Origin of the sequence: Massilia aerilata, from assembly GCF_042656905.1 — a bacterium.
GTDB classification, from domain to species: Bacteria; Pseudomonadota; Gammaproteobacteria; order Burkholderiales; family Burkholderiaceae_D; genus Telluria; species Telluria aerilata.
Genome location: NZ_JBHSMZ010000008.1, coordinates 1 through 57,530 on the forward strand (window position 1 = coordinate 1; position 57,530 = coordinate 57,530).

A 57,530-nucleotide genomic window follows, 5' to 3' on the forward strand; every position below is an offset into this window, starting at 1 on the left:
CGTCAGGCTCTGAAAACTGACGCTAACTAAGCATCAGGCTGTGTCCGGGAATAGCGGGGCAACATCAAGCGGATTCAAGAGCGCATTGTTACTCTGAGCTGATCTACGGTATTTGGGTGGAGTCAACGTAAGGCGCTATGGCTCATAAGTTCGCCCGGAAGAGGATCTTGTTTACTAGAGCAAACGAGACATCCCCCAACAATCCCTCTAACGCTAGACTTGCTATAAAGCTACTGCTAGCATCGAATCTCGACAACATTCCAAGGCACCGAGCATGGAACTCAGCGCAAGCCCGCAAGAACAGCAAGCCACCAGCTCGACCCGCGACGTCATCACCGGCATGCTCTTCGTCGGCCTGCTGTTCTTCATCCTCGGCTTCGTCACCTGGCTGAACGGCTCGCTGATTCCCTTCCTGAAGATCGTCTGCCAGCTCACCAACTTCCAGGCGCTGCTGGTCACCTTCGCGTTCTGCATCGCCTACACCGTGATGGCCCTGCCGTCGGCGGCGGTACTCAAACGGGTCGGCTACAAGAAGGGGATGACGCTCGGCCTGGGCATCATGGGCATCGGCGCCTTGCTCTTCATTCCCGCCGCGCAGAGCCGGCACTATGAGCTGTTCCTGGCCGGGCTGTTCACGCTGGCCACCGGCATGACCCTGATGCAGACCGCGATCAATCCCTACATCGTCTGCCTCGGCCCGCGCGAAAGCGCCGCCATGCGCATCAGTATCATGGGCCTGTTTAACAAAGGCGCCGGCATCGTCGTGCCGCTCATTTTTGCCAGCCTGATGCTGAAGAATATCGATACCGCCTCCCAGGACGTGCTGGCCGAGCGCCTGGTCTTCCCCTATGCCTGCATGGCCGCGGCGCTGTTCGCGATCATGGTGTTCATCCATTTTTCGAAGCTGCGCGAGATCCCGCCGGAAGTCGATGGCGCCGATGGCCGCATCGATGCGACCTCGGTGCTGCAGTTCCCGCAGCTGGTGCTGGGCGCGCTGGCGCTGTTCGCTTATGTCGGCGTCGAGGTGATCGCCGGCGATACGATCGGCCTGTACGGCCATGAGCTGAAGGTCGCGAATTTCGGCGTGCTGACCTCGTACACGATGGTGTGCATGGTGATCGGTTACCTGGTCGGCGTGGTGGCGATTCCGCGCTATCTGTCGCAGCAGCGGGCGCTGATGTTATCGGGCCTGGTCGGCGTCCTCCTGACGGTCGGCGTCGCCACAGGTTCGATGCATGACAGTGGCCTGTCGCAGGCGCTGCTGGGCTGGACCGGTGCGCCGCTGGTGCCCAACACCGTCATGTGCCTGGCGCTGCTCGGCCTCGCGAATGCGATGGTGTGGCCGGCCATCTGGCCGCTGGCCCTGCAGGGACTGGGCCGCCATACCGCCAGCGGTTCGGCCGTGCTGGTGATGGCGATCGCCGGCGGCGCGCTGCTGCCGCTGCTGTACGGCCATCTGTCGGACATCGTCACCCCGCGCAGCGCCTACTGGCTGATGCTGCCTTGCTATGCACTGATCCTGTGGTATGCCGCGGCCGGCCACAAGATCCGCAGCTGGCGCTAATTGGAGATCAACTTGAGTCACCGACCACTGGCTGCGCGCGCGCTGGCCTTGTTGATGGCGCTTGCCACGCCGATGGCCATGGCGGAAGCGCCGGCCCCCGCAACGCAACAAGCGCCCGCGAACCTGAACCAATATGCCAGCGCCGCGAAGCTCCAGCTGCGCTGGGACCTGCAGCGCAACCTGTTCACCACCCAGGCCCCGCACGGGCGTACGCAGGCCCGCCTGATCCTGACCAACCATGACAGCCAGCCCTTGCCGGCGCAGGGCTGGTCGCTGTACTTCAACTGCCTGGACCGCCTGCAGCCAGGACCGCTACAAGGCAATTTAACATTGGAGCAGGTCGCTGGCTCCCTGTTCCGCCTGCGTCCTGGTCCTGGCTTCAAGGGCGTGGCGCCGGGGCAGACGCTGGCCATCGACTACAACTACGCGGGCCTGGTCATCAAGCTGTCGAAAGCGCCGGTCGGTTTCTACCTGGTCTACGATGCGGCGCCCGACGTCGGCGTGGCGATCGAAGACTTTGCGCTGCTGCCGCTCACGCGCCCGGAGCAGCTGGACCGCGGCACCAGCGGCCACAAGCCGGTGGTAACGCCCGCGGACACCTGGCGCCGCAACGCCCAGGCCGACCTGCTGCCGGCGAACGAGGTGCCGCCGGTGCTGCCGACGCCTCTGCACATCCAGCCGGGCGAGGGCAAGCTGCTGCTGAACGCCCAGCCGGCCATACAAGCACCGGCCGCCTTGAAAAACGAAGCCGCGCTGGCACGCTTCCTGTTCCCGCAAACCCTGCCGGCAAATAAAGGCCCGCTACTCAAATTGAGCGTCGGCACGGTGCAGGGACAAGCCTCGCCCGAAGCCTACCGCCTGACGATTCAAGCCGACAGCGGCATTACCATCGTCGGCAACAGCGCCGCCGGCGTCGCCTACGGCCTGCAGACCCTGCGCGACCTGCTGCCGCTGCCCGGCGCCAAGGAGCAGGCGCTGAACGAGTTGACCATTGTCGACGCCCCGCGCTTCGGCTACCGCGGCTTCCAGCTCGACGTCGCCCGCAACTTCCACGGCAAGCAGACGGTGTTCAAATGGCTGGACCTGATGGCCCGCTTCAAGCTGAACAAGTTTCACTTCCACCTCACCGACGACGAAGGCTGGCGCCTCGAGATCGCCGGCCTGCCGGAACTGACGGCGATCGGTGCGGTGCGCGGCCACGCTGCGCGCCCGGGCGTGCGCCTGCAGCCGGCCTACGGTTCCGGCCCCGATCCGCGTGATCCGAGCGGCAGCGGCTACTTCAGCCGCGCCGATTACATCGACATCCTGCGCTACGCACAGGCGCGCCACATCGAGGTGATCCCGGAAATCGAAATGCCCGGCCACATGCGCGCCGCCGTGCAGGCGATGGAAGCGCGCTACCGCCGCATGAAGGCGGCAGGGCGCAAGGATGCGGCCAAGTATCTGCTGAACGATCTCGAGGACCGGTCGACCTACAGCTCGGCGCAGTACTTCACCGACAACGTCATCAACCCCGGTCTCGATTCGACCTTCAGCTTCATCGATCATGTGGTCGGGCAGATCGTGGCGCTGCACCTTGATGCCGGCGTGCCGCTGCGGACCATCCACATGGGCGGCGACGAGCTGGCCAACGGCGCCTGGGAAAAGTCGCCGGCCAGCCTCGCGCGCATGAAGAAGGAAAAGCTGGCGACCACCGAAGACCTGTGGGATTACTTCTACGACCGCGTCGACGGCATTTTGCGCCGCCATGGCGTGTCGACCTCGGGCTGGGAAGAGCTGGCCGCGCGCAAGACCAGGCTGGCCGGCCGCAGCAAGCTGATTCCGAATCCGCGCTTCACGACCCGCGGCTTCACCGCCTGGGTCTGGAACAACACGCGCGGCGCCGAGGACCTCGCCAACCGCCTGGCCAACGGCGGCTATGACATCGTGCTGGCGCCGGTATCAAACATGTACCTGGACATGGCGGCCAATCCGAATCCGGAGGAGCCGGGCGTCAACTGGAACGATTACGTCGAACTGGATACCGTCTACGACTTCGTCCCCTTCGATATGCTGCGGAATCTGAGCGAGACTGCACGCGCGGACAAGGATGGCCTGACCGACTACGGCAAGGGCCATGTGCGCGGACTGGAAGCGACGCTGTTCAGCGAGACCGTGCGCGATGACGGGCGCCTCGACTACCTGGTCATGCCGCGCCTGATCGCGCTGGCGGAGCGGGCCTGGGCCGCCGACCCGGCCTGGGCGCTCGAAACGGATCCGGCCAGGTCGGCCGCGCTGCACCGGCAGGCGTGGTCGGGCTTCGTGAATGCGCTGGGCCAGCGCGTGCTGCCGCGCCTCGATCTCGAGCAGCCCGCGGTCGCTTACCGCATCGCGCCGCCGGGCCTGCTGCTGGATGGCGAGCAGCTGCTGGTCAACCACGTCCTGCCCGGCATCACGCTACGCTACACCAGCGACGGCAGCGATCCCAGCGCCGCCAGCAAGCCGGTGACCGGGCCGATTACCGAGCGTGGCCTGATCAAGGTGGCGGCCTTCGACCGCAAGGGCAGGCCGGGGCTCGTTGCGAGCATCGACCGCCGTTGAGAAAGGCGGCTGTTACCAGCTGCCGTAGTGCTCGACCACGCCGCGCCAGAAAGCATCGGCATTCTTGCCCAGGGTCGTCTCGCCGGCCTTGGCCGTCGCATTCGCCGTGGTCTGCACCATCACCAGCTTGAGTTCGGGGTCGACGAAGATCATCTGCCCGTAGACCCCCAGCATGGCGAAGCGCCGCTTGTCGGTCGGGAAGGTCCAGAACTGGTAGTTGTAGCCGTAGTAGGGCGTGGCCGTGCGCGGCCGGAAGGCGGCCGGTGCGCGGCGCCAGTCGGTGGCTTCCAGCAGGTAGTCGCGCGGGATCAGCTGTTGTTTCGTGTCCGGCCGCATGCCGTCGTTGGCCAGCACGATGCCCAGCCGGCCGTAGTCGCGCAGCGTGGCGTTGAAGTTGCCGGCGGCCCGCTCCAGCCCCGTGCGCTCGGCGCGCCACAGGGCCGAAGTCTCGGCGCCCATCACCTGCCACAGGCGCGGCCCGAGGTAGTCGCTCAGGCTCATGCCGGTGGCGCCGCGCAGCACGCCGGCCAGCACTTCGGTCTCGGCGCTGGCATACGAGAAGCGGGTGCCCTGCGGCGCGTCGCGCACCGTGATCAGCTTGGCGGCTTCCTCGACGCCGCCGCGGATCACGGCGCGGCCGAAGCGTTCGAGGTCGTCCTTGCCGTCGTAGCGTTCCTCGAAGTGAGCGCCGGAGGACATGCGCAGCAGGTTACGGATCGTCGTTTCGCCGTACAGGGTGCCGGCCATCCTGGTCGCGTACTTGTCGGCGCGATCGTCGAGCGAGGCGATCTTCCCTTCCTGCAGGGCGATGCCGACCGCCATCGACACGATCGACTTGGCCATCGAGTTCGAGACGAAGCGCTGGGCCGGGCTGCGGTCGTACTGGTAGCGTTCGACCTGGACCACGCCGTCCTTGATGATCAGCAGGCCCATGACGCGTTCGCGCGCCAGGTAGTCGTCGATGCTCAGGGACCTGCCGTGGTCGGCGGTCCAGCGGATGCGCGGCTCGGTATCAAGCTTGGGCAGCGGCATTGGCGCGCTGCTCGCGGCCAGCACATTGGCCTTGCCGCCGAAGATGCCTTCGATCTCGCCCTGGTTGCTGAAGGAGCCGACGCGCACGGCTTCGTCGTAGAACCAGTTCCTGGCATTCCCGACCGGGTAGCCCTGGGCCTTGCCGAGCTTTTCTTCATCGGGGGCGGCGAGGGCGTGCGCGGCGCCAAGCGCCAGCAGGAGCGTGAGCGTGATTCGATTGAGCGGCATGGGAGGCAAGGGAAGCAGCAAAAGCGATCAGCTTAGCCAACTTGCATTTCTTGTAACCCGTTCGATCTGATAGGTGCGCTGCGCAGAGCGCTGGCGATTGGTCTGTTCAGCGCCCCCGCGCACGCCGCGGCCCGCCGCTGCGGCGCTCCTCGCGCGGCGCCGCCTGGATCGCATAGGCCGGCATCGCGCCGTTGCCGTCGATGCCGAATTCGATCACGCGGCGCAGTCCGCGCAGCGTGACCGGCTTGGGCAGCACGGCGATGCGGCCCGCGTGGTAATGCGGGACATGGGTTTTGTGATCGAGCAGCAGGACCACCGCGGCCTGGGGCGCCAGCCGGGTGATTTCGCCGATGAAGGAACGGCGGTCGTCCGCGTTGAAGGTGGTATAGGTCAGGATCAGGTCGAAGCGCACCGTCTGTGCCGTGTTCAGGGCAGCGCGTGGGCTGTCGGTGGTCGCCACGATGTATCCGAGCGACTTCAGCAGGGTAGCGATTTCCCCACAGGCCACAGGATCATGTTCTACGAGCAGTGCACTTCTCATTGGGTATCCTCCTAATGGATGGATGACGACTCCCACGAGAAGTTCAAGCATCGATTTGTAACAATTAGTCTCATCCATACGCGTTACCGGCCTGGACCGGCAACGCGTCGGCGTCGATTATCGCGCTGTGCGCTTGCGAATGGCGCCGCGGCGGCGCACAAACCAGCCGGCCAGCCCGCCCACCGCCAGGATGGCCAGGCTGCCCGGTTCCGGCAGCCGCTGGGCCTGCGGCAGGACGGCAGCGCTGCTTAGCAAAAGGCCGCGTTCGCCGCTGCAGGGACTATAGGCAAAGCCGCAGCCTTCCCCTTCGTCGCTGTGTGCCTCCATCATCGTGAACATCGTGCCGTCGCTCTGCATGGTGAAATCGGAAAAACCGCTATTCGCCATGATCGAGCCGCTCAGGTGGCCATCTTCCAGGAATTGCAGCGACATCGAGAACTGCTGGTAGCCGTCCAAGGCTTCATCCCGGTATTTGTAATCGATCAGGTTCCATTCCTTGTCGCCGTCCGGCCCTGCATACCAGTAGCGCAGCGACATCAGGCTGTCCTGCTGTTCCTCGCAGTAACCGGCCGACGAGCACAGGTTTGCAAAGTCGAGTGTCAGGTTGCGCTTGGCGACAGCAGCGTCGCTGAATATCAGTTCGAGATGCAGTCCATCCGGCATGGTCGAAACATGCTCCACCTGCTGCCAGGTATAGACGACATTCGCCGAAGCGGCCTGGGTGAAGAGGGCGGTGGCGGCCAAACAGAGAATCTTGCGCAACATTTTGTGTCTCCAAAAAAGATTCCATTTAACAAGCAAGTATTGCGCCTGCATATTCAAGTTCTTGATTTGCAAAAGAAATTAACAATGATTTGTGATTCCACGTCACAAATTTGTAAAGCCTTCCGACAGTGCGCAACCGTACATATCGCCATGCAGCATTTCGCGCCCGGTTTTCGGCACTTCGTCGCATTGGCCTGTCCGCTGTACTTACCGGAGGGCATGATGCGGGCTCGATCAACCGCTCATCGCCACGACAACAAGAACCATGTCACGCCAGAATACGAACACCCTCGTCCGCCTGCTGCTCGCTTCCCCCGTCATCTTCGGCATGTTCAGCGCCTATGCGGCGGAGCAGGCCACCACCGCCGACAAGCCGGCCGCCGACAAGTCCGCCCAGATGCAGAAGGTCGAGGTGAAGGGCCAGGCCGCCGCCTATGACGCGCGCCGCGACGACACCGCCACCAAGATCGTCGTCAACCAGGAAGAGATCCTGCGCCATGGCGATACGACCCTGGGCGAGGTGCTGAAGCGCCTGCCGGGCATCACCGTGGGCGGCGTGCAGGGCCGCGGCGGCGACGTCCGCATGCGCGGCCTGGGCAACGGCTATACCCAGATCCTGCTGAACGGCGAACCGGCGCCGCCGGGCTTCTCGCTGGACCAGGTGTCGCCGGAGATGGTCGAGCGCATCGAGATCATGCGCGCCGCCACCGCCGAGTACAGCACCCAGGCCATCGCCGGCGGCATCAACATCGTGCTGAAACGCCAGGTGCAGACGGCGCAGCGCGAACTGAAGACCGGCGTCCAGGCGGAGCACGGCGCCTACGGTGCGGTGTCGACCTTCCAGCTGTCGGACAAGAGCGGCAAGATGTCGTACGCGATGAGCGGCAACCTGCTGTACGGCCGCCAGGACCGTCCTTCGCACATCGTCACCGAAGGCTACGACGCGGCCGGCCGCGAAGTGCTGCACCGCGTCGCCGACGACGGCAACCGCGGCCGCCTGCTCGGCATTGGCCTGTCGCCGCGCATCAACTGGAACATCGCTCCCGGCGAAGTGATCACCTCGCAGAACTTCATCAACATCGCCCGTTCCAAGGGCGACGCACCGGAAACCGTGGTGACCTCGCTGGGCGCGCCGCCGCGCTACGTGGCCACCGCCACCGACGCCGAGAACAAGATGGAAATGCTGCGCAGCGACCTGTCCTGGACCAAGCGCCTGGAGCAGGGCGCCAAGCTGGACGCCAAGTTCGGCGTCAATTACGCGCACCGCGACAGCAAGGTCGGCCAGCAGCAGTACTACGCCAACGAGGTGCTGGCGCTGGACCGCGACATCGCCAACGACGTCACCGAAAAGGGCTGGAGCAGCACCGGCAAGTATTCGCGTCCGGTCGGCGACGGCCATGCGATCGCGCTCGGCTGGGACGGCGCCTACAGCCTGCGCAACGAAGCCCGCCTGCAGCTGGAGACCACCACGGTCGGCGCGCCTATCAATAATCGCGACGAAGGCTTCGACGCCACCGTGCGCCGCCTTGCCATGTTCGCCCAGGACGAATGGAGCGTGACCAAGCAATGGTCGGTGTACTTCGGCCTGCGCTGGGAAGGCATCCAGAACAAGAGCGAAGGCAACAGCTATGCCGCCATCGACAACAAGTCAAGCGTCTTCAGCCCGGTGTTCCAGACCCTGTACAAGATCCCGGGCTCGAAGAACGACCAGCTCCGCGGCGGCATCACCCGCACCTACAAGGCGCCGAGCCTGGCCGCCCTGGTGCCGCGCCGCGGCATCGCGTCCAACAACAGCCCGACCACCCCGGACACCATGGGCAACCCGCAGCTCAGGCCGGAACTGGCCTGGGGCCTGGACCTGGCCTATGAACACTACCTGCCGGGCGGCGGCCTGCTGAGCGCCAGCACTTACGTGCGCCACATCGACGACATCACGCACTCGCGGGTGTTCTTCATCGACGGCCTGTGGGTATCGATGCCGGTGAACGACGGCGCCGCGAATACCCGCGGCATCGAGCTGGAGGCCAAGCTGCCGCTGCGCCAGATGTTCCCGGGCTGGCCGGCGCTGGACCTGCGCGCCAACGTCTCGCGCAGCTGGTCCAGCCTGTCCATGGTGCCGGGCCCGGACAACCGCCTGGACCAGCAGACGCCCTTGAGCGGCACCTTCGGCTTCGACTACAAGTTCGACGGCCTGCCGGCCACCTTCGGCGGCAGCCTGAGCTTCCAGAACGGCGGCCCGGTGCGCATCTCGCAAAACCAGTATGGCTACGCCGGCGTGAAGCGCGCGCTGGATCTGTACGGCCTGTGGAAGTTCACGCCCAAGGTGCAGCTGCGCATGTCGCTGGCGAACACCCTGCGCCAGGAGAACGTGACCGCCTCCACCTACGTCAGCGGCGACGGCAGCCGCCTGACCGATACCACCTTCACGCCGACCTTCGTGCAGGTGCGGGCGATGCTGGAGACGAAGTTCTGAACTGCTACCTGGGGCTTGAGCCCTTGTACTCCCAGGCCCAGGGCATGTCGTTCTCGCCCAGCACGCGCCGCGCCAGCTCGGGGTAGATGCGCTCGGCGCGCACGTCGTTGGACAGCATGACCACGCAGCGGCGCTTCGCATCCAGGCAGATCACCATGTTGGCGGTGGTGTCGTTGTGGCCGCCCTTGAACCAGGCCGGCCCGCTGCGGTCCTGGAAGCTGACGACGCCCAGGCCGGCGGCCAGCCACTGCGGCCAGGCGGCGCTGCCTTCCTCGAGCGTGGGGAACTGGTGTCGCGAGACGATCGGCAGCCAGCCTTTGCTGAGCGCCGCGCGCGAGGCCGGGCTCAGGCCGTCGCCGCGCACGATGCCGGCCCACAGCCTGGCCTGGTCTTCGATGCTGGTGTCCATCGAGCCGGCCGCCCGGACATTGCTGCGCTCGTCGTGCGGCGCCATCTTGCCGTGTTCGTCGTAGCCGTCGGCCAGGTTGGCCGCGAAATCCGGGCGCCACTGCATGCTGGTGTTGCGCATGCCGAAGCGGTCGAACACGCGGCGCTGCATCTCCGCTTTCGTGTCCAGCCCGAGGCCCTGTTCCAGGATCAGCTGCAGCAGATAGAAGCCTTCGCCGGAGTAGGCATAGCGCGCGCCCGGATCGAAGTGGAAGCGCAGCTTCTTGTCCGGCTCGAGCCAGCGGAAGTTGGCGAAGCCGCTCGAATGGGTCAGCAGGATGCGCGGGGTGATCCGGCGCCAGCGTTCGTCGCCGGCCAGGTCGGCGTAATCGAAGGGCTTCTTGTACTCCGGTAGGGGCCGTGGCAGCAGGCGTTCGAGCGGCGCGTCGAGATCGAGCCTGCCTTCGTCGGCCAGCTGCAGCAGCATGTACGCAAAGGCGGCCTTGGTCAGCGAGGCGCCGTACATGATGGTGTCCTTCTGCAGCGGCAGCTTCTTCTCCGCGTTGCGCCAGCCCCAGGTGCGCACGCTCTTCACCTGGCCGTCGTCGACCACGGCCAGGGCCAGCCCTTGCAGTTGTTCGCGCTGCATGAGCTGGGCGATCTCCTGATCGGAAGGGGCGGGAGCCGGCGCGGAAGCGCAGGCGGACAGCAGGACGGCAAACAGCGGCAGGAAGCGTTTCATCGGCGTCTCCGGTTGACCTCGCAGACGCCGATGATGCCACAGTCGAAGCGGCTACTCGAACTGCGGCGGCTTCCGCACCGGCACCTCCTGGTCACCCAGCAGCAGCTTGTCCGGCGACATCGGCGTACTGCGCAGGCGCTTGCCGGTGGCGTGGAAGATCGCGTTCGCCACCGCCGCCGACACGCCCACCAGGCCGATCTCGCCCACGCCCTTGGCGCCCAGCTGCTTGCTGACCACGCGGTCGTCCTCGTCGGCGAAGATGACCTGGATGTCGTGGATGTCGGCGTTCACGGCGACGTGGTATTCCGAGAAGTTGTGGTTCATGAAGCGGCCCAGCCGGTGGTCGGTGTAGGTCTCTTCGTGCAAGGCCTGGCTGATGCCCCACACCACGCCGCCGATGATCTGGCTCTCGGCGGTCTTGGCGCTGATGATGCGCCCGGCCGCCACCGCATTCACCACCCGCGTCACGCGCACGATGCCGAGCTTCTCGTTGACCCGCACCTCGCAGAACACGGCCGAGTGCACGGCGCGCGTGTACTTGCGCTGCTTGAGCATCTGCGGCGTCATCAGGAATTTTTCCTCGACCCTGTCCTTGCCCGCATGCGCCAGCACCTCGGCCAGGCCGACGCCCTTGGCCGGCTCGCCGCGCAAATGGATGCGGCCGTCGTTGAATTCCACCTGGCGCAGCTGCAGCTTCTTGAAGATGGAGTCGGGCATGGCCTGGGCCATTTTCAGCAGGGCTTTCTGCAGCTTCTCGCAGGCGCCGGCGACGCCCGATCCCACCGTCGCCACATGCGAGGAGCCGCCCTCGATCGGCGCCATCGGCAGGGTCGAGTCGCCGAGCTGGAAGCTGACTTTTTCCAGCGACAGGCCCATGGCTTCCGCCGCGATCATGGACATCACGGTATAGGTCCCGGTGCCGATGTCGGACGCCGCGCTGGAGACCACCAGGCGGCCGTCCGCATGCAGCACCGCCGACACGCGCGCCACCATCACCAGTGCATCCCACATGCCGGTCGCCATGCCCCAGCCGACCAGCTCCTCGCCGTCGCGCATGCTGCGCGGTTCGAGCGGCCTGTCCTGCCAGCCGAAACGCTCGGCGCCTTTCTGGTAACACTGGCGCAGCTCCTTGGTGGAATAGGGCTTGCCGTCCAGCGGATTGACCTCGGCATAGTTTTTCAAGCGGAAGGCCAGCGGATCCATCTTGAGCGCATGGGCCATCTCGTCCATCGCCACTTCGAGCGCATGCACGCCGTGGGCGGCGCCGGGGGCGCGCATGTCGATCGGCGAATAGCGGTCCTGGCCCACCAGCTTGTAGCCCAGCTTGATGTTGTCGCAGGCGTACATCTGCCCCGACCAGTTGACCACCACCTCGACGTAATCCTCCAGGCGAGAAGTCTCGTGCACCGCGTTGTGGACGATGGCCTGCAGCTGGCCGTCCGGATTCGCCGCCAGCTTGACCTGCTGCCAGGTCTCGGGCCGGTGGCCGAAGCTGAACATCTGCTGGCGCGTCAGCACCACCCGTACCGAGCGTTTCAGCTGCAGCGCCGCCATCACCGCCAGCGGCAGCTGGTATTGCGGGCGCAGGCCGGAACCGAAGGCGCCGCCCACGTAGGGGTTGCGCACCGTGAGCTTGTCCTTGGACAGGCCGAACACGTGCGAGACATACCACCGGCAGTTCTGCGAGCTCTGGTTCTTGTCGTAGACGGTCAGGTGGCCGTCCTCGCCAAGCACCACGGTGGAGGCGAACATCTCCATCGGATTGTGGTGCTCGGCGCCGTGGTAGAACTGGGACTCGATCTTCACCGGCGCGGCCTCGTACGCCGTGTCGGCATCGCCTTTCGAGCTGGGCGGCACGAAGCCGGCCTTCATCTTGCGCGGCTCGTAGGCGCGGTCCAAACTGGCCAGCATGTCGGTATCGTGTTCCTCGACCTCGTAGCTGAGCTTCACCAGGGCGGCCGCGTAGCGTGCGGCCTCGAAGGTCTCGGCCACCACCAGCGCCACCGGCTGGCCGCTGTAGAAGATGCGGTCGCTATATAAAGGGCGGAAGGGGGAACCGGCGGGCGCCGTCATGTCCTTGTAGGCGAGGTCGTTGCCGCGCATCTTGACGGTGCGGTTCTCGTGGGTGATCACGGCGATCACGCCCGGCACCGCTTCGGCCGCGCCGGCGTCGATGTTCTTGATGCGCCCCTTGGCCACTGTGCCGCTGACCACCACGCCGTAGGCCAGCGCCGGCGCCTCGTGCTCGGCGGCGTATCTGGCGGCGCCGGTCACCTTGGCGATGCCGTCCACACGCGAGACATGCATGCCGCTCTTCACGCGGCCCGTGCCTTCCGGCGCGCTCGGGGTGCGCAGTTCTGGAATCAGGTCCGTCATTCTTTCTCTCCCCTGGCGTAGGCGGTGCCGCGCGTGGCGCTCATGAGTGCCTGCACGATGGCGTTCTTCGCCAGCGGCAACTTGAAGTCGTTCTGACCCCAGCCGCGCGCGCCCTGCAGGATGCGCTCGGCGGCTGCGGTGAACGCGGCCTCGCCGGCCTGCCTGCCTTCGAGCTCGCGCTCGGCTTCTTCGATGCGCCAGGGCTTGTGGGCGACCCCGCCCAGCGCGATGCGGGCGGCGCGGATGGTGTCGCCGTCGAGGTCCAGCGCGGCCGCCACCGACACCAGCGCGAACGCATAGGAGAGGCGCTCGCGCACCTTGATGTAGGCCGAGTGATCCACGAAGCGCGCGGCGTCGGGCAGGGCGATGTGGGTGATCAGCTCACCCGGCCGCAGGGTGCTGTCGAGTTCCGGGCGCTCGCCGGGCAGGCGGTGGAATTCGCCGAAGGGGATCTCGCGCTCGCCGTCCTTGGCCCGCACGTGCACGACCGCGTCCAGCGCGCGCAAGGCCACGCACATGTCGGACGGGTGGGTCGCGATGCAATGTTCGCTGGCGCCGAGGATCGCATGCTGGCGGTTGACGCCGTGCTTGGCCGGGCAGCCGGTGCCGGGCTCGCGCTTGTTGCAGGGGACGCCGGCGTCGTAGAAATAGACGCAGCGGGTGCGCTGCAGCAGGTTGCCGCCATTGGTCGCCATGTTGCGCAGCTGCGGCGAGGCGCCGGCCAGGATCGCGCTGGAGAGCAGCGGATAGCGCTCGCGCACCAACGGGTGGTAGGCGGTATCGGCATTGCGGGCCAGCGCGCCCAGGCGCAGGCCGCCATCGCCGGCGTCTTCGATGCGGTCCAGCCCCGCGGTCGCGATCGCGTTGATGTCGACGACCTGCGAGGGCGTCATGACACCCTCCTTCATCAGGTCCAGTAAATTGGTGCCGCCGGCGATCGGCCGTGCGCCATTCGCGAGCTGTGAAAGGACGCCCTCGACGTCCTTCGGCTGGGTAAAGTTGAACGGGTTCATGCGAGCACCGATCCGGTCGTGAGAGGCTTGCCCTCGTCGAGGGCGGAAGCGTCCAGTTCGAGCACCTGGGCCACCGCGCGCACGATCTGCGGATAGGCGCCGCAGCGGCACAGGTTGCCGCTCATGAGCTCGCGCACGTCGGCGATGGTTTTCGCCTGGCCTTCGGCGATCAGGCCGGCGGCCGAGCAGATCTGGCCGGGGGTGCAGTAGCCGCACTGGAAGGCGTCGCAGGCGATGAAGGCCTGCTGCAGCGGGTGCAGTTCGCCGCGATCGCCTTCATTGCGGGCCAGGCCTTCGATCGTGGTGACTTCGTGGCCATCCTGCATGACGGCCAGGGTCAGGCAGGCATTCACGCGGCGGCCGTCGAGCAGGACCGTGCAGGCCCCGCACTGGCCGTGGTCGCAGCCTTTCTTGGTACCCGTCAGGCCCGCGCGTTCGCGCAGGAGATCGAGCAGGGTAACCCAGGACTCGACGTCGAATTCCCGGTCCTGGCCGTTCAGGCGCAGGCGGATCGGATGCTGCTGGTGAGGGTCCATGGCCGTCCTTTCATCGTAAGACGCCTACCTTACGGGGCCGGCCCTTCCGGCTCGGTTAGATGACACACATACTGTTTGATTACTTTGACGATGGCCGCTGTTGTGCCGGCCCAACTCGGCGGCAGGAATAAAGACAGCTTGCGAAGATCGGCAAATTTGCCAAATCATGAAGGAGTTTCCCGACATGCCACAGCGGGAAGACAGCGAATATCGCGCAAATGGATTGTGTTTCTTTTAATAATTTCCTTGTGGAAATTATAATGGGTATACTGCACAGCTCAGTTGAAATCCTCTAGAATCGTTCCCCTCAGGAAAAGCGCCTGTGTTTTCGCGCTTGACCATCCCCCGGCGGGATTCTGCCGGTCGATTTGTTGGCCGCTCGGCGGCAAGGACGATTCATGCTCAGTCAACAGGAACTCGCAGAAGAAGAGCGCGTCAATGCCTTGCGCGCCCTCGGCGTGCTCGACACGCCGCAGGAAGACCGCTTCGACCGCTTTACCCGCATCGCCGCCGCCGCCTTCGGCGCGCCGATCGCCCTGGTGTCGCTGGTGGATGCGCAGCGCCAGTGGTTCAAGTCGCGCGTCGGCCTCGATGTCAGCGAGACGCCGCGCTCGATGTCCTTCTGCAGCCATGCGGTCGCGCTGGCCGACCTGCTGGTCGTGCCCGACACGCACCTGGACGAACGCTTCGCCGGCAATCCGCTGGTGACGGGCGCGCCCTGCATCCGCTTTTATGCCGGCCAGCCGGTGCACAGCGTCGACGGCCAGCCGCTCGGCACCCTCTGCATCATCGACCAGCAGCCCCGCATGTTCGGCGATGCCGACAAGCGCATGCTGCGCGACCTCGCGCAGATGGTGCAGGACGAATTGAATCGCGGCGTGCTGGTGGCCGCGCGCGATGCGGCCCAGATGGCCCTGCGCGAGATGAACGTGCAGCTGGAACGCCGCGTCGAGGACCGCACCCGCGAGCTCAACGCCAAGAACGCCCTGCTCGACGCCGTGCTCGAATCGGTGGACGTCGGCGTGGTCGCCTGCGGTGCCGACGGCGCCCTGACCCTGTTCAACCGCACCGCGCGCGACCTGCACGGCATGGACGTCGCCGGCCTGGGCTCGGCGCAATGGGCGGCGCACTATCACCTGTTCGAGGAAGACGGCATGACGCCGCTGGAAGAGGGCCGCATTCCGCTTGCGCGCGCCCTGCGCGGCGAACACGTCAAGGATGCGCCGATGGTGGTCGTGAATCCACGGGGCGAAGCCCATCGCGTGCTGGCCAGCGGCCGCGCGCTGAAGGGCGCGAACGGCGAGGCGCTGGGCGCCGTGGTGGCGATGAAGGACGTGACGGAGCTGGCCGAATCGCGCGCCCGCGCGGTCGAGAGCGAGGAGCGCCTGCGCACCATCGCCGACAACGTGCCGGCCCTGATCGCCTACATCGACCCCGGCATGCGCTATGCCTTCGCCAACAGCCGCTACCAGGAATGGTTCGGGGTGAAGTGCGCCGACATGCTCGGCAAGACCGTGCCGGAAGCCATGGGCGAGGCCTTCTTCGCGCCGCGCCGCGCTGCCCTCGAACGCTGCCTGGATGGTTATGCCTCGGCCCTCGAGATCGAGGAGGAGCGCCGCGGACGCCGCCGCGTGCTCAGCACGACCTACCTGCCGCACGTGCGCGACGGCGTGGTGCAGGGCATCTACGTGCTGTCCACCGACGCCACCTCGGCGCGCGAGTACGAGCGCCAGCTGCACGCGCTGGCGCACTCGGACCACCTGACCGGCCTGCCGAACCGCCGCAGCTACGAAGAACGCCTGGTGCAGGCGATCGCGCGCGCGCGCCGCAGCGCGATGGCGATGGCCCTGGTCTACCTGGACGTCGACCACTTCAAGCAGATCAACGACACGCTGGGCCACGCCAGCGGCGACGCCGTGCTGCGCGAATTCGCCAAACGCCTCTCGAGCACCGTGCGCGCCACCGACACCGTGGCGCGACTGGCCGGCGACGAATTCGTGATCGTGCTGGAGCAGGTCGGCTCCGCGCGCGAATGCGGACGCATCGCCGACAAGCTGCTGGAGGCGATGCGCGCCGACTTCCTGGTCGACGGCCAGCCGCGCCAGGTCTCGGCCAGCATCGGCATCGCCTGGTCCGCCCATCCGGAGCATGGGGCGCTGGCGCACGCCGCCGACGAAGCCCTGTACCAGTCCAAGCGGGCAGGGCGCAATACGGCCTCGGTGCTGGTGGCCGGCGCCGGGTCTTAGATCTCGATCTGGGTTCCCAGCTCGATCACGCGGTTGGTCGGGATCCGGTAGTAGTCGGCGGCGTCGCGCGCATTGCGCTGCATTGCCACGAACAGGTGCTCGCGCCAGGGGGCCATGCCTTCGCCCGGGGTCGAGATCACGGTCTGGCGCGCGATGAAGAACGACGTCTGCATCATGTCGAAGTCCATTCCTTGTCCGGCGCAGGCGGCCAGCATGCCCGGGATGTCCGGCTCGTCCTTGAAGCCGAAACTGATATCGACCTGGTGGCATCCATGCCCGAGCGGCGTGATCCGCAGGCGCGCTTCCTCGCCGACGAAGGGGGTATCGGCGATGTGCACGGTGAGGAAGACGATACGCTCATGCACCACCTTGTTGTGCGAAAGGTTGTGCAGCATCGCATGCGGCACGCCGTCGCTTTCACCACGCAGGAAGACCGCGGTGCCCGGCACCCGCACCGGTGGCGCGATGAACAGCGATTCGAGGAAGGCGTCGAGCGGGATCGCGTGCTTCTGCAGGTTGTCGAACACCAGCTGGCGGCCTCTCCGCCAGGTCAGCATCAGCGTGAACAGCAGGGCGCCCAGCAGCAGCGGGAACCAGCCGCCATGCAGGATTTTCAGCACGTTGGCCGAGAAGAAGGCAGCGTCGATCGCCAGGAACAGGCCGGTCGCGGCCAGGCACAGCAGCAGATTCATGCGCCAGCGGTAACGGATCACGAAATAGGTCAGGATGGTGGTTGCCAGCATCGTCGCGGTGACCGCGATGCCGTAGGCCGACGCCAGCTTCTCGGATGAGCCGAAACCCACCACCGCCAGCAGCACCGCCGCCAATTGCAGCCAGTTGACCGAGGGGATGTAGATCTGCCCGATCTCCTGCTCGGACGTGTGCACGATGCGCATGCGCGGCAGGAAACCGAGCGCGATCGCTTCCTTGGTCATCGAGAAGGTGCCGGAGATGGTCGCCTGGGAGGCGATCACCGTCGCGATCGTGGACAGCACGACCAGCGGATAGATGCTCCAGCTTCCCAGTTGCTGGAAGAAGGGATTGGCGATCGCCTCCGGACGCGCCAGCAGCAGGCCTCCCTGTCCCAGGTAGTTCAGGGCCAGCGCCGGAAAGGCCACCAGCGACCAGGCCAGGCGGATCGGCTTGCGCCCGAAATGGCCCATGTCCGCATATAGCGCCTCCGCTCCCGTAAAGGCCAGCACCACGGCGCCGAGGGCGAGGAATGCCGTCCCGCGGTTCTCGATGAAGAAGCGGACCGCATGCCAGGGGTTCACCGCCACCAGGATGCCCGGATGGTGCGCGATGTTGACGATGCCCATGGCCGCCAGCACCGTGAACCATAACAGCATGATGGGACCGAACCAGCGCCCGATGCCGGCCGTGCCATGGCTCTGCACCGCATACAGGCCGACCAGGATGACGATGGTCAGCGGCACCACATAGGGCTGCATTGCCGGCGTCGCGACTTCCAGACCTTCGACCGCGGACAGCACCGAGATGGCAGGCGTGATCACGCTGTCGCCATAGAACAGCGAGGCGCCGAAGACCCCGATCAGCAGCAGCGCCACATGCAGGCGCCCGCGCCCCACTGCGCCCAAAGCCAGCGCCAGCAAAGCCATGATGCCGCCTTCGCCGCGGTTGTCGGCGCGCAGCACCAGCGTCACGTACTTGAAGGACACGATCAGGCTCAAGCCCCAGAAAATCAGGGACACGATGCCGGTCAGGTTGGCGGGCGTGAGCGCCAGCCCGTGCGCCGGGTCGAATACGGTCTTGAGGGAGTACAGCGGACTGGTGCCGATGTCGCCGTAGACGATGCCGATGGCGGCCAGCGCCAGCCCGGCCATGTTCTTTTTACTGCCTGCCTGCGAATCCAATTGCCGCCTCTATGCGTTGTCGATGAGCGCCATCCTACCGGCTATCGCGTAAAAATTTTGTAAATAAACCCTTTATCCGGGCCAGGCATCTTTTTAGAAAATCTTTACGCCCAGCCTCCTACACTGCATCGCATCGCAACATCCAAGGAGTGCAGCACCCATGATCGTCACCATTGCCACATATGCGCCCGACGCCGCCGCCGGGCTGGTGGCGGAGAACCTGGCGCTGCTGCGCGCCCGCAGCGGCCGCAAGGTCCTGCTGATGGACGCCACGTCGCGCCAGGCCTGCCGGCAATGGGCCACGGAACGCGAACGCCTGCACCTGGAGCCAAGGATGACGGCCCGCGCCGTCCGCGCTGCCGGACTGTCCGAGGAACTGGAACAGCTGTACCCGCATTTCGGCGACGTCGTCATCGACACCGACGGCGCCAACGGCCACGAGTGCCGCGCCGCGCTGATCATGGCGCAGATCGCGGTGGTGCCGCTGGCCCCGGACCAGGCCGACGTCGATGCCCGCTACGACCTGATCGCCCGCCTCAACAACGCCCGCATGTTCAATCCCGGGCTGAAGGTGTTGTTCGTTACCGCCGGGACGGAGCACGATCCGGCGCCGCGCGAGCTGTGCGCCATACGCAGCTACGCGGCGCAGGTGATGGCGGGCGGCCTGGCGAGCACCATCCTGCACCTGCCGGCGCTGCTGTGGGGGGCCAACCGGCCCGGCCGGTGCGCCAGCGATATCGAAAGCAGTACCGGCGCCGCCGAGATGGCGGCGCTTTACGAGGAGGTCTTCCAGACCGCCTGTTGTCAACAATAACAAAGCAGAGTCCGACATGAATCAATCCATCTTCACCTTGGCGACGCTCGCCGCACTGGCGGCGCCGCTGCATGCGCAGGAAGCGCAGGAGCCCCAGCCGGAGCATAGCGTCACCTTCAACGCCGCCGTGACCTCTGATTACCGCTACCGCGGCATCTCGCAGACCCGCCTGCAGCCGGCCCTGCAGGGTGGCGCAGACTATACGCACAACCCCAGCGGCCTGTACGCCGGCACCTGGCTGTCCACCATCAAGTGGACCAGGGACGCGGGCGGCGACGGCGACCTCGAATGGGACCTGTACGCGGGCAAGCGCGGCAAGATCGGCGCGGATGGCAGCTACGACGTGGGCGTGCTGGGCTACGTGTATCCGTCGAACGGCCTGAAGCACGTGCCGGGCTTCGCCGACGCCGACACGGCGGAAATCTACGGCCAGCTGGGCTACGGTCCCGCCTACGCCAAGTACTCGCTGGCGCTGACCAACCTGTTCGGCTTCGTCGACAGCCGCCGCAGCGGCTACCTGGATCTCGGCGCCAATCTCGACCTGGGCCAGGGCGTCACCCTGAACCTGCACGCCGGCCGCCAGGACGTGCGCCACAACGACGCCGCCAGCTATACCGATTACAAGCTCGGCGTCACCAGGGACTTCGGCGTCGCCACGCTGGCGGTCGCCTTCGTCGGCACCAATGCCGGCGAAGCCGCGTATGCCTCGCCGGCCAACGGCAAGTTCCTCGGCAGGAAGGCGCTGGTCGTCAGCGTCGCCAAAACGTTCTGACCAACCCGGCACAAGGAGGAAGCCATGGATTTCGTCTTCATCGGTGCGATCGTCTTGTTCGCTGCCCTGATCCTGGGCATGGCAAGCGGCTGCGCCCGCCTGGGAGAGCGCAAATGACGCTCTTTTACCTGATCGGCACGCTCGCTGCGGGCGGCCTGCTGGTGTACCTGCTGTACGCCATTTTCAATGCGGAGGAACTGTGATGGACATCCGTTCGCTGGCGCTGCCGGCATTGTTTTTCGCGATCCTGCTGGTCCTGTCCTGGCCGCTGGGCATCCTGCTGGCGCGCGTGGCCGAGGGCGGTCCCGTGCGCGGCCTGGGCTGGCTGCGGCGCATCGAATCGGCCTTGTACCGCGCCGCCGGCATCGACCCTGGGCAGGGCATGGGCTGGAAGGCTTATGCCGCCGCACTGCTGGTCTTCAATGCGGCCGGCACCCTGGCCGTCTACCTGCTGCAGCGGGTGCAGGCCTGGCTGCCGCTGAATCCGCAGGGACTCGCCAACGTCAGCCCCGACTCGGCCTTCAACACCGCCGTCAGCTTCGTCAGCAACACCAACTGGCAGGGCTACGGCGGCGAGCAGACCATGAGCTACCTGACGCAAATGCTGGCGCTGACCTGCCAGAACTTCTTCTCGGCCGCCACCGGCATCGCCGTGGTGTTCGCCCTGATCCGCGGCTTCAGCGCCAGGTCCGCCAAATCGATCGGCAACTTCTGGACCGATCTGACCCGCAGCACCCTGTACGTGCTGCTGCCGCTGTCGCTGGTGTTCGCGGTGTTCCTGATGGGGCAGGGCGTGATCCAGAACTTCTCAAGCTACCAGCAGGTACAGCTGGTCGAGCCGGTCACCTATACCCAGGCGAAAACCGGTGCGGATGGGCAGCCGCTGAAAGATGCGCAGGGCCAGCCGGTCATGGAAACCCTCACGGCCGCCACCCAGACCATTGCCATGGGCCCGGTGGCATCCCAGGAAGCCATCAAGATGCTGGGCACGAACGGCGGCGGCTTCTTCAACGCCAACTCGGCCCACCCGTATGAAAACCCGACGCCGCTGTCGAACCTGTTCGAGATGGTGGCTATCTTCCTGATCCCGGCCGGCCTCTGTTTCGCCTTCGGCCGCCTGGTGGGCGACCGCCGCCAGGGCTGGGCGATCCTGGCCGCGATGACGGTGCTGTTCGTCGTGATGGCGGGCGGCGTCATGCTGGCCGAGCACCAGGCGCATCCGGCGCTCCAGGCGATGGGCATCGACCAGACGGCAAGCGGCCTGCAATCGGGCGGCAACATGGAAGGCAAGGAAACCCGCTTCGGCATCGACGCCTCGGCGTTGTTCGCCGCCATCACGACGGCCGCTTCGTGCGGCGCGGTGAATGCGATGCACGATTCGTTCACGCCGCTGGGCGGCGCGGTGCCACTGGTGCTGATGCAGTTCGGCGAGGTGGTGTTCGGCGGCGTCGGCTCCGGCCTGTACGGCATGCTGGTGTTCGCGATCATGGCGGTGTTCATCGCCGGCCTGATGATCGGCCGCACCCCGGAATACCTGGGCAAGAAGATCCAGGCCTACGAGATGAAGATGACCTCGATCGCGATCCTGGTCACCCCGGTACTGGTGCTGGCAGGGACTGCGATTGCCGTGATGGCGGACGCCGGCAAGGCCGGCATCGCCAACCCGGGCGCCCACGGCTTCTCGGAAATACTGTATGCCTTCAGCTCGGCCGCCAACAACAACGGCAGCGCCTTCGCCGGCCTGTCCGCCAACACGCCGTTCTATAACTGGATGCTCGCCATCGCGATGTGGTTCGGCCGCTTCGGCGTGATCGTGCCGGTGCTGGCGATCGCCGGTTCGCTGGCGGCCAAGCAGCGTTTGCAGGCCACGCCGGGCACCATGCCGACCCATGGGCCGATGTTCGTGGGCTTGCTGGTCGGCGTGGTCGTGCTGGTCGGCGTGTTGAATTACGTGCCGGCGCTTGCCCTCGGACCGGTTGCCGAACATCTGCAGCTCTTTGCAAAATAAGAATTGGAGTACCCCATGTCCCAACACCCCTCTTCAACGACGGCGCAACTGCCGGCCGGCCCGCAAGGCGGCGGCAAGCGCCTGAGCATGTTCGACACCAGCCTGATCGGGCCGGCGCTGGCCGACGCCTTCAAGAAACTCGGCGTGCGCACCCAGCTGCGCAGTCCCGTCATGTTCGTCGTCTACGTCGGCAGCATCGTCACCTCGCTGTTGTACGTGCAGGCCCTGATGGGCAATGGCGAAGCGCCGGCCGGCTTCATCCTGGCCTGCGCCGTGTGGCTGTGGTTCACGGTGCTGTTCGCAAACTTTGCCGAGGCGCTGGCCGAAGGCCGCAGCAAGGCCCAGGCGGCGTCGCTGCGCGGCTTGAAGCAGAGCGTGATCGCCAAGAAGATGGCCACGCCGAAGCACGGCACCGGCTGGCTGCCTTGCCCGGCCACCGACCTGCGCAAGGGTAACCATGTCCTGATCGAAGCGGGCGATGTGGTGCCGATCGACGGCGAGGTCGTCGAAGGCGTGGCCTCGGTCGACGAGAGCGCGATCACCGGCGAATCGGCGCCGGTGATCAGGGAATCGGGCGGCGACTTTTCCAGTGTCACGGGCGGCACCCGCGTGCTGTCCGACTGGCTGGTCGTGAAAGTCAGCGCGAATCCCGGCGAGACCTTCCTCGACCGCATGATCGCGATGGTGGAGGGCGCCAAGCGCAAGAAGACGCCCAATGAAATCGCCCTGACCATCCTGCTGGTGGCCCTGAGCATCGTGTTCCTGGTGGTGACGGTGACCCTGCTGCCGTTCTCGCTGTATTCGGTCGAGGTGGCGAAAGCCGCGGGTGTGGCCAGCCAGCCGGTCACGATCACGGTGCTGATCGCGCTGCTGGTGTGCCTGATCCCCACCACCATCGGCGGCCTGCTGTCGGCGATCGGCGTGGCCGGCATGAGCCGGATGATGCGCGCCAACGTGATCGCCACCTCGGGACGCGCGGTGGAAGCCGCCGGCGACGTCGACGTGCTCCTGCTCGACAAGACCGGCACCATCACCCTCGGCAACCGCCAGGCCGCCGCCTTCCTGCCGGCGCCCGGCGTGAGCGAACGCGAACTGGCCGACGTGGCGCAGCTGGCTTCGCTGGCCGACGAGACGCCGGAAGGCCGCAGCATCGTGGTGCTGGCCAAGCAGAAGTTCAACATCCGCGAGCGCGCCCTGGAGAGCATGCACGCGGTGTTCCTGCCGTTCTCCGCCAACACCCGCATGAGCGGGGTCGATGCCGGCGAGCGCCAGGTGCGCAAGGGCGCGGCCGACGCCGTGCGGCGCCACGTCGAGGCGCAGGGCATGCCGTTCCCGCCCGAAGTGGTGCGCACGGTCGAAGACGCCGCGCGCCGCGGCAGCACCCCGCTGGTGGTGGCCGACGGCGCCCGCGTGATGGGCGTGGTCGAGCTGAAGGACATCGTCAAGGGCGGCATCAAGGAACGCTTCGCCGAGCTGCGCCGGATGGGCATCAAGACCGTGATGATCACCGGCGACAACCGCCTGACCGCCGCCGCGATCGCCGCCGAGGCCGGGGTCGACGACTTCCTGGCCGAGGCGACGCCGGAGGACAAGCTCAAGCTGATCCGGCGCTACCAGGACGAGGGCCGGATGGTGGCGATGACCGGCGACGGCACCAACGACGCCCCGGCCCTGGCCCAGGCCGACGTCGCGGTGGCGATGAACTCGGGCACCCAGGCCGCCAAGGAAGCCGGCAACATGGTCGATCTGGACTCGAACCCGACCAAGCTGCTGGAAATCGTCGAGATCGGCAAGCAGATGCTGATGACGCGCGGCTCGCTGACCACCTTCTCGATCGCCAACGACGTCGCCAAGTACTTCGCGATCATCCCGGCGGCCTTCGTGGGCAGCTATCCGCAGCTGAAGGCGCTCGACGTCATGCACCTGGCCAGCCCGGCCTCGGCGATCATGTCGGCGCTGATCTTCAATGCCCTGATCATCGTGTTCCTGATTCCGCTTGCGCTGCGCGGCGTGCGCTACCGCGCGATCGGCGCAACGGCCCTGTTGCGCCGTAACCTGCTGATTTACGGGATCGGCGGTATCATCCTGCCGTTCATCGGCATCAAGTTGATCGACATGCTGCTGGCAGCATGCAATCTCGTCTGAACAAGGAGTCGACCATGTTTTCCACCATTCGTCCCGCGCTGGTCATGTTCGGCGCCCTGAGCCTGCTGTGCGGCGTGCTGTACCCGGCCGCCGTCACCGGCATCGGCCGCGCCGCCTTCGCCCACCAGGCGGACGGCAGCCTGCTCGACGCCGGCGGCAGGACGCTCGGCTCCAGCCTGATTGGCCAGCCGTTCTCGAGCCCGCGCTACTTCTGGGGCCGGCCGTCGGCCACCGCGCCGATGGCGAACAATGCGGCCGGTTCGAGCGGCTCGAACCAGGGACCGACCAATCCGGCCCTGCTCGACGCCGTCAAGGCCCGTGTGGACGCCTTGAAGCAGCTTGACCCCGGCAACCGCGCGCCGGTACCGGTGGACCTGGTCACCGCTTCGGCCAGCGGGGTCGATCCGGAGATCAGCATCGCGGCGGCCGAATACCAGGCGGCGCGCGTCGCCGCGGCGCGCAAGCTGCCGGAGGCGCAGGTCCGCGCGCTGATCGCGGCCCGGCGCAAGGAACCGGCGCTGGGCTTCCTCGGCGAACCGCGCGTCAACGTGCTGGCGCTGAACCTGGCGCTGGACGGCCAGGCGCCGCGCATGCGATGAGGCAGGCCGCATGAGCTTTCCCGGCGAGGAAACGCGGCGCGACCCGGACGCGCTGCTGGCCCAGGTGCAGGAGCAGGAGCGCCGCGCCGCGCGCGGGCGCCTGCGCATCTATTTCGGCGCCTCGGCCGGGGTCGGCAAGACCTACGCGATGCTGTCCGCGGCGCGCCAGCTGGCGGCCAGCCGCAAGGTGCTGGTCGGGATCGTCGAGACCCACGGACGCGCCGAAACAGAGGCCTTGCTGGAGGGACTCGAGGTGCTGCCGCGCAAGCGCATCGAGTACCGCGGCAAGCAGTTGAGCGAATTCGACATCGATGCTGCCCTGGCGCGGCGTCCGGACCTGGTCCTGGTCGACGAACTGGCGCATTCGAACCTGGCCGGTTCGCGCCATCCGAAGCGCTGGCAGGACATCGACGAGTTGCTGGCCGCCGGCATCGACGTGTTCACGACGGTCAACGTGCAGCACCTGGAAAGCCTGAACGACGTGGTCGGCGGCATCACCGGCGTGCGCGTCGCGGAAACGGTGCCGGACACGGTGTTCGACGCGGCCGATGAAGTGATCCTGGTGGACCTGCCGGCCGACGAGCTGCTGGCCCGCCTCAAGCTCGGCAAGGTGTACCAGGCGGCGCAGGCCGAGCGGGCCGGCCAGAACTTTTTCCGCAAGGGGAACCTGATCGCGCTGCGCGAGCTGGCGCTGCGCCGCACCGCCGAGCGGATCGGCGACGATGTGCGCGCCTACCGGGTCGAAAAATCGATCGATGCCGTGTGGCGGACCGGCACCGCGCTGCTGGCCTGCGTCGGACCCGGACCGGACGCGGAAGGCGTGGTACGCGGCGCCGCGCGCCTGGCGGCCCAGCTTGGGGCCGAATGGCATGCCGTGTATGTCGAAACCCCGGCCCTGCAACGCCTGGACGCGGGCCGCCGAGAGCGGATCCTCACGGTGCTGAAACTGGCCCGCGATCTGGGCGCCGTCACCGCCGTGCTGTCGGGCGACCGCATGGCGCCGGCCGTCGTCGATTATGCGCGCAGCCACAACCTGTCGCGGATCGCGCTCGGCCGCGGCCAGGCGCGATGGCCGTGGCAGATGCCGGTCAGCCGGCGCGTCGCGCGCCTGGCGCCCGACATCGAATTGCTCGAAGTCGCGGTGGCCAAGGACACGGCACGCGATGGCAGGCGGTGGCCGCCGGCGGTGGAGGGTGCGCTGAACGAGGTCCCGATGCGCGCGACGGTCATGGCGCACGGCCTGGCGCTGCTGGCCAGCCTCGCCATGGCACTGGCGGCGACGCCGACCATCGCCTGGCTGGACCTGGCCAACATCGCCATGCTGTTCCTGCTGGTGGTGCTGCTGGTGGCGGTGCGCCTCGGCCGCGGTCCGTCGGTCACCGCGACCTGCGTCGGCGTGGCCTGCTTCGACTTCTTCTTCGTGCCGCCGCGCTTCACGCTGGCCATCTCGGATTTCCAGTACCTGGTCACCTTTGGCGTGATGCTGGCGGTCGGCCTGATCACGGGGCAGCTGACGGCCGGCCTGCGCTTCCAGGCACGGATCGCCGCACGCCGCGAAAGCCGGACGCGCGCGCTGTACGAGTTCGCGCGCGCGCTGTCCGGCGTGCTGCAGACCGAGCAGATCCAGGAAGCCACGCGCGACGCCGTCGGCCCCACCTTCGGCGCGCGCACGGTCCTGCTGCTGCCGGATGCCGACGGGCGCCTGCATCCCGCGGAGGACGGCGGCGGCGACGGTGGCGGCATCGCCGCCCTCGATACCGGTATCGCGCAATGGGCCTTCGACCACGGCGCCGTGGCCGGCCTGGGCACCGACACGCTGCCCGGCAGCCCGGTGTTCTACATGCCGCTGGTGGCACCGATGCGCACCCGCGGGGTGCTGGCGATCGAACCGGAGACGCCGCACTGGCTGCTGGCGCCGGAGCAGCGCCAGCAGCTGGACACCTTCGCCGCGCTGGCCGCGATTGCGCTGGAGCGGGTGCATTACATCGAGGTGGCCCAGGAGGCGCTGGTGAAGATCGAATCGGAGCGCCTGCGCAATTCGCTGCTGGCGGCGCTGTCGCACGACCTGCGTACCCCGCTTACCTCCCTGATGGCGCAAGCGGAGTCGCTGGCCCGTTCGACACCGCCGCTGGCGCCGGGACAGCGCGCCATGGCGGATGCGCTGCGCGACGAAATGGTGAGGATGAGCATGCTGGTGACGAACTTGCTCGACATGGCGCGCATCGAAAGCGGCGAGGTCAAGCTCAAGCTCCAGTGGCAGCCGGCCGAGGAGGTTATCGGCAGCGCCTTGCTGGCCAGCCGCGCCGCGCTGTCCGGCCGGACCGTGGAGACGCAGGTGCCGGCCGACCTGCCGCTGGTGCAGTATGATGCCGTCCTGCTCGAACGGGTACTCTGCAACCTTCTCGAAAACGCCGGCAAGTACACGCCGCCGGGCGCCACGATCACTGTGTCGGCGGCGCGGCGCGGCGCATGGCTCGAGATGGCGGTGACGGACAATGGCCCCGGCCTCCCGCCGGGCCAGGAGGAGGCGGTGTTCGAAAAGTTCATGCGCGGCGAGCGCGAGTCGGCCAAGCCCGGGGTGGGACTGGGCCTGGCGATCTGCCGCGCGATCGTCGGCGCGCACGGCGGAACGATCCACGCCTCCAACCGGCCCGGCGGCGGGGCAGCCTTCGTTTTCGCGCTGCCGCTGGGAACGCCGCCCGCGATGCCCGAGCTCGACGCGGAATTGGAAATCGAGGAACACGATGAGTGATTTTGTCGGTATTGCCTTGCTGGTGGAAGACGAGCCCCACATTCGCCGCTTCGTGCGCGGCGCGCTGGAACAGGAGGGTTGGCAGGTGCACGAAGCGGCGACGCTGCAGCGTGGCCTGGTCGAAGCGGGAACGCGCAAGCCCGACATCGTGATTCTCGACCTGGGGCTGCCCGACGGCGACGGCGTCGACTTCATCGCCGACCTGCGCAAGTGGTCGCCGGTGCCGGTCATCGTGCTGTCGGCGCGGGTGAACGAGGACGAAAAGATCCGTGCACTGGACCATGGCGCCGACGACTACCTGACCAAGCCCTTCGGCGTCGGCGAACTGCTGGCGCGGGTGCGCGCATCGCGGCGGCGCCAGCGCGGTCCGGCCACCGGCGGCGATGGCAAGGTGCGCTTCGGCGACGTCGAGGTGGACGTGCAGAACCGCAGCGTGGTCAAGGCGGGCAGGGCGGTTCGCCTGACGCCGACCGAACACCGGCTGCTGGCGGTCCTGGTCGCCAACGCGGGGAAGGTGATGACGACACCGCAGCTGCTGCGCGCCGTGTGGGGGCCGCACCAGGCCGACAATGCCCATTACCTGCGCATCTACATGGGCCATTTGCGCCACAAGCTGGAAGACAATCCGGCGCAGCCGCGCTACATGATGACGGAGACCGGCGTCGGCTACAGGTTCCAGCTGCCCTGAAGGATGCGTGCGCGTCTGGACTTATCGGGACAGGGCGTCTATCCTCCCCGGTATCCCAGCCAGCCCGCTTGCCGATGCCCCAGAGTTCCGCGCCCCACCTCCATCACCTGGACCAGAAACGCCGCCCGCTGGTGGGCCGCTCGATCGCCCTGCTGGCGGCGTTCTGCCTGCTGCTGGCCGGCGTGTACGCCTGGAGCCTGTGGTCGGCGCGCCAGGGCCAGCTGCAGCAGACCGCGGCCAGCACCTCGAACATGGCGCGCGCGCTGGCGGCCCAGGCCGAGACCTCGTTCAAGATCGCCGACGCGATCCTCGCCGAGACCGTGGAGCGGGTCGAGCATGACGGCATCGAGGGCGCGGCCGGCGACCGCCTGCACGAGCGCTTCCTGCACATCGCGGCCCATTCGGCCGAAGTGCACGGCCTGTTCGTGTACGGCGCGGACGGCAGCTGGCGCGTGACCGCGCTGGCCAACGCGGTCAACGCCAACAATTCGGACCGCGACTACTTCCGCTATCACGAGACCCATACCGACCGCCGCACCCATGTCGGCCGGCCGGTGCGCAGCCGTTCGAGCGGGGTGATGGTGATCCCGGTATCGCGCCGCATCGACCGCGCCGACGGCAGCTTCGGCGGGGTCGCGCTGGTGACCCTGAACCTGGGCTACTTCGGGCGCTTCTACGACCGCTTCGACGTCGGCCGCCAGGGCACCATCGTGCTGGCGCTGGACGACGGCACCCTGATGTACCGGCGCCCGTTCAACGAGGACCTGGTCGGCAAGGACATGAGCAAGGGACCGGTGTTCCAGATGATGCGCAGCGCGGGGCCGGTCGGCACCGCGATGCTGACCTCGGCCGTCGACGGCATCGAGCGCCTGTACAGCTACCGCCACCTGGAAGGCTATCCGCTGGTGGTGGCCAGCGCGCAGTCGAAGGAAGAGATCCTCGGCCACTGGTGGAGCACGGTATTCAGGATGAGCGGCGTGGTGGCGTTCGCGCTCGCCGTGCTGGTCTGGGGCGGGGTACGCATGATCCGCCAGATCCGCATCCGCGAACAGCTCGAGGACGAATTGCGCCGCGCCGGCGCCACCCTCGAGCAGCAAAACGCCGCGCTCAAGACCCTGGCCGACAGTGACGGCCTGACCGGGCTCGCCAACCGCCGCCTGTTCGAGGACGCCCTGGCCGGCGAACTGGCGCGGGCGCGCCGCAGCGGCAGCCAGTTCGGACTGATCCTGTGCGACGTCGATTTCTTCAAGAAGTACAACGACCGCTACGGCCATGTGGCCGGCGACGATTGCCTGCGCCACGTGGCCGCGGCGATCGCGGGCGGCGCGCGCCGTCCCGGCGATCTGGCGGCGCGCTACGGCGGCGAGGAATTTGCCGTGATCCTGCCGGAGACCGGCCTGGAAGGCGCGATGGCGGTGGCCGACGCCATCCGCGCCTGGGTCGCCGCGCTGGCCATCGAGCATGGCGATAGCCCCGCGGGGATGGTGACCCTCAGCCTGGGCGTGGTGGCCGGCAAAGTCGGCCCCGAGCCTGACAGCGCCTGGGTCGAAGCCGCCGACAGCCTGCTGTACGACGCCAAGTCCGGCGGCCGCAACCGCGTGGCCGCCTGTTCCGCATCGCTTGCAATCGGATAGCGCGCGATCTAACATCGCAGCATGGAATCGAACGAACCGAACACGACCCCCTTGCTGGACGACCAGCTTTGCTTCGCGCTGTACTCGACAGGGCTGGCGATGAACAAGCTGTACCGCAAGCTGCTGCGCAAGCTGGACCTGACCTATCCGCAGTACCTGGTGATGCTGGTGCTGTGGGAGCGCGAGGGCGTGACCGTGTCCGATATCGGCGCCCGCCTGTTCCTCGATTCCGCGACCCTCACCCCGCTGCTCAAGCGTCTCGAAAGCGCCGGCCTGGTGGCGCGGGCCCGATCCACGCAGGACGAGCGCCAGGTCGTGGTCAGCCTGACCGGGGCCGGGCGCGCGCTGCGCCGGGACGCCGCGGCGATCCAGGAAGGGGTGCTGTGCGCGGCCGCCTGCGCGCCGGGCGACCTGCTTGCCCTCAAGGGCCAGCTCGAGACCCTGCGCGGCAAGCTGGCCGGCAACACCGGAAGCGCGGACTAGCCGTTCTCCGCATCGGGCTGGCCGCAGCCCGGGGCCGCCTGCTGCGGCGTGGCGCTCTGGGCCAGCAGCAGGGCCTGGAATTCGCTGGCCGGCATCGGCTTGCCGATCAGGTAGCCCTGCAGCACGTCGCATTCGGTCGAGCGGATCGCGCAGGCCTGCGCCTCGGTCTCGATCCCTTCGCAGATCACCGACAGCTTGAGCGACTTGGCGAAGGCGATCACGCCGTTGACGATGTCCAGGCAGCGCCGGTCTTCCTCGATCTCCTGCACGAAGGAGCGGTCGATCTTGATCGCGGTGATCGGGAACTGGCGCAGGTAGGAGAGGTTCGAGTAGCCGGTGCCGAAATCGTCGAGGGCGATGCGGAAGCCTTCCGCCTGCAGGGAGCGCAGCACGGCGGCGGCCTTGCCGATGTCCTGGGTCAGCATGCTCTCCGTGACTTCCAGCTTGATGCAGCCGGTGTCCAGGCCGTAGCGCGCCGCCAGGCTCTTCAGCAGCGGCGGCAGGTTCTCGTCGGCCAACTGGCGCGCCGAGACGTTCACCGCCATCTGCAGCCGGTAGCCGAGCAGTTCCCATTCGCGCGCCTGGCGGCAGGCTTCCTCGCAGACCCAGGCCCCGACCGCGGTGATGGCCGGCGAATCCTCGAGCATGGACAGGAAGGCGCCGGGTGCGATCACGCCCAGGCGCGGGTGGTCCCAGCGCAGCAGGGCCTCGGCGCCGACCACGGCGCCGTTGGCGGCGCTGATCTGCGGCTGGTAGAACAGCACGAACTGGCGCCGTTCGAGCGCGGAAAAGACTTCCTGGCGCAGCTTCAGGCGCTCCTTGATCATCTGCGCCGACTGCGGCGAGAACACGCTGAAGGTATGGCGGCCGTTGTCCTTGGCCGCGTACATCGCGGCGTCGGCGTTGTTCAGCAGTTCGTCCGCCGTGTGCTCGCGCGCTTTGCCGAGGGCGATGCCGATGCTGGCGCCGACCGTGACCTTCAGCTCGTCGACCGCGATCGGCTCGGCCATGCGCTGCAGCACGCTGGCCGCGAGCGCCTTTGCTTTCTCGGCGCTGGCGTTGGCCTGCACGATCACGAATTCGTCGCCGCTGATGCGCGACACCGTGGTCTCGCCGTTCCCGAAAGTCGCCAGGCGGCGCCCGATCTCCCGCAGGGCGACGTCGCCGGCGCGGTGGCCGTGGGCGTCGTTGACTTCCTTGAAGTGGTCGAGGTCGATGAACAGCACGCCGACCATGCTGTCCATGGCCAGGCACTCGTCGAGCGCGCGCAGGCAACTGAAGCGGTTGTGCAGGCCGGTCATGCTGTCGTGGGTCGCCATGTGGACCAGGCGCGCCTCGGCTTTTTTGCGCTCGGAGATGTCGGCGAAGAATACCGCCAGGCCTTCGCTGGACGGATAGGCGCGTGCCTCGAGCCAGACCCCCAGCGGCTCGTAATAGCTTTCGCAGCTGGCGTAATCCTGGCTATCGAAAGCGCAGCGGTAGGTCTCGTAAAAGGGACCGCCGACCGCTTGCGGAAACGCGTCCCAGATCACCTTGCCGAGCAGCTCGCCGGCAGGCCGCCGCAGCCAGTCCGCACCCTTCCGGTTGATGTAGGTGAAGCGCCATTCGCGGTCGAGCGAGAAGAAGCCGTCCGAGATGCTTTCCAGGACCGTGGTGAGACGTTCGCGCGCACTCGTCACCTGGGCCTGCGCGCGGACAGCGCCGCTGACGTCCTCGAGGAAGGCGGCGAAATTGACGATCCTGCGCTGGTCGTTCTTGAGCGGGAACACGTGCATGCGGCTCCAGAACAGGTCCCCATCCTTGCGGTAGTTGCGCAGCGTGCAGGTGTGACTGCGGCCGGCGGCGACGGCCTCGCGCAGGCCGGCCAGCTCCGGCTGGCCGGCGTCGCCGTTCTGCAGGAAGCGGCAGTTACGGCCGATCACCTCGGCCAGCGCATAGCCGGACAAGGCCTCGAAGGCAGGGTTGACCCAGGCGATCGGGTTATCGCCCTGCAGCGCGTCGGTGATCACGATGGCCGTGCTGCTGGCGCGGATCAATGCCTTGAAGAAGGCCGCGGGCTTGTCTTCAAGGTTCACGAGCGTGAGCTGGTTGTATTCCCACGAGAGAGATGACATGGTCGCCTGTTTGTATGCTGGACGACTTCAGTGTAATCGCGGCGGTGAAGATATGGAGCACGCAAGCGGGCACGTCTTTAGATTGCGGACGCCATTCCCAGCGCCGCCATTTTTTCGCGCAGGGCGAGGCGGTCGCCATCGATCTGCGCGCCGTTCGTGCGGCTCGACAAAGCCGTTTTCTCCTTGCGGCCGAGGAAGTAGGCGATGCGTTCCATGTTCGCCCCGGAAGGGTGGGGCAGGCCATGCAGGATACGCGCTTCGTCGAGCATGCCGCGCCGCGCCAGCCAGCTCAGCGCCAGGCCGACTTTGGGGCCGAGCGGCACGAACACGGCGTCGCGGATCCGGGCCGCCTCCTGCCCGAAATAGTCGAGCAGCTGTTCCTGCAGCAGCGGCGTGGTCAGCATGTTTGGATTTGTGCCATTGTAGTTGACGCCGTCGACGAAGATGGCCTGGCGCAGCGCCCCGGTCACGTGCATCAGATGGGCATGGTCGCCGAACAGGGTGGCGCAGCTGGCGATGCCCAGCCAGCGCTGCAGGCCGATGTGGTCGAGCAGGGCCACCAGGTTGGGACGGATCGCGCCGCTGAAGGCGCCCGTGTACTTGGCCGCGCGCAGCAGCTCGGGCAGGGGCAGGCCGGCGCGCAAGCCCTGCTGCGCGGCGCGCATCGCGTTCTTCCACTGCACGAAGCCGGGCGAGATCCCGACCAGCACCACGCGCGCCTCGGGATTCACGTAGTCGAAGGGGATGTAGCGGGCCTCGATGCGGCCGGCGCGGGCGAGCAGGAAGGCATCCGGGATCAGGGCGGCGCTGGTGACGAGGTCGAGATCGGTGGCGGCGATCAGGCTGGCAAAATCGGAGAACTGGGCAGGCATGGCCGCATTGTGCCACGGCGCGCCGGGCTTGCCGGGCCTCGTGCTAGGATCGGGGCCATCATGCCGCCCCGGCGGCGCCCACCGACAGGATTTACCGTGCACGCGCAAACCGACTCTACCCCAGGCATCACCCAGGCGCCGTTCGGCAGCTTGCCCGACGGCGCGCCGGTCACCGAATACACGCTGGTCAACCGCCACGGCATGCGGGTCGCGATCCTCGACTTCGGCGGCATCATCAGGCGCATCCACGTGCCCGACCGCGAGGGCCGCTTCGCCGACGTCGCCCTCGGTTTCGACGAGCTCGAACCCTACCTCGGCGCCAGTCCTTATTTCGGCGCCCTGATCGGCCGCTACGGCAACCGCATCGCGAAAGGGCGATTTGTGCTTGACGGTCACAAATACGCGCTGGCGACCAACAACGGCAACAACCACCTGCATGGCGGCGACCGCGGCTTCGACAAGGTCCTGTGGCAGGCCGAGGCCGTGGGCGACGAACTGCGGCTGCGCTACCTCAGCCCGGATGGCGAGGAAGGCTATCCCGGCAACCTGGACGCCCGCGTGGTCTACAGCCTTACCGACGACAACGAGATCGTGGTGCGCTTCTCCGCCACCACGGACAAGCCGACCCCGGTGAACCTGACCCAGCACAGTTACTTCAACCTGGCCGGCATCGAAGGCTGCGGCGACATCCTCGGCCACGAGATCCTCATCGACGCCGCCGGCTTTGTGCCGATCGACGCCGAATCGATCCCGCTGGGCGGCGTGCGCCCGGTCGACGGCAGCGCCTTCGACTTCCGCCAGGCGCGCACCATCGGCAGCCGCATCGGCGAGCAGGACGAACAGCTCGCCAACGGCCAGGGCTACGACCACTGCTTCGTGCTCGACCGCCCGGCCGGCAGCCGCGCGCCGGTGCGCGCCGTGCGGGTGCGCGATCCGGGCTCGGGACGGGTGCTGGAGCTGCTCACCCAGGAGCCGGGCGTGCAGTTCTACAGCGGGAACTTCCTCGACGGCACCCTGGCCGGCAAGGGCTGCGCCTATCCCTTCCGCGGCGGCTTCGCCATCGAACCCGAGCACTTCCCGGATTCGCCGAACCGGCCGGATTTTCCCGGGACGATCCTGCGGCCAGGGGAACTTTACGAAACCGAGTCGCGCTTCAGGTTTTCGGTGGACAGCTAAGCAAGCCTGTCGAGACAAGTGTTGCGCCGCTGACGAGCGACTGGGAAGCGTTTTAAGGCGCCAACTCATCCGCGCTGATTATGATAGGCTGTCCGACGCGCCTCCCCTCGGTGCGCCCGGACATTGTCTTTACAAGGATCAGCATGACTGGCTTCGTCATCACCCCGCCCGACACCCCGGCGCTTGCCATCGCAGGCTCCGACCAGACCTTCCCGCTGCGCCGCGTCTTCTGCGTCGGCCGCAATTACGCCGCCCACGCGCGCGAAATGGGCGCCGACCCGGACCGCGAACCGCCGTTCTTCTTCTCCAAGCCCGCCGACGCGGTGGTGCCGGCCAGCGGCACGCTGCCGTATCCGCCCGCCACCAGGGAGCTGCACCATGAGGTCGAGCTGGTGGTGGCCCTGAGGGACGGCGGCGCCAACATCGCGCCCGAGCGGGCGCTGGACCTGGTGTGGGGCTATGCGGTCGGCCTGGACCTGACCCGCCGCGACCTGCAGGCCGTCGCCAAGAAGGATGGCCGGCCCTGGGACATGGCCAAGGGCTTCGACGCCTCGGCCCCTTGCAGCCCGCTGCAGCAGGCGACATGGACCGGCCACCCGCAAGAAGGCCGCATCTGGCTCGAAGTGAACGGCGCGCCGCGCCAGGAAGGCAATCTGAACGAGATGATCTGGCCGGTGCCCGACGTCATCGCCTACCTGTCGCGCTTCGTGACCCTGGCGCCGGGCGACCTGATCTTCACCGGCACGCCGGCCGGCGTCGGCGCCCTGAACCCGGGCGACCATGTGCGCGGCGGCGTGGACGGCGTCACCACCTTCGAACTGAGCGTCGGCGGCCAATGAAGCCGGCGCTGCTGCAGATCGGCAGCTTCCCGCCCGAGGTGCAGGCGCAGATCGACGCCGGGTTCGATCGCATCGATGTCCGGGACTTCGAGCGCGATCCGTCGCGCGCCGGCGAGATCCGCGCCATCGTCACGCGCAGCAACCTGGAGGTGCCGGCCGCGCTGGTCGAGCGTCTGCCGAAGCTCGGGATCATCGCCACCAATGGCGTGGGCCACGACCTGATTCCGCTCGCGCTGGCGGCGCGCCGCGGCATCGCGGTGTCGAACACGCCGGACGTGCTGAACGCCGCCGTGGCCGAGCTGTGCATCGGCGCCTTGCTGGCCCTGCTGCGGCAACTGCCGCAGGCCGACCGCTACGTGCGCGAAGGCCGCTGGCCAGGGGCCAGCTTCCCCCTGACCAGCAGCCTGGCCGGCAAGCAGGTCGGCATCGTCGGTCTGGGCCGCATCGGCAAGGACATCGCGCGCCGCCTGGAGCCCTTCGGCGTGGCGCTGGCCTACCACGGCCGCAGCGACCAGAACCTGGCCTGGCGCTTCGAGGCCGACCTCGGGGCGCTGGCGCGCGACGCCGACATCCTGATCGTGGCGGCGCCGGGCGGCGCCGAGACCGCGCGCATGATCGATGCGCACGTGCTGGAGGCGCTGGGCCCGCGCGGCATCCTGGTGAACGTGGCGCGCGGCTCGCTGGTCGACGAGGAGGCGCTGCTGGCGGCACTGGCGGAAGGCCGCATCGCCGGCGCGGCGCTCGACGTGTTCGACAGGGAGCCGGACATCGATGCGCGCTTTTTCGGGCTGGAGAACGTGCTGTTGATGCCGCACATCGGCAGCGCCACGCGGGAGACGCGGGCGGCGATGGCGCAGCTGATGCTGGATAATTTGCGGAGCTGGTTCGGGAGTGGGCGGGTGTTGACGCCGGTGCCGGTGCCCGAACACTAAACCGTCGTTCCCGCGAAGGCGGGAACCCAAGTTCTGTTTGAGCTATCGAAACGCGTGCAACTTGGATTCCCGCCTGCGCGGGAACGACGGTTTTACAGCCAACTCAATTCGCCATGTTCTTGGCCACGATCGCATCCGTCGCCATCTGCGCCTGCTGCAAGGGCTGGCTCAGCACATCGGTCGCATAGGTCTGCGCCGGCGTGGCGACGGTGCCCAGCGCGCCGCCGCCCTGGTTGGCGATGTCGATGTCGACGGTGGCCGACAGGCCCACGCGCAGCGGGTGCCGGGCCAGTTCCTTCGGGTCGAGCGAGATCCGCACCGGCACGCGCTGCACCACCTTGATCCAGTTGCCGCTGGCGTTCTGCGCCGGCAGCAGCGAGAAGGCGCTGCCGGTGCCGGCCGCCAGGCCGACCACCTTGCCGTGGTAGGTGACTTTGCTGCCGTAGATGTCGGCTTCGATCGTGGCCGGCTGGCCGACGCGGATGTCGCGCAGCTCCGATTCCTTGAAGTTGGCGTCGATCCACAGCTGGTCCAGCGGCACGATCGACAGCAGCGGCGCGCCCGGGGCGATGCGGCTGCCCACCTGCACGCTGCGCTTGGCCACGTAGCCGCTCACCGGCGCGACGATGGCGTTGCGGCGCGCCGCCAGCCAGGCCGACAGGTAATCCGCTTTCGCCGCCAGCACGTTCGGGTGCTGGGCCGGGGCCACGCCGGCCACCGCCACGCGGGCCGCCGCCGCCTGCTTCAGCGCGACGTCCAGCGCCGCCTTCGCATCGTCGACGGCGCGGCGCGCGTGCGCCACGTCTTCGCCCGAGACCACATTGTCGGCTGCCAGCGGGGCGCGCCGCGCCAGGTCTTCCTGGGCGCTCTTGAGGGCCACGCGGCGCTGGTCGACCACGGCGTTCAGCTGCTCGACGTTGGAATAGCGTTCGCGCTGCTGGCGCACGGCCGTGCCCAGGCGCGCTTCGGCCTGGGCCAGCGCCACCTCGGCGTCGGACGGGTCGAGGCGGACGATCTCGGCGCCGGCTTTCACCAGCTGGGTCTCGTCGGCGCGGATCTCGATCACGCTGCCGGTCACCTGCGAGGACACGTTGACGAGGTTGCCGCCCACGTAGGCGTTGTCGGTCTCGACGCGCTTCGAGGCGACCAGCATGTAGTAGGCGGCATAGGCGGCGCCGGCGGCGAGGAAGGCGACGGTGATGCCGGCCAGGACGACGCGGCGCTTGCCTTTGTTCGGAACTTGGGTGTTTTCGGTGCTCATGGTCTTGGATTCTTGGTTTATTTGGTATTCGATGCCGCGGCCGCCGAAGCCGGCGCCGCGTGGTAACCGCCGCCGAGCGCCTTCACCAGCGCCACCTGGGTCTGCAGGCGGGCGTCCAGCAGCTGCAGATCGGTGTCCTGCTGGCGCAGGAGCGTCATCCTTGCCTGCAGCACGCCGGCGCGTTCCAGCAGGCCGCGCTTCAGGCGCGCCTCGGCGCCGGCGACCAGCTTGCGGCTGGCCTCGAGCGCGGCCTGGTGGGTTCGGGCTTCCTGTTCCAGGCCCTGCAGGGTCGCGCCTTCCTGCGCGACTTCGCGCACGGCGGCCAGCACGGCTTCGTTGTACTCGGCCACCAGCTCGTCGCGCTGGCCGCGGGCCACGCCCAGCTGCGCTTTCAGGCGGCCGCTGTCGAACAGCGGCAGATCGAGGGTGGCGCCGAGCAGCGGCGTGCGGCTCGGCCAGCGCAGCAGCTTGCCGAGCGAGACCGCGTCGAGGCCGAGCGCGCCGACCAGGTTGATGTCGGGACGGAAGGCGGCTTCGCTGGCGGCCACGCGGCCGAGCTGGGCCTCGACCCGCCAGCGCGAAGCCTGCAGGTCCGGGCGGCGTGCCAGCAATTCCATGCCGAGTTCGCGCGGCAGCGCATTCGCGGCGGGCGCCGGCTTGAAGCGCGCGAGGCCGGCCAGCGCCTCGGCGTCGCCGCCGGTCAGGGCGCGCAGCACTTCGCGTTCGCGCAGCGCCTGGGTGTCCAGGCGCGCCGACTGTTCTTCCAGCACGCCGAGGTCCAGCTCCGCGCTGCGCAGCTGCTCGTCGGTGGCCAGGCCGTGGGCGATGCGGGCCTTGCGGCCGGCCACGATCTCGCGCTGGATGGCGGCCAGCAGCTTCAGGTTGTCCTGGCGCGCCCACATCATCTGCAGGCGGAAGTAGCTCTGGGCGACGCCGGCGGCGATCGCCTGCGCGGCCTGGGCGGCTTCGGCCTGGCGCGCATTCGCTTCGCCGAGGCTCGCGGCGACCAGCGCGCGGTGCTTGCCCCACCAGTCGACATCGTAGGAAGCGCGCAGCTGCACGTTGGCGTCGTTGAACCAGCTGCCGCCGATCGGCGCCGGGAAGAAGCCGTTCGAGGAATAGCGCTGGCGGTTCAGGCCCGTCTCGAGGCCGACCTTGGCGCCTTCGTCGGCGCGCTCGGCGCGCACCACCGCCTGGGCGCCGGCCACGCGCGCCTGCACCGTGGCCAGGCTGGGGTTGTCCTTGAGCGAACGCGCGATCAGGGCATTGAGTTGCGGGTCGCCGTAGGCCAGCCACCATTGCTCGGCGGGCCAGGCATCGGCGGGGAGGACGATGCCCGGGGCATGCCGGGCGCGCGCGGCCAGGTCGATGTTCGCCGGCTTGCCGGTGTCGGCCGGGACGCTGATGCAGCCGGCCAGCAGCGCCAGTACCGCGCCCGCAAGCGCCGCGTTTTTCAGGATGAAGGAGGTGTGTCGCACTTTGTTCTGGCTTTCCAAATTAATCGAGGTGCACGTCGACCGGGGCCGGGGCGCTGGCGGCCTTCGGCGGGCGGATCAGGATCAGCAGCGGAATCACGGCCGCGGTGAGCAGCATCATCAGCCAGTAGTCGTCGACATAGGCGATCATCGAGGCCTGGCGCGTGACTTCGTTGTTGATCATCGCCGCGCCGAGCTGGCTGCCCATGTTGTAGACGCTGGACGGGTCGTTCAGCGCCGGGTTCGCGCTGGTGATCTGGGTCGTCAGCGAGGCGTGCGCGATCTGGGTGTTGCGCACCAGGAGGGCCTGCACCATCGCAATGCCGATCGAGGAACCGATGTTGCGGACCAGGCTATACAGCGCCGTGCCTTCGGCGCGCATCTGCGGCGACAGGGTCGCGAAGGTGGCGGCCGACAGCGGCACGAACACCAGGCCCAGGCCCACGCCCTGGATCACGCCGGGCCAGACGATGTCGGCCTGCGACAGCACCAGCGTGTACTGGGTCATCTGCCACAGCGAGAAGGCGGTGATCGCGAAGCCGGCGCCCAGCAGCAGGCGGAAGTCGACCTTGCCGGTCAGCTTGCCGACCACCAGCATCGCCGCCATCGTGCCCAGGCCGGAAGGCGCCGTCACCAGGCCGGCCAGCGCGGCCGGATAGGCCATCAGGCCCTGCAGCATGGTCGGCATCAGCGCGCGGGTCGCGAACAGCACCATGCCGACGATGAAGATCAGCAGCAGGCCGGTGACGTAGTTGCTGTTCTTGAGCAGGCGGAAGTCGACGAAGGACTGGCCCGCCGGGCGCGTCAGCGTGTGGCCGATGAAGTAGGCGGCGGACAGCAGCATCAGCACCAGCTCGACCCAGGTCTCCATCGACGCGAACCAGTCGTTCTGCTCGCCGCGGTCGAGCAGCATCTGCAGCGCGCCGATCGCGATCGACAGCGTGAGGAAGCCGAACATGTCGAAGCGCACGCGGCGCGCCGCGCTGGTCGGGTGGATGTAGCGCCAGATGCCGTAGAAAGCCACCGCGCCGATCGGCAGGTTGATGAAGAAGACCCAGCGCCAGCTGTAGCTGTCGGTCAGCCAGCCGCCCAGCGTGGGGCCGAGGATGGGGCCGATCATCACGCCCATGCCCCATACCGCCATCGCCGAGCCGTGCTTTTCTTTCGGATTGATGTCGAGCAGGACCGACTGCGACAGCGGCACCAGGGCCGCGCCGAACACGCCCTGCAGCATGCGCGAGACCACGATCTCGGTCAGGTTCATCGACAGCCCGCACAGCGCCGAGGCGAGGGTGAAGCCGGCCACGGACACTAGGAAAACCTTCTTCAGGCCGAAGCGGTCGACCAGCCAGCCGTTCAGCGGGGTGGCGATGGCCGCCGCCACGATGAAGGAGGTCAGCACCCAGGTGATCTGGTCCTGCGAGGCCGACAGCGCGCCCTGCATGTGCGGCAGGGCGACGTTGGCGATGGTGCCGTCGAGCGCCTGGATGATGGTCGCCAGCATGATCGACACCGTGATCATGGTGCGGTTGATGGGCGGGGCTGCGCTCAAAGCTGCTCCTCGATACGGGTGCGCAGCAGTTCCAGCAATTCGGTGGCCGCCTTGAGCTGGGCCGGGGCGATGTCGCCGAGCAGGGAAGTGCGGACGGTGTTGGCCTGCTCTTTCACCTGCTGGTAAAGGGTGGTGCCGGCGTCGGTCAGGTGCACCAGCTTGACGCGGCGGTCGGAGGCGCAGGGCGCGCGCGTCACCAGGCCTTCGCGCTCGAGGCGGTCGAGCATCGAGACCATCGACGGGCCTTCCACGCCCACCAAATCGGCCAGGGCCCGCTGCGACATCGGTTCTGTCGACTTGGCGACCATGGCGATGGTCATCCAGCCGGCCTGGCCGATCCCCAGGTGCTTGAGCTGCTTGTCGATCAGGAGGCGCCAGCCGCGCGCGGTGCCATGCACCGCGGCGGAGAAGCGTTCGCCGACCGGAGAATCAGGTTGATCACACATCATTAGCAATCGAATCGATAGGAATCTATCGATTTTATGTTATGCAACTTGAGTTGTAAAGAGCGATGCTTGGTAAGCGATCGTGTCAGAATTGTCTTAACGTTGAGTCAAGCTTTCTGAGGAGGCCGCCATGTCACAGACCGCACTGCTGACCGTCCATGGGATGGGAGAAACGCCGCGCGACTACGCCGAAAAGTTGTTCGAGGCGGTGGCAGGGCGGCTGGGAGGTCTGGCGCCGCGAGTCGATTTCCGCTCGGTGTATTACCAGGACATTTTGAAGCCCAACCAGGAGACGGTGTGGGCGCGGGTGGGCGAGACCACCCACTTGCGCTACGCCGACCTGCGCCGCTTCCTGCTGTTCGGCTTCGGCGACGCCGCCGGGCTCGAGAACCGCAAGGAGATCGACGGCTCGGTCTACGAACTGGCGCAGGAAGCGATCGCGCGCCAGCTGCTGGGCGTGGCCAGGCATGACCCGTCGGCCAGTATCGTGTTCCTGGCGCAGTCGCTGGGTGGGCAGGTGCTGTCGAGCTACATCTACGATGCGCAGAAGGCGCTGTCCGGCGGGCGGGTCCAGGCCGGGATCTGGAAAGACGTCGACGCCTGGGCCCTGCGCGCGCTGGGCGAGCGCCTGACCGAGCCCGAAAAGCGCTTCCTGGCCGGCGCCACCTGCGCCTCCTTCGTCACGACCGGCTGCAACATCCCGATCTTCTGCGCCGCGCACAAGCAGATGGACATCAAGCCGATCGCGCGGCCGACCGAGCGCTTCGAGTGGATCAACCTGTACGACCCGGACGACGCCCTGGGCTGGCCGCTGCAGCCGCTATCGCCGGGCTACGCGGCGCTGGTCGACGACCGCCAGATCAACGCGGGGCAGGGCGTGGTGACCTGGATCCTCAAAAGCTGGAACCCGCTGTCGCACACGGCCTACTGGGGCGACGGCCAGGTGCTGGATGTCCTCACCCAGCGCCTGCGCCTCGAAGTCGCCTGACAAATCGCAAACCGGGGTCAGACCCCGAATTTTGGAAAAAGCCCGTCGGACATTGCCAAAAACCGGGGTCTGACCCCGGTTTGCGATTTCTTAAATCGGGGAGAGTTCGGGCTTGAGGGTGAAGACGGCGCGGACTTCGCCGGCGATGTTGCCGCGGGCGTTGCGGATGGCGGGGGCGCGCCAGGGTTCGAGGAGTTCGCGGCGGCGGGCGTCCAGCAGGCCGAGCTGTTCGAGGACGCTGAAGGTGGCCGGGTGCAGGGCGCGCACGGCGCCGTCGGCGACCTTGATCGCGATGCCCAGCCCGGCCGAGCGGATGCCGATCGCCTGCACCGCGTCGGCGCCGATCTTCGCTACCCAGTCGCCCTGGCCGGCCGTCATCCAGGCGAGGTCGGTGCGCGCTTCGCCGGAGACCATGTCGGGCCGCTGCGTCATCGCATCGAACAGGTCGCCCAGCGCGCTGCCCAGGCGTGCATCGCGGCCGCCTTGCGCCAGCCGCGCATACAGGTGGGCCAGGCGCGCCAGCGGCATCGCGTAGTTGGGCGCCGAGCAGCCGTCGACCCCTAGCGGCAGCTGGTCCTCGCCCATCTGCACGGCCTCGGCCAGGGTGCTGCGGATCGCCTGCTGCAGCGGGTGTCGCGGGTCGACATAGCCCTGGGTCGGCGCGCCGTGCAGGCGGCACCAGGCCAGGAAGCCGCTGTGCTTGCCGGAACAGTTGTGGTGCACGCTGCGCCAGCGCCGTCCGGCGGGGGGCGGCAGGCCGACCGCGTCGTAGTACAGCGGGGTGGCGCAGCCGCATTCGAGCTGGTGCTCGTCCAGGCCGATCTTGCCGAGGATGGATTCGACGCCCGCCAGGTGCTTTTCCTCGCCCGAGTGGCTGGCGCACAGCAGCGCCAGTTCGTCCAGCGTGAGGCCGTAGCGCGCCGGACCGTCGGCCAGCACGAAAGGCAGGGCCTGGAAGGGCTTCAGGGCCGAGCGCGTGAACACCATCGCGTCGGGGTCGCCGCTGGAATACAGCAGGCGGCCGGCGGCGTCGACGACGGCGATCGAACCGAAGTGGATGTTCTCGACCGGGTAGCCGGTATCGGGATAGCCACGCGAGGTGGCGACGAGCGGGACTGGGTGCATGCGCCTAGTCTAGCGGATCGCGCCGGGCCGCGGTGCACGCCAACTTTTGTATGCATCGGCAGCAATCCGAGCCTGCTTTTCGACGTTTCATCCCGCGTTTTCGACGCTTCGGCGGATGCCCCCTGACGCTTGCAGGAAGCGTGAATACACTTGCATCACTCGCCGCACATTTTGGGATGCGGCGATATGAAAAACGGTGGACCTGCAGCGTACTCAACGAATGTTTTGCTAGCGCACAACTGGTCCGTTATTTATATCGAAAAATGAATTGGAGCAATCATGCGTATCAAACAAGTCCTGGCCTTCATCGGCGCCGCCGCCGTCTCGACCCTGGCCCTGGCGGAACCCGCGCCGGTCTCTGTGAGCGCCGACGGCAGCACCGTCTTCGTGCAGGGCGACCCCAGCCCGGTCTTCCGCCTGACGCCGGGCCAGGCCGAGGACAGCTGCGGCGCCTTCAAGCTCGAAGACGGCCGCGTGCTGCGCCTGAGCAGCCACCAGAACAAACTGTTCATGGAAGTGGACGGCAAGCGCGAACAACTGCTCCCGCTGTCGCGCACCGACTTCGTGGCGAAGAACAGCGGGGCCCGGGTCGAACTCGACGCAGAGGCCTTCGCCGGCAAGGTCACGCTGACCCAGTTGCGGACCAAGTAAAGAACGCCAGCCGGCCTGGCCACTGGGACCGGGCCGGCTTATTTTTCGATGTGAACCTCAGACCGGCGCGCCGAAGCGCCCCGCCTGGTAGTCCAGGATCGCCCGGTTGATTTCTTCGCGCGTGTTCATCACGAAGGGACCGTGCGACACCACCGGTTCGCCGATCGGCTCGGCGTGCCCGAGCAGCAGCAGGCAATCCTGCTCGGCGCGGATCTCCAGCTCGTCGGCCACGGTATCGAGTTCGGCCAGGTGGTAGGCGGTGACGGTGTCCGGCGCAATGTTGATCACCCCGCGCACCACGTACAGGAACACGTTACGCTCCAGCAGCTTGTCCAGGTAGAGCAGGCCGCCGGCCTTCATCTCCACCGTGCTCATGAAGACGCCGGTCAGCGATGCGAATGGGCCGGTCACGCCGCCGTATTCGCCCGCCACCAATTGCATGCGCACCTTGCCGTCTGCGGATTCGATGACCGGGATCTGGTCGCGCTGCAGGCCCGTATAGCGCGGTTCCGTCATCTTCAGCGCCGGCGGCAGGTTCACCCACAGCTGCAGGATCTCGAGCGGGCCGCCGGCCTGCATGAATTCGCGCGGCGACACCTCGGCGTGCACCAGCCCGCGCCCCGCCGTCATCCATTGCACGCCGCCCGGGCCGATCACGCTTTCGTGGCCGGCGCTGTCGCGGTGGGCCAGCAGGCCGTCGAGGATGAAGGTGACGGTCTCGAAGCCGCGGTGCGGATGCGGGCCGAAGGGCAGGCCGCGGTTGTGCGGCGGGTAGACCTGCGGACCGTGGTGGTTCAGGAAGAGGAAGGGATCGACCTGCTCGATGCGCGGTCCCGGCAGCGGGCGCTGCGTGACCAGGTCGCCGATGTCGTCGCGCATGGCCGGATGCAGGCGCTGGATGGTCTTGTAGCTCATGCCTTTCCTTTGTCGAGTCGTTCGTTTTGCCTTGTACGATAACCGATTGCGCCGGACCGCGGCGGGCGCCATCGTCGTGCTATGCTCCTTGCGATTTTGCAATAAGGAGACACATGAAAACAAGAATCACCATTGCCGGCCTGCTGCTGGCGCTGATCGCCGGCGCCGCCGGCGCCGCCCCGAGCGCAGCCGCGGTACCGGGCGATCCCGCGGTCAAGGCCGCCAAGCACGCCGTGACCGCCTACCGCGACGACGTCGTCGACACGCTCGCGAAACTGGTCAGCTACAACACGGTCGCGGACAAGGACATTCCCTTCGAGCGCAATCCGCAGCACCTCGGCTTCAAGAAATTCCTGAAGGAAGAAGCGGCGCGCCTGGGCTTCGATTTCGCCGACTACGGCCATGTGCTCGTGATCGGGCTCGGCGCGCAGGACGCCCAGGAAAAGGTCGGCATGATCGCGCACGGCGACGTGCAGCCGGTCGACCCGTCCAAGTGGAAGAAGTCGCCCTTCGAGCTGGACCGCACGAGCGAGCCCGGCAAGCTGCTGGCGCGCGGCGCCGAGGACGACAAGGGCCCGATCGCCACCGCCCTGTACGCGATGAAGTCGCTGAAGGATCTGCAGGTGCCGCTGTCGAAGCGCATCGAACTCTACGTCTACATGGCCGAGGAATCGGACTGGGAGCCGCTGGTCGCTTTCGTCAAGTCGCACCCGCTGCCGCAGGTGAACATCACCCTCGACGCCGAGTACCCGGCGGTGACGGCGGAGAAGGGCTACGGCACCGTCGCCCTGACCTTCCCGAAGGCCGGTGCTGAAACGCCGGCGGGCGAACCGGCCGTCGCGCAATTTAGCGGCGGCTTCTTCGGCAGCCAGATCCCCGAGGATGCGCAGGCCCTGGTGACGAATGCCAGCCCGGCGCTGGAAGCCCAGATCCGGCAGCGCGCCGGCAAGCAGACCGGCATGCGCTATACCTTCGAACGCAAGGGCGATGACCTGGTGGTGAATGCCAAGGGTGTCTCCGCGCACTCGTCCAAGCCGGAGGACGGCCTGAACGCGATCAGCATGCTGGCCGATGCGCTGGCCGTGCGCACCTGGCCGGACAGCGCGGCCGGCGCGATGGTCAACTTTCTCAACGAGATGGTCGGCACCGGCTACCTCGGCGAGAAGTTCGGCAGCATCGCCTACCGCGACAACTTCATGGGCCCGATGACCTTCGCCCCCACCGTGATCAAGCAGAACGCCGAAGGCCCGCAACTGGCCATCAATATCCGCCGTCCGCAAGGCAAGACCGCGCAGCAGCTGGGCAACGAGATCAACGCCGCGCTGGCGCAATGGCAGGGCGCGCACCAGGCCGTGCAGCTGGCGGACGTCAAGGTGAAGATCGGCGACCCATGGATCCAGCAGGACGCGCCGCAGCTGCCGGTGCTGATGAAGGTGTTTTCGTACTTTACCGGCGTCAAGGATCCAAAGCCGGTGGCGGTGGGCGGCGGCACCAATTCGCGCCTGTTCCCGCATGCCGTCAGCTTCGGTCCGGCGATGCCGCACACGGTCTATACCGGCCACTCCGAGCATGAGTTCATCACCCTCAAGCAATTGCTCCTGAACCTGGAGATGTACACGGCCGTCCTGGCCGAGCTCGCGCAGTAAGACTAGAGGCTCCGATCCCACGTTTCGCCGTGTAGGTCGGAGTCTCGCCGAAACCTGCGATTTTTTCTAATCGTTCTGTAGGTTTTAGCCTACAAGAGGCCTTGCTTCATAGGGAAAAATGCGCCCTGTTTCATGCTCTCCCTAGGAGGACAGGCGGGCGGGCCTGTCGCTGCTTTGGCGGCTCCGCATGAGCTTGTTGATGCCCGGAAAAGCTCTCGCTGATACCCGGAAAATGTGTCGAAAACGCCATGATAGGATCGTTCACCGACCCGTTACGAGCCGACCTATCATCGCCATGCACATCCAAGAACTTGTAAAACCAGACGGACGACAACTCACCCTCTACAGTAACCAGCCGATCCCGGCCGGCCTCGTTGCGCCGAGCCCGTTTCCCGACCCGCAGAATGCGAATCCGCACCTGCGCTGGCATCCGCTGCGCGGCGAGTGGGTGACCTATGCGGCGTTCCGCCAGAATCGCACTTACCAGCCGCCGCCGCAGTACAACCCGCTGGCGGCCACCACCGATCCCCAGCACCCGACCGAGATGCCGGCAGGCGATTACGAGATCGCCGTGTTCGACAACCGCTTTCCCTCGCTGGCGCTGGAATCGCACGATCCGCCCACGCTGACGGTGCCGACCGCGCCCGCCAACGGCAAGTGCGAGGTGGTGGTGTTCACCCAGGATCCGCAGGCCGCGCTGAGCCGGCTGCCGCTGTCGCGCATCGAGCTGCTGCTGCAGGTGTGGGGCGACCGCACCACGCGCATCGGCGGCCAGCATCACATCCAGTACGTGCTGCCTTTCGAGAACCGCGGCGCCGAGGTCGGCGTGACCCTGCACCATCCGCACGGCCAGATCTACTGCTATCCCTTCGTGCCCGCGGTGCCGGCGCGCCAGCTGGCGCAGGAACGCGAGTACTACCTGCAGCACGGCTCCAGCCTGCTGTGCGACATGGCGCGCGACGAAGCCGCCGACGGCAAGCGCGTGCTCTACCACGACGAGCACGCGATCGCCTTCGTGCCGCCCTGCGCGCGCTACCCCTACGAAGTCTGGGTGATGCCGACCGGGCCCTGCAAGGACTTCGCGGCCCTGACCCCGCCGCAGCGCGCAAGCCTGGCGCGCGCCCTGAAGACGGTGCTGCTCAAGTACGACACCCTGTGGGACCGTCCCTTCCCCTACCTGATGGCCTGGTACCAGGCGCCCACCGACGGCGCCGAGCATCCGGAAACCCAGCTGCACTGCCAGTTCTATCCGCCTTACCGCACCCGCGACCGCCTCAAGTACCTGGCCGGCACCGAGCTGGCGGCCGGCATGTTCGCGATGGACGTGCTGCCCGAGACCACGGCCTACGAACTGCAGCAGGTCGAAATCGATCTGGAGGACCACGCATGAGCGTCACGGCCGACCCGCTGGCGCTGCGCGGCGCCGAGGCCGCGGCCAAGCTGGCATTACTGCGCGAGACGCTGGCCCAGGCCGGCGCCGGCGCGATCCGCCTGCGCGGCGAGGACTGGTTCGCCTGGGCGACCGCCGGCGGCCAGGTGCTGGCGCCGGGCGGCTGCGAGACCGGCAGCGTGGAATTGCTGGTGACGCTGGAGGAAGCCTGCGTCCTCACCGACGAGGTGGAGGCCGAGCGCCTGCGCCAGGAAGAGGTGCCGGCTGGCTTCACCTACCACATCGCGCCCTGGACCGACACCGAGCTGCACGAGACCTATGCGCTGGGCGCGGCCGGCGGGCGCGCGGTGCTGTCCGACCGCCCGCACAACGGCGACCTGCCCCTGCCGGCCAGCCTGAAGCTGCGCCGCATGGTGCTGGGCCAGGAAGAGCAGGAACGCTACCGCACGCTGGGCCGCGCCGCCGCCGAGGCGATCGGCGAAGCCTTGCGCGCGGCGCGCCCGGACTGGACCGAATACCAGCTGGCCGGGGAGGGCGCACGCGCCCTGCTGCGGCGCGGGATCCAGCCGGCCCTGATGCTGGCCGCGGGCGAGCGCCGCGCCGCGCAATGGCGCCGGCCGACGCCCTCGCACGAGCTGCTGGGCGCCCGCGCCACGCTGGCCTGCTGCGCACGCCGGCACGGCCTGGTGGCCAGGCTGTCGCGCTCGGTGAGCTTCGGCGCGGCGCCCGCCATCCAGCAGGAGCTGCTGCGCCTGGAAGCCACCGGGCTGGATGCGGTGCGTCCCGGGCAGTCGCTGGCGGCGGTCTACCACGCTTTCGACGCCGCCTATCGCCACGCCAATCAGCCGGATGCGATCCGCGAGCGGCGCCAGGGCGGCATCGCCGGCTACCAGGCCTGCGAGCTGGCCGCCAGCCCGAGCACCGCGACCGGGCTCGAGACCGGCATGGCCTTCGCCTTCAGCCCCGGCTTCGACGGCATCGGCATCGAAGATACCTTCCTGCTCGGCGACGCCGGGCTGGAGAACCTGACGCTGGACCCCTCGTGGCCGGCGGCGAACATCGGCGGCCGCGCAAGGCCGCTTTGGCTGGAGTTGACATGACGAGTGCAGAAACCTTCTTCGGCGGCGCCCCTGAGGCGTGCGCACAGGCGCCCGGCCGGGTCAACCTGCTGGGTGAACATACCGATTACAACGACGGCTTCATGCTGCCGGTCGCAACGCCGCAGGGCACGACGGTGGCGCTGGCGCGCAGCCAGGACGACCAGCACCACCTGTACTCGGGCACGCTGGACGGCAACGTCAGCTTTGCCGCGAAGGGCGGCAGCCCGGCGCAGGGCTTCGGCAGCTATATCGAAGGCTGCATCCGCCTGGTCGAAGCGACCGGGGTCGAGATCCCGCCGCTGCGCGTGTTCGTCACCACCACCCTGCCGGTCGGCTCCGGACTGTCCTCGTCCGCGGCGCTGGAAGTGGCGACCCTGCGTGCGCTGCGCCAGCTCCTCGGCTTCGAGCTCGACGACGTCAAGCTGGCGCAAATCGCCCAGCGCGCCGAGATCGACTACGCCCACGTCAACTGCGGGATCATGGACCAGATGGCGTCCAGCCTGTGCGACGAAAAGCACATGCTGTTCATCGACGCCCGCACGCTCGAGCACCGGCTGGTCGAGATGCCCGCCGGGACCGAGCTGATCGTGATCGATTCCGGCATGCCGCGCACCCTGGCCGCCAGCAAGTACAACGAGCGCCGCGCGGAGTGCGAGGAAGCCTCGCGCAAGCTGGGCGTGAAGGCGCTGCGCGACGTCACCGACCCGCAGCTGGTGGAACAGCTGCCCGAGCCGCTGCGCCGCCGCGCACGGCACGTCGTGCTGGAAGACCTGCGCGTGCTGGAAGCGGCAAAGGGCGTGTCCGCCGAGCGCTTCGGTGAGCTGATGAACGCCTCGCACGACAGCCTGCGCGATGATTACGAAGTATCGATCCCCGAGCTCGACAAGCTGGTGGCCGCGCTGCAGGCGGCGCCCGGCGTGCTCGGCGCACGCCTGACCGGCGCCGGCTTCGGTGGGGCCTGCGTGGCGCTGTGCCGCGCCGGCCAGGCCAGGGCCGCAGCAGAAAACGCACTCTCCAATTACAACAAAGAGGGACGCAAGGGACGAATATTGATCCCGGTCCCGCCCCAAGGAAAGGAAAACAATGAGCCAGTTTGAGTACCCCCGCCCCCAGCTGGTACGCGACAATTGGATCAACCTGAACGGCAAGTGGCGCTTCCGTTTCGACGATGAGGTGAGCTGCAGGATGCCGCAAGGCGTGACCGGCTGGACCCATGAGATCAACGTGCCGTTCGCACCCGAGACCGAGCTGTCCGGTATCCAGGACACCGGCTTCCACCGCTTCTGCTGGTACGAACGCGACTTCGAACTGCAGCCCTCCGAGCAGCGCACCATCCTGCACTTCGGCGCGGTCGACTACGCCGCCAAGGTGTGGGTCAACGGCCAACTGGTGGCCGAGCATGAGGGCGGCCACACGCCGTTCTCGGCCGACATCACCGAAGCCCTGAAGGCCGACGGCAAGCAGGTCGTGACCGTGTTCGTCGAGGACGACCCGGCCGATCTCGCCAAGCCGCGCGGCAAGCAGGACTGGCTGCTGGAGCCGCACTCGATCTGGTATCCGCGCACCACCGGCATCTGGCAGACCGTGTGGATCGAACAGGTCTCGCGCACCTTCATCCGTTCGCTGCGCTGGACCCCGATCTTCGAGACCTTCGAGATCGGCTGCGAGGTGTTCGCCGGCGGCGACATCCAGGAAAACATGTTCGTCGAGGTCAAGATCTGGCATGGCGAGACCCTGATGGCGGATGACCACTACAAGCTGCTGCAGGGCGAGGCGAACCGCAAGATCGCACTGTCCGACCCCGGCATCGACGATTCCCGCAACGAGCTGCTGTGGAGCCCCGAGCGTCCGACCCTGCTCGACGCCGAGGTGATCCTGCGCGTCGGCGACAAGGTGGTCGACCACATCAAGTCCTATACGGCCTTGCGCTCCTTCCACATCAACCGCGACCGCCTGCTGCTGAACGGCCGCCCGTATCCGCTGCGCCTGGTGCTGGACCAGGGCTACTGGAACGAATCCTTCATGACCGCACCAAGCGACGAGCACCTGAAGCGCGACGTCGAACTGGCCAAGCTGATGGGTTTCAACGGCGTGCGCAAGCACCAGAAGATCGAAGACCCGCGCTACCTGTACTGGGCGGACAAGCTCGGCCTGCTGGTGTGGGAAGAGATGCCTTCGGCCTACCGCTTCAGCCCGCATGCGATCAAGCGCATCGTCAAGGAATGGACCGAGGCGATCGAGCGCGACTACAGCCACCCCTGCATCATCGTGTGGGTGCCCTTCAACGAATCCTGGGGCGTGCCGAACCTGACGCTGACCCAGGCGCATCGCAATGCGGTCGAGGCCCTGTACCACCTGACGCGCACCCTCGACGCCACCCGCCCGGTGATCGGCAACGATGGCTGGGAAGCCTCGGCCACCGACATTCTCGGCATCCACGACTACGACAGCGATCCGGAAAAGATCAAGGCGCGCTACGAGGTCAGCGATCCGGTGCGCACCCTGTTCGACCAGCGCCGTCCCGGCGGCCGCATCCTGACGCTGGACGGCTTCCCGCACCGCGGCCAGCCCATCGTGCTGACCGAATTCGGCGGCATCGCCTACGATCCCAACGCCACCCCCGAGGACGGCACCTGGGGTTATACCCGTTCCCGGACAGCCGAGAGCTATCACGCGCTGTACGAAAGGCTGCTGAAAGTGGTCAACGAGACCTTCATGTTCAGCGGCTTCTGCTACACCCAGTTCGCCGACACCTTCCAGGAAGCCAACGGCCTGCTCAACGCCGACCGTACCCCCAAGCTGCCCTTCGAGGTGATCAGCGCCGCCACCCGCAACGTCCCGCTGCAGCGGCAAGATCCGGAAAAGGATGGGGAGGGACAAGGCGGAGCCTGAGTACTTTTACAAGGTAACAGGGGCCTCGATAACCGTCGCGAGCGGCCGCAGGAGTGGCCGAGAAGCGCAGCCGTACTTCGGTACGGCGAGCATCGCAGGGCTCGGCGCCCCCGCCGCCCCTGCAACGCGCAGCAGGTTAGCGAGGCTCCCACCAGAGGAGCCAACATGACTACGATCGTCGTATTCAGCCATCTGCGCTGGGATTTCGTCTTTCAGCGGCCGCAGCATCTGCTGTCGCGGCTGGCCCGGCATTATCCGGTCCTGTTCGTCGAGGAACCGGAGCACGATGACGGCGCCCCGTTCATGGAGCGGTCCCATCCCGCAACGAACGTGACCGTGTGCCGCGCGCACACCACCATCCATGCCACCGGCTTCCACGACGACCAGCTGCGCCTGCTGCAGCCCATGATCGCCCAGCTGGCGCCACCGGGCGAGCGCACCGTCGCCTGGTTCTACACGCCCATGGCCTTGCCCCTGCTGCAGTCGCTCCAGCCTTCGCTGGTGGTCTATGACTGCATGGACGAACTGGCATCCTTCAAGAATCCGCCGAAACAGCTGCTGCAGCGCGAGAGCGCGCTGCTGAACATCGCCGACCTGGTGTTCGCCGGCGGCCCCAGCCTGTATGAGGCAAAAAAGAACCGCCACCCGAACGTGCACTGCTTTTCCAGCAGCGTCGACGTGGTCCACTTCCAGCAGGCGCTGGACCGCAGCCGCGTCCATCCGCAGCAGCGCGACATTCCGCATCCGCGCCTTGGCTTCTACGGCGTGCTGGACGAACGCTTCGACCCGGAGCTGGTCGGCGAACTCGCCGACGCCCATCCGGAATGGCAGCTGGTGCTGGCCGGCCCGGTGGTCAAGATCGACGAGGCGCGCCTGCCGCGCCGCGCCAACATCCACTACCTCGGCCAGCAGCCGTATGCCGCCTTGCCCGACCTGCTGGCCGGCTGGGACGTCTGCCTGATGCCCTTCGCGATCAACGAAGCGACCAGGTTCATCAGCCCGACCAAGGTCCTCGAATACATGGCGGCCCAGTTGCCGATCGTGAGCACGCCGATCGCCGACGTCGCCAACCCTTACGGCCACGTAGTCGCCATTGCCAGCGGCGCGCGCGAATTCGTCGCCGCCTGCGAAGCGGCGCTGGCCCTCGGCCCGGAGCAGCGCGCGCACATGATCGCGGCCATGAACGCGGTGGTCGCCGCCACTTCCTGGGACAACACCGCCAGGCACATGCACGAGCTGCTGGACGCGACGCCCGCGCGCAGCGAAGGCAGGGCCGCGCAGCGCGCCGCCAGTCCGCAAGCCGCCGTGCAGCCGGCGTCCCAGCTTGCCGGGGCCGCGCCGAAAGTCAATGCGCTGCGCAGCCAGGGCGCGCGCCACGTCGGCACCGTCATCATCGGCGGCGGCCCGACCGGGCTGTCGGCCGCCTACCACCTCGGCGCCGACACCCTGCTGCTGGACCGTAACGAGACGGTCGGCGGCTGGTGCCGCTCGATCGAGGACAAGGGCTTCACCTTCGACTACGCCGGCCACATCATGTTCTCGAACGACCCCTATGTGCTCAAGATGTACGAGCTGCTGCTGGGCGATAACGTGCACTGGCAGAACCGCGAAGCCTGGGTCTGGAGCAAGGGCGTGTACACCCGCTATCCCTTCCAGGGCGCGCTGTACGGCTTGCCGCCCAAGGTCATCACCGAATGCGTGATGGGGGCGATCGAGGCGCGCTATGGGACCAGTGTTGCGCAGGTATCGAATGACGCGAAGGCAGTCGAAGACTGCTGCGCCGACGGCACCACGGACGTCTGCAATACCGACCGCGCAGTGCGCGGCGAAGTAAAGAATTTCGAGCAGTTCATCTACAAGGTCTGGGGCAAGGGCATCGCGAAGCATTTCGCCATTCCCTACAACCGCAAGCTCTGGACCGTGCCGCCGTCCGAGATGGAAACGTCCTGGCTGGGCGGGCGCGTGCCGCTGCCGAACCTGGAAGAGATCGTCCAGGGGGCGCTGGAGCCGGCGCCGAAGCCGGTAGGGCCGAACGCGCGCTTCGGCTATCCGCGCAAGGGCGGCTTCCAGGCCCTGATGAACGGCTTCCTGCCGCATATCAAGGGCAAGGTCGAGCTGGGCGCGGAGGTGGTGCAGGTGCTGCCGCGCGAGCACATCGTCGCCCTTGCCGACGGCCGGCGTTTCCGCTACGACGACCTGATCTCGACCATGCCGCTGCCGGAGCTGATCAAGGCGGTCGGCGACGAAGCGCCGGAAGAGGTGAGGCGCGCCGCCAGGGGGCTGCGCCATGTATCCGTCCGTTGCGTCAACATCGGCCTGGGTGTCGACAATGGGCGCCTGGTCACCGACAAGCACTGGATCTACTATCCGGAAAACACGATCTTCCACCGCATCTTTGTGCAGGGGAACGCTTCGCCGCAATGCAATCCGCCGGGCGGCTTCGGCTTCACCTGCGAGATCTCGTATTCGCCCACCAAGCCGCTGCCGTTCGATGGCGAGGAGCTCATCGCGCGCGCGATCGAGGATTGCCGGCGGGTCGGCTTCATCCTGGACAGGGACCGGATCCTGGTGGCGAACCAGCTCGACCTGCCTTACGCCTACGTGCTGTACGACCACCAGCGCGCGCGCAATGTCGAGACCTGCAAGGCCTGGCTGAAGCAGTTCGACATCACCCTGGTCGGCCGCTACAGCGAATGGGAATACTACAACTCCGACCACGCCCTGCTGGCCGGCAAGCGCGGCGCCGAGGCCGTGCTGGCCAAGCGCAGCCGCGCGCAGAAAGTCGGCGCGGAGTAGGCCATGCTGCCGTCCGCCTGGCGCCGCCGGGCGGCGGAAAACTGCGCAGCGCTGTTGCTGGCACTGCTGGCGACGCTGCCCTGGGCCGGCGCGCGGGCAGGGGCGGCGGCGCCGGCGTCGGCCGAATACCTGCCTTACGGATCGGTGGCGGATAACCCACGCCCGGTGGCGGCGCCGCACCAGGGCGGGCTGTTCCGCGTCAGCCAGGGCGGCCGCGTGGCCTATCTGTTCGGCACCGTCCACGTGGGGACGCGCGGCTTCTATTCCTTGCCGCCCGAGGTGGAGCGCGCACTGGTCGGCGCCAACCGCATCGTCGTCGAACTGGACACGCGCGCCAACACGGCCTGGCTGCGCGCGCTGGCCCTGCACGGCAGCTATGCCCCGGGCGACAATATCCGCCGCCATTTGCCGCCACCCACCCTGCGCGCGCTGACGGACGTGCTGCACGCCCAGGGCATCAGCATGGCCAGCATGGCCGGCTATAAACCCTGGCTGGTCGCCAACCTGCTGCTCAGCATGGAGCTGGAACGCAAGGGCTACCGCCGTAGCCAGGGTGTCGAGCAGGCCCTCCTGAGCCAGGCGCGGCGCCATGGGCTGAAGGTGGCCCAGCTCGAAAGCGCCGAGTACCAGCTGGCCTTGTACGACACCATGGACGAGCTTGATGCGGCGCGCTACCTCGACGAGGTGCTCGGCGGGCTGGAGAACGGGCGTGCGCTGCGCACCGCCCAGGCCGTCATCGAAGCCTGGTCCTCGGGCGACGCGCGCGCCCTCGACGTGGTGCTGCAGGAAAGCACCACCGGCCCGGGCGTGGTGGCCGAGTTCACGCGCCGCGTGCTGCTGGGGCGGCGCAATCCCGACATGGCCAGCCAGATCGAGCGCCTGATGCGCGAGGACAGCGTGACCTTCGTCGGGGTCGGCTTGCTGCACCTGCTCGGCGCCAACGGCTTGCCCCAGCTGCTGGCACAGCGGGGCTATTTAGTGGAACGGGTGTACTAGAGAGCCTAACAAAGCGCCCATGGCGGCGTTGCATCGTCTCGCCGTACTCGCGTACTGTCTTCGCGCGTTCCGCTCAGTGCTGGATCATCCCGCCGGCCAGGTTGACCCGGTCCCCGCTGCGGAAGTCCGGCGTGGTTTCCTGGGTGATCACCTGGGTGCTGCCGTCGTCCATGCGCAGCGTGACGCGGTAGACGCGGTCGCTCGAGGCGCTGCCGGTGGCGCCGGTGGCGCCGCTGCCGCCCACTGCCGCCGCGCCGACCGCGCCTGCGCCGGCCACCCCGCCCGCGGTACGCGGTACGACTTCGACCGCCACGACCGTGGCGTTCGGGCTCGAGCTGGCCGCCGTCGAGGCGCCGGCGCTGGATGCGCCCATGGAACCCTGGCCGGTGGTGGCGCTGGCCGTGCCGCCGCTGGTGCCGGTGGTGCTGGTGCCCGTGCCGCTGCCGCTGTCCTGCGAGGTGCCGGAGCTGCCGGAGGTGCCCGAGCTGCCGCTGGTGCCACTGCTGCCCGAGGTGCCGGAGCTGCCCGAGCCGGACTGGTCGTAACCGGAGCCGGCGGCGCTGCCGGAGGTGCCCGAGCTGCCCGAGCTGCCCGAGCTGCCGGTGCCGCCCCAGCCGGCCGATCCGCTGCTGCCGCTGCTGCCGCTGCTGGTGGCGCTGCCGCTTTCCATGCTGCCTTTGTCGCCCTGCATGGATTTACACGCGGACAGTCCGAAAGCCAGCGCCAGCAAGCCTGTCAGGAGCACGCTCTGGTGTTTTAGCTTCATGATCAACTCCTTCTGATGGGATAGATATGTCAGGTATGTGCGTGACGATGCCGCGTGCCACTCGGGTAAGAGGGGCGTTTGGAAGCGACGTTCCAGCTGACTCGGGTTGGGCATGAGCCACGTCAAGGACGCGGCAAGCTCGGGGAATTTAGCGCCGTGCTTTCGGCACGGCGGCGCACAGGGCCAGCACGGCAAGGACCGCCGCCGTGCAGTCGACGGCCCAGTCGCGCACGTCGGCGCCGCGGTAGGGGAAGAAGCTCTGGATGAACTCGTCGCCGGCGCCCATCAGGGCGACCGCCAGCACTGCCTTGACGGCCCGCGCGGCCAGGCTGCCGGTGCTGCCCAGGAAGCACAGGGAGGCAAGCACGGCATAGGCGATGGAATGCAGCACGACGCCGGACGCAAAGTGGCCGATGTCCGCGCGTGCTCCCGGAATATTGCCCGCCACGACGATCAGGAGGTACATGAGGATGGCGCAGGCGATGCAGAAGGAACGCAGGCGGGGATGCAGCAGCAACTGGGACAGCATGGCGGTCATGGCAGGCGAGGGCGGAAAACGCACACCTTACCATGACACATGCCTGGGCGTTGTTGCAGCTGGGATGTTGCCCCTGCACCGGCGCGCCGTCTTGCGGAACGTCGGCCAAGGGCGGGAGCGCGTCAGATCGTGAGCGCGGGCGTCCCGTTGGGATAATGGGCGTCGTAACAGCTTTCGCAGTCGGCGCAGAAAAGATGGGCGACGCGTACGGTCTGCTGTCGCAAGACGAGTTTGAGCTGGTGTGTATGGCACTTCGGGCAGATCTCTCGGACGCTGCCGAAAGTCAGTACGTGAAGAGGCAGTTCTTCATCGTCGAGATGGTCGATGACCATGCGCGGATTCAGTTCGCTGAGGACCAGGTAGTCGTCGGCGCCGTGCTGTCGGCGGCGCGATGGCTGGGCGTGCTGCTGCGGGGTGGGCGACATCGTTTCAGGTAAAGTCATAAGGCATGGCTCCATGAAAAAACGCAAGCGCGAGATTCATCATAGCGAAATCCTCCACCGGATCAAGCGCCACGGTAAAAAAAAATGCCCGCCAACGGAGGACGGGCACAACCCAAGATAGGGCCAAGAGACGCAGAATCCGGTGCGGCGCACCGCTTTGCGGCACGCCTTTCTGCGATCACGCATATCGGTTGCGTGTATGCAGATGAACCCAGTATAGGAGTCGAATGTGACCTAGATATGACACGCCTCAAGCGAACGCCGGGTTGAAAGCGAACGATTGCGGCTGAGACTGGTCTATCGACGATGCGGACAAAAAAAAGCCCGCTTTCAGGGCGGGCTTCAAACTATTTTCTTGGAGGAGA

45 protein-coding genes are annotated in these 57,530 nt (G+C 67.4%); 26 read left to right on the forward strand and 19 right to left on the reverse strand.

The annotated features are described in order from the left end of the window. Positions 1-274: 274 nt before the first annotated feature. Both ACFPO9_RS12590 and ACFPO9_RS12595 read left to right on the forward strand, forming a co-directional pair. Positions 275-1,564: a sugar MFS transporter gene (locus ACFPO9_RS12590; RefSeq protein WP_379771235.1), complete on the forward strand. Its 1,290-nt coding sequence runs from the start codon at positions 275-277 to the stop codon at positions 1,562-1,564. A 12-nt stretch (positions 1,565-1,576) separates the two neighbouring features. Beyond that, complete coding sequence (locus ACFPO9_RS12595; protein WP_379771237.1) at positions 1,577-4,144, forward strand: family 20 glycosylhydrolase; 2,568 nt, start codon at positions 1,577-1,579, stop codon at positions 4,142-4,144. A gap of 12 nt (positions 4,145-4,156) precedes the next feature. Here the strand turns inward: ACFPO9_RS12595 and ACFPO9_RS12600 are convergent, their stop codons facing one another. The 3 genes from ACFPO9_RS12600 to ACFPO9_RS12610 all read right to left on the reverse strand — a co-directional run bounded on the left by ACFPO9_RS12600 (position 4,157) and on the right by ACFPO9_RS12610 (position 6,761). Then, complete coding sequence (locus ACFPO9_RS12600; protein WP_379771239.1) at positions 4,157-5,404, reverse strand: serine hydrolase domain-containing protein; 1,248 nt, start codon at positions 5,402-5,404, stop codon at positions 4,157-4,159. Positions 5,405-5,510: 106 nt separating this feature from the next. Continuing rightward, positions 5,511-5,864, reverse strand: a complete 354-nt coding sequence (locus tag ACFPO9_RS12605) for a hypothetical protein (RefSeq protein WP_379771241.1) — start codon at positions 5,862-5,864, stop codon at positions 5,511-5,513. Positions 5,865-6,062: 198 nt separating this feature from the next. Continuing rightward, positions 6,063-6,761: a PEP-CTERM sorting domain-containing protein gene (locus ACFPO9_RS12610; protein ID WP_379771242.1), complete on the reverse strand. Its 699-nt coding sequence runs from the start codon at positions 6,759-6,761 to the stop codon at positions 6,063-6,065. A 214-nt stretch (positions 6,762-6,975) separates the two neighbouring features. Here ACFPO9_RS12610 and ACFPO9_RS12615 point away from each other — a divergent pair, with 214 nt between their 5' ends. Beyond that, positions 6,976-9,183 (forward strand): TonB-dependent receptor plug domain-containing protein, encoded by a 2,208-nt coding sequence (locus tag ACFPO9_RS12615; protein ID WP_379771244.1) that lies wholly within the window; start codon positions 6,976-6,978, stop codon positions 9,181-9,183. A gap of 4 nt (positions 9,184-9,187) precedes the next feature. Here ACFPO9_RS12615 and ACFPO9_RS12620 read toward each other — a convergent pair whose 3' ends face one another. The 4 genes from ACFPO9_RS12620 to ACFPO9_RS12635 are packed head-to-tail and all read right to left on the reverse strand — an operon-like array spanning position 9,188 to position 14,237. Beyond that, positions 9,188-10,312 carry a serine hydrolase domain-containing protein gene (locus ACFPO9_RS12620; RefSeq protein ID WP_379771246.1) on the reverse strand — a complete coding sequence of 375 codons (1,125 nt, stop codon included), beginning with the start codon at positions 10,310-10,312 and terminating at the stop codon, positions 9,188-9,190. Between the two features lie 51 nt (positions 10,313-10,363). Beyond that, positions 10,364-12,688 carry a xanthine dehydrogenase family protein molybdopterin-binding subunit gene (locus ACFPO9_RS12625; RefSeq protein WP_379771248.1) on the reverse strand — a complete coding sequence of 775 codons (2,325 nt, stop codon included), beginning with the start codon at positions 12,686-12,688 and terminating at the stop codon, positions 10,364-10,366. After that, positions 12,685-13,701 carry an FAD binding domain-containing protein gene (locus ACFPO9_RS12630; RefSeq protein WP_379771250.1) on the reverse strand — a complete coding sequence of 339 codons (1,017 nt, stop codon included), beginning with the start codon at positions 13,699-13,701 and terminating at the stop codon, positions 12,685-12,687. The genes ACFPO9_RS12625 and ACFPO9_RS12630 overlap by 4 nt, the downstream gene beginning before the upstream one ends. After that, entirely contained in the window at positions 13,698-14,237 is a 540-nt protein-coding gene (locus tag ACFPO9_RS12635; protein ID WP_379771252.1) for a (2Fe-2S)-binding protein, read from the reverse strand. The genes ACFPO9_RS12630 and ACFPO9_RS12635 overlap by 4 nt, the downstream gene beginning before the upstream one ends. A 398-nt stretch (positions 14,238-14,635) precedes the next feature. Here ACFPO9_RS12635 and ACFPO9_RS12640 point away from each other — a divergent pair, with 398 nt between their 5' ends. After that, the gene (locus ACFPO9_RS12640) at positions 14,636-16,483 is read left to right on the forward strand and encodes a sensor domain-containing diguanylate cyclase (protein ID WP_379771254.1); all 1,848 of its coding nucleotides are present in this window, start codon (positions 14,636-14,638) and stop codon (positions 16,481-16,483) included. On the opposite strand, the gene ACFPO9_RS12645 is transcribed toward ACFPO9_RS12640, so the two are convergent. Next, entirely contained in the window at positions 16,480-18,327 is a 1,848-nt protein-coding gene (locus tag ACFPO9_RS12645; RefSeq protein WP_379771680.1) for a potassium transporter Kup, read from the reverse strand. The genes ACFPO9_RS12640 and ACFPO9_RS12645 overlap by 4 nt on opposite strands. Before the next feature lie 190 nt (positions 18,328-18,517). Here ACFPO9_RS12645 and ACFPO9_RS12650 point away from each other — a divergent pair, with 190 nt between their 5' ends. The 10 genes from ACFPO9_RS12650 to ACFPO9_RS12695 all read left to right on the forward strand — a co-directional run bounded on the left by ACFPO9_RS12650 (position 18,518) and on the right by ACFPO9_RS12695 (position 30,252). Beyond that, positions 18,518-19,171 carry a hypothetical protein gene (locus tag ACFPO9_RS12650; protein WP_379771256.1) on the forward strand — a complete coding sequence of 218 codons (654 nt, stop codon included), beginning with the start codon at positions 18,518-18,520 and terminating at the stop codon, positions 19,169-19,171. A gap of 16 nt (positions 19,172-19,187) precedes the next feature. Continuing rightward, a complete protein-coding gene (locus ACFPO9_RS12655) occupies positions 19,188-19,943 on the forward strand; it encodes a TorF family putative porin (RefSeq protein ID WP_379771259.1) in 756 nt (251 codons plus the stop codon). A gap of 113 nt (positions 19,944-20,056) precedes the next feature. Then, positions 20,057-20,146, forward strand: a complete 90-nt coding sequence (locus ACFPO9_RS12660) for a potassium-transporting ATPase subunit F (protein WP_379771261.1) — start codon at positions 20,057-20,059, stop codon at positions 20,144-20,146. Further along, positions 20,146-21,951 carry a potassium-transporting ATPase subunit KdpA gene (gene kdpA, locus ACFPO9_RS12665; protein WP_379771264.1) on the forward strand — a complete coding sequence of 602 codons (1,806 nt, stop codon included), beginning with the start codon at positions 20,146-20,148 and terminating at the stop codon, positions 21,949-21,951. Before ACFPO9_RS12660 ends, kdpA begins: the two co-directional genes overlap by 1 nt. An 87-nt stretch (positions 21,952-22,038) precedes the next feature. Further along, entirely contained in the window at positions 22,039-24,096 is a 2,058-nt protein-coding gene (gene kdpB / locus ACFPO9_RS12670; protein ID WP_379771681.1) for a potassium-transporting ATPase subunit KdpB, read from the forward strand. A 14-nt stretch (positions 24,097-24,110) separates the two neighbouring features. Beyond that, the gene (kdpC, locus tag ACFPO9_RS12675) at positions 24,111-24,695 is read left to right on the forward strand and encodes a potassium-transporting ATPase subunit KdpC (protein WP_379771268.1); all 585 of its coding nucleotides are present in this window, start codon (positions 24,111-24,113) and stop codon (positions 24,693-24,695) included. Positions 24,696-24,705: 10 nt separating this feature from the next. After that, positions 24,706-27,447, forward strand: coding sequence for a two-component system sensor histidine kinase KdpD (gene kdpD, locus ACFPO9_RS12680; RefSeq protein WP_379771270.1), 2,742 nt, complete (start codon positions 24,706-24,708; stop codon positions 27,445-27,447). Further along, positions 27,440-28,135, forward strand: a complete 696-nt coding sequence (gene kdpE, locus ACFPO9_RS12685) for a two-component system response regulator KdpE (protein ID WP_379771272.1) — start codon at positions 27,440-27,442, stop codon at positions 28,133-28,135. The genes kdpD and kdpE overlap by 8 nt, the downstream gene beginning before the upstream one ends. Positions 28,136-28,209: 74 nt before the next feature. After that, positions 28,210-29,769 carry a sensor domain-containing diguanylate cyclase gene (locus ACFPO9_RS12690; RefSeq protein ID WP_379771275.1) on the forward strand — a complete coding sequence of 520 codons (1,560 nt, stop codon included), beginning with the start codon at positions 28,210-28,212 and terminating at the stop codon, positions 29,767-29,769. Between the two features lie 21 nt (positions 29,770-29,790). Then, positions 29,791-30,252: a MarR family winged helix-turn-helix transcriptional regulator gene (locus ACFPO9_RS12695; RefSeq protein ID WP_379771277.1), complete on the forward strand. Its 462-nt coding sequence runs from the start codon at positions 29,791-29,793 to the stop codon at positions 30,250-30,252. Here ACFPO9_RS12695 and ACFPO9_RS12700 read toward each other — a convergent pair. Beyond that, a complete protein-coding gene (locus ACFPO9_RS12700) occupies positions 30,249-32,366 on the reverse strand; it encodes a putative bifunctional diguanylate cyclase/phosphodiesterase (RefSeq protein WP_379771280.1) in 2,118 nt (705 codons plus the stop codon). The genes ACFPO9_RS12695 and ACFPO9_RS12700 overlap by 4 nt on opposite strands. 77 nt (positions 32,367-32,443) lie before the next feature. Beyond that, a complete protein-coding gene (locus tag ACFPO9_RS12705) occupies positions 32,444-33,238 on the reverse strand; it encodes a hypothetical protein (RefSeq protein ID WP_379771282.1) in 795 nt (264 codons plus the stop codon). A 96-nt stretch (positions 33,239-33,334) separates the two neighbouring features. Here ACFPO9_RS12705 and ACFPO9_RS12710 point away from each other — a divergent pair, with 96 nt between their 5' ends. The 3 genes from ACFPO9_RS12710 to ACFPO9_RS12720 all read left to right on the forward strand — a co-directional run bounded on the left by ACFPO9_RS12710 (position 33,335) and on the right by ACFPO9_RS12720 (position 36,185). After that, complete coding sequence (locus tag ACFPO9_RS12710; RefSeq protein ID WP_379771284.1) at positions 33,335-34,414, forward strand: aldose epimerase family protein; 1,080 nt, start codon at positions 33,335-33,337, stop codon at positions 34,412-34,414. A gap of 143 nt (positions 34,415-34,557) precedes the next feature. Further along, positions 34,558-35,253 (forward strand): fumarylacetoacetate hydrolase family protein, encoded by a 696-nt coding sequence (locus ACFPO9_RS12715; RefSeq protein WP_379771285.1) that lies wholly within the window; start codon positions 34,558-34,560, stop codon positions 35,251-35,253. Then, entirely contained in the window at positions 35,250-36,185 is a 936-nt protein-coding gene (locus ACFPO9_RS12720; protein ID WP_379771286.1) for a 2-hydroxyacid dehydrogenase, read from the forward strand. Before ACFPO9_RS12715 ends, ACFPO9_RS12720 begins: the two co-directional genes overlap by 4 nt. Positions 36,186-36,288: 103 nt before the next feature. On the opposite strand, the gene ACFPO9_RS12725 is transcribed toward ACFPO9_RS12720, so the two are convergent. The 4 genes from ACFPO9_RS12725 to ACFPO9_RS12740 are packed head-to-tail and all read right to left on the reverse strand — an operon-like array spanning position 36,289 to position 40,922. After that, entirely contained in the window at positions 36,289-37,446 is a 1,158-nt protein-coding gene (locus ACFPO9_RS12725) for an HlyD family secretion protein (protein WP_379771288.1), read from the reverse strand. A 17-nt stretch (positions 37,447-37,463) separates the two neighbouring features. Next, positions 37,464-38,924: an efflux transporter outer membrane subunit gene (locus ACFPO9_RS12730; protein ID WP_379771290.1), complete on the reverse strand. Its 1,461-nt coding sequence runs from the start codon at positions 38,922-38,924 to the stop codon at positions 37,464-37,466. 19 nt (positions 38,925-38,943) lie between these two features. After that, positions 38,944-40,443 (reverse strand): MDR family MFS transporter, encoded by a 1,500-nt coding sequence (locus ACFPO9_RS12735; RefSeq protein ID WP_379771682.1) that lies wholly within the window; start codon positions 40,441-40,443, stop codon positions 38,944-38,946. A gap of 26 nt (positions 40,444-40,469) precedes the next feature. Then, positions 40,470-40,922, reverse strand: coding sequence for a MarR family winged helix-turn-helix transcriptional regulator (locus tag ACFPO9_RS12740; RefSeq protein WP_379771291.1), 453 nt, complete (start codon positions 40,920-40,922; stop codon positions 40,470-40,472). A 127-nt stretch (positions 40,923-41,049) separates the two neighbouring features. On the opposite strand from ACFPO9_RS12740, the gene ACFPO9_RS12745 reads away from it, so the two are divergent. Further along, positions 41,050-41,907 carry a hypothetical protein gene (locus tag ACFPO9_RS12745; protein WP_379771292.1) on the forward strand — a complete coding sequence of 286 codons (858 nt, stop codon included), beginning with the start codon at positions 41,050-41,052 and terminating at the stop codon, positions 41,905-41,907. A gap of 90 nt (positions 41,908-41,997) precedes the next feature. Here ACFPO9_RS12745 and ACFPO9_RS12750 read toward each other — a convergent pair whose 3' ends face one another. Next, complete coding sequence (locus ACFPO9_RS12750) at positions 41,998-43,032, reverse strand: asparaginase (RefSeq protein WP_379771294.1); 1,035 nt, start codon at positions 43,030-43,032, stop codon at positions 41,998-42,000. Between the two features lie 279 nt (positions 43,033-43,311). Here ACFPO9_RS12750 and ACFPO9_RS12755 point away from each other — a divergent pair, with 279 nt between their 5' ends. Further along, positions 43,312-43,683 (forward strand): hypothetical protein, encoded by a 372-nt coding sequence (locus ACFPO9_RS12755; protein WP_379771296.1) that lies wholly within the window; start codon positions 43,312-43,314, stop codon positions 43,681-43,683. Between the two features lie 57 nt (positions 43,684-43,740). Here the strand turns inward: ACFPO9_RS12755 and ACFPO9_RS12760 are convergent, their stop codons facing one another. Continuing rightward, positions 43,741-44,598, reverse strand: a complete 858-nt coding sequence (locus ACFPO9_RS12760; RefSeq protein WP_379771297.1) for a pirin family protein — start codon at positions 44,596-44,598, stop codon at positions 43,741-43,743. Positions 44,599-44,711: 113 nt separating this feature from the next. On the opposite strand from ACFPO9_RS12760, the gene ACFPO9_RS12765 reads away from it, so the two are divergent. The 7 genes from ACFPO9_RS12765 to ACFPO9_RS12795 all read left to right on the forward strand — a co-directional run bounded on the left by ACFPO9_RS12765 (position 44,712) and on the right by ACFPO9_RS12795 (position 55,418). Beyond that, positions 44,712-46,244, forward strand: coding sequence for a dipeptidase (locus tag ACFPO9_RS12765; protein ID WP_379771299.1), 1,533 nt, complete (start codon positions 44,712-44,714; stop codon positions 46,242-46,244). A gap of 295 nt (positions 46,245-46,539) precedes the next feature. After that, positions 46,540-47,634, forward strand: coding sequence for a galactose-1-phosphate uridylyltransferase (galT, locus tag ACFPO9_RS12770; RefSeq protein WP_379771300.1), 1,095 nt, complete (start codon positions 46,540-46,542; stop codon positions 47,632-47,634). After that, the gene (locus ACFPO9_RS12775; protein WP_379771302.1) at positions 47,631-48,734 is read left to right on the forward strand and encodes a M24 family metallopeptidase; all 1,104 of its coding nucleotides are present in this window, start codon (positions 47,631-47,633) and stop codon (positions 48,732-48,734) included. Before galT ends, ACFPO9_RS12775 begins: the two co-directional genes overlap by 4 nt. Further along, on the forward strand, positions 48,731-49,831 hold the full coding sequence (galK, locus tag ACFPO9_RS12780; protein ID WP_379771304.1) for a galactokinase: 1,101 nt from the start codon (positions 48,731-48,733) through the stop codon (positions 49,829-49,831). The genes ACFPO9_RS12775 and galK overlap by 4 nt, the downstream gene beginning before the upstream one ends. After that, complete coding sequence (locus tag ACFPO9_RS12785) at positions 49,818-51,626, forward strand: glycoside hydrolase family 2 protein (protein ID WP_379771307.1); 1,809 nt, start codon at positions 49,818-49,820, stop codon at positions 51,624-51,626. Before galK ends, ACFPO9_RS12785 begins: the two co-directional genes overlap by 14 nt. Positions 51,627-51,791: 165 nt before the next feature. Further along, positions 51,792-54,422, forward strand: coding sequence for an NAD(P)-binding protein (locus ACFPO9_RS12790; protein ID WP_379771309.1), 2,631 nt, complete (start codon positions 51,792-51,794; stop codon positions 54,420-54,422). Positions 54,423-54,425: 3 nt separating this feature from the next. Next, positions 54,426-55,418 carry a TraB/GumN family protein gene (locus ACFPO9_RS12795; protein ID WP_379771311.1) on the forward strand — a complete coding sequence of 331 codons (993 nt, stop codon included), beginning with the start codon at positions 54,426-54,428 and terminating at the stop codon, positions 55,416-55,418. Between the two features lie 73 nt (positions 55,419-55,491). Here ACFPO9_RS12795 and ACFPO9_RS12800 read toward each other — a convergent pair whose 3' ends face one another. The 3 genes from ACFPO9_RS12800 to ACFPO9_RS12810 all read right to left on the reverse strand — a co-directional run bounded on the left by ACFPO9_RS12800 (position 55,492) and on the right by ACFPO9_RS12810 (position 57,165). Beyond that, positions 55,492-56,184, reverse strand: coding sequence for a hypothetical protein (locus tag ACFPO9_RS12800; protein WP_379771313.1), 693 nt, complete (start codon positions 56,182-56,184; stop codon positions 55,492-55,494). Positions 56,185-56,332: 148 nt separating this feature from the next. Continuing rightward, positions 56,333-56,713, reverse strand: a complete 381-nt coding sequence (locus ACFPO9_RS12805; RefSeq protein ID WP_379771315.1) for a VanZ family protein — start codon at positions 56,711-56,713, stop codon at positions 56,333-56,335. A gap of 131 nt (positions 56,714-56,844) precedes the next feature. Further along, positions 56,845-57,165, reverse strand: coding sequence for a hypothetical protein (locus ACFPO9_RS12810; protein ID WP_379771317.1), 321 nt, complete (start codon positions 57,163-57,165; stop codon positions 56,845-56,847). Between the last annotated feature and the right edge of the window lie 365 nt (positions 57,166-57,530).

Excerpts from the sequence above, each read along its gene's own strand:
- ACFPO9_RS12590 (WP_379771235.1), top strand. The coding sequence starts at position 275 with ATGGAACTCAGCGCAAGCCCGCAAGAACAGCAAGCCACCAGCTCGACC.
- ACFPO9_RS12600 (WP_379771239.1), bottom strand. The coding sequence starts at position 5,404 with ATGCCGCTCAATCGAATCACGCTCACGCTCCTGCTGGCGCTTGGCGCC.
- ACFPO9_RS12610 (WP_379771242.1), bottom strand. The coding sequence starts at position 6,761 with ATGCAGGCGCAATACTTGCTTGTTAAATGGAATCTTTTTTGGAGACAC.
- ACFPO9_RS12615 (WP_379771244.1), top strand. The coding sequence starts at position 6,976 with ATGTCACGCCAGAATACGAACACCCTCGTCCGCCTGCTGCTCGCTTCC.
- ACFPO9_RS12620 (WP_379771246.1), bottom strand. The coding sequence starts at position 10,312 with ATGAAACGCTTCCTGCCGCTGTTTGCCGTCCTGCTGTCCGCCTGCGCT.
- ACFPO9_RS12625 (WP_379771248.1), bottom strand. The coding sequence starts at position 12,688 with ATGACGGACCTGATTCCAGAACTGCGCACCCCGAGCGCGCCGGAAGGC.
- ACFPO9_RS12630 (WP_379771250.1), bottom strand. The coding sequence starts at position 13,701 with ATGAACCCGTTCAACTTTACCCAGCCGAAGGACGTCGAGGGCGTCCTT.
- ACFPO9_RS12635 (WP_379771252.1), bottom strand. The coding sequence starts at position 14,237 with ATGGACCCTCACCAGCAGCATCCGATCCGCCTGCGCCTGAACGGCCAG.
- ACFPO9_RS12640 (WP_379771254.1), top strand. The coding sequence starts at position 14,636 with ATGCTCAGTCAACAGGAACTCGCAGAAGAAGAGCGCGTCAATGCCTTG.
- ACFPO9_RS12645 (WP_379771680.1), bottom strand. The coding sequence starts at position 18,327 with ATGGCCGGGCTGGCGCTGGCCGCCATCGGCATCGTCTACGGCGACATC.
- ACFPO9_RS12650 (WP_379771256.1), top strand. The coding sequence starts at position 18,518 with ATGATCGTCACCATTGCCACATATGCGCCCGACGCCGCCGCCGGGCTG.
- ACFPO9_RS12655 (WP_379771259.1), top strand. The coding sequence starts at position 19,188 with ATGAATCAATCCATCTTCACCTTGGCGACGCTCGCCGCACTGGCGGCG.
- ACFPO9_RS12660 (WP_379771261.1), top strand. The coding sequence starts at position 20,057 with ATGACGCTCTTTTACCTGATCGGCACGCTCGCTGCGGGCGGCCTGCTG.
- kdpA (WP_379771264.1), top strand. The coding sequence starts at position 20,146 with ATGGACATCCGTTCGCTGGCGCTGCCGGCATTGTTTTTCGCGATCCTG.
- kdpB (WP_379771681.1), top strand. The coding sequence starts at position 22,039 with ATGTTCGACACCAGCCTGATCGGGCCGGCGCTGGCCGACGCCTTCAAG.
- kdpC (WP_379771268.1), top strand. The coding sequence starts at position 24,111 with ATGTTTTCCACCATTCGTCCCGCGCTGGTCATGTTCGGCGCCCTGAGC.
- kdpD (WP_379771270.1), top strand. The coding sequence starts at position 24,706 with ATGAGCTTTCCCGGCGAGGAAACGCGGCGCGACCCGGACGCGCTGCTG.
- kdpE (WP_379771272.1), top strand. The coding sequence starts at position 27,440 with ATGAGTGATTTTGTCGGTATTGCCTTGCTGGTGGAAGACGAGCCCCAC.
- ACFPO9_RS12690 (WP_379771275.1), top strand. The coding sequence starts at position 28,210 with ATGCCCCAGAGTTCCGCGCCCCACCTCCATCACCTGGACCAGAAACGC.
- ACFPO9_RS12695 (WP_379771277.1), top strand. The coding sequence starts at position 29,791 with ATGGAATCGAACGAACCGAACACGACCCCCTTGCTGGACGACCAGCTT.
- ACFPO9_RS12700 (WP_379771280.1), bottom strand. The coding sequence starts at position 32,366 with ATGTCATCTCTCTCGTGGGAATACAACCAGCTCACGCTCGTGAACCTT.
- ACFPO9_RS12705 (WP_379771282.1), bottom strand. The coding sequence starts at position 33,238 with ATGCCTGCCCAGTTCTCCGATTTTGCCAGCCTGATCGCCGCCACCGAT.
- ACFPO9_RS12715 (WP_379771285.1), top strand. The coding sequence starts at position 34,558 with ATGACTGGCTTCGTCATCACCCCGCCCGACACCCCGGCGCTTGCCATC.
- ACFPO9_RS12720 (WP_379771286.1), top strand. The coding sequence starts at position 35,250 with ATGAAGCCGGCGCTGCTGCAGATCGGCAGCTTCCCGCCCGAGGTGCAG.
- ACFPO9_RS12725 (WP_379771288.1), bottom strand. The coding sequence starts at position 37,446 with ATGAGCACCGAAAACACCCAAGTTCCGAACAAAGGCAAGCGCCGCGTC.
- ACFPO9_RS12735 (WP_379771682.1), bottom strand. The coding sequence starts at position 40,443 with ATGATCACGGTGTCGATCATGCTGGCGACCATCATCCAGGCGCTCGAC.
- ACFPO9_RS12740 (WP_379771291.1), bottom strand. The coding sequence starts at position 40,922 with ATGATGTGTGATCAACCTGATTCTCCGGTCGGCGAACGCTTCTCCGCC.
- ACFPO9_RS12745 (WP_379771292.1), top strand. The coding sequence starts at position 41,050 with ATGTCACAGACCGCACTGCTGACCGTCCATGGGATGGGAGAAACGCCG.
- ACFPO9_RS12750 (WP_379771294.1), bottom strand. The coding sequence starts at position 43,032 with ATGCACCCAGTCCCGCTCGTCGCCACCTCGCGTGGCTATCCCGATACC.
- ACFPO9_RS12755 (WP_379771296.1), top strand. The coding sequence starts at position 43,312 with ATGCGTATCAAACAAGTCCTGGCCTTCATCGGCGCCGCCGCCGTCTCG.
- ACFPO9_RS12760 (WP_379771297.1), bottom strand. The coding sequence starts at position 44,598 with ATGAGCTACAAGACCATCCAGCGCCTGCATCCGGCCATGCGCGACGAC.
- ACFPO9_RS12765 (WP_379771299.1), top strand. The coding sequence starts at position 44,712 with ATGAAAACAAGAATCACCATTGCCGGCCTGCTGCTGGCGCTGATCGCC.
- galT (WP_379771300.1), top strand. The coding sequence starts at position 46,540 with ATGCACATCCAAGAACTTGTAAAACCAGACGGACGACAACTCACCCTC.
- ACFPO9_RS12775 (WP_379771302.1), top strand. The coding sequence starts at position 47,631 with ATGAGCGTCACGGCCGACCCGCTGGCGCTGCGCGGCGCCGAGGCCGCG.
- galK (WP_379771304.1), top strand. The coding sequence starts at position 48,731 with ATGACGAGTGCAGAAACCTTCTTCGGCGGCGCCCCTGAGGCGTGCGCA.
- ACFPO9_RS12785 (WP_379771307.1), top strand. The coding sequence starts at position 49,818 with ATGAGCCAGTTTGAGTACCCCCGCCCCCAGCTGGTACGCGACAATTGG.
- ACFPO9_RS12790 (WP_379771309.1), top strand. The coding sequence starts at position 51,792 with ATGACTACGATCGTCGTATTCAGCCATCTGCGCTGGGATTTCGTCTTT.
- ACFPO9_RS12795 (WP_379771311.1), top strand. The coding sequence starts at position 54,426 with ATGCTGCCGTCCGCCTGGCGCCGCCGGGCGGCGGAAAACTGCGCAGCG.
- ACFPO9_RS12800 (WP_379771313.1), bottom strand. The coding sequence starts at position 56,184 with ATGAAGCTAAAACACCAGAGCGTGCTCCTGACAGGCTTGCTGGCGCTG.
- ACFPO9_RS12805 (WP_379771315.1), bottom strand. The coding sequence starts at position 56,713 with ATGCTGTCCCAGTTGCTGCTGCATCCCCGCCTGCGTTCCTTCTGCATC.
- ACFPO9_RS12810 (WP_379771317.1), bottom strand. The coding sequence starts at position 57,165 with ATGACTTTACCTGAAACGATGTCGCCCACCCCGCAGCAGCACGCCCAG.